We start from the raw sequence: 53,802 nt of genomic DNA on the forward strand, positions 1-53,802 counted from the left end.
CTGCACGGCTTCGGCAATCGCTTCGGCATCATTGAAGTCGTTCTTCTGTCCCTTGCTATATTCCCACACTCTCACTTCAACAACTGGCATCGGCAGCCGTTCGCTTCTGCACAAAGGCGACACAACCCGACTCGGAGTCGATAAACAGAATTCAGCGAGCCATGATCAGCCATCCATGTATACTTGCCTGGCCTGCTCATTATTCGATTCCGCTTCTTGAGGTGATGAAGGGCAAGATGTTTGTGACCCGTGGGTCGCATTCAATTTGCATGGCGGCCCACCTTCCCTCCAGAACCGGTATCGCGTTCAAAATTCGCGATGGTGCAGAGCAACTCGATCTTACCTGTATTCTTATTCCGATCCTTAGACGTCTCGACCTCTTGACCGAGGCTGAGTGGCAGGGACTTGCCCCACTGGCCGAGCAAGATATTCGCAGCTTTAATGGAAGCAAAATCGGATCGATCAAGGCTAGCTTTAGCCAAGTTAATTCTCCGACTTCCGACACAAGGCATTAAATGGGACGAGCGCGAGCCTGGTTTGGTTGCGCTCATTCCACCCCCATGGTTAGGCAGCGTTGCTCGGCGCAGAGTCGAACGCCTTCGTCTCATTCGGATCCAGAGTGTCGCGTCGCGGCAAGCTCCGCTTGTGCGAACGTTCAATAGATGAAAGCGCATCGCGAAGACGGAAGCGTTCCACTGGTTCATGAATCGGGCAGCGCGTAGGGCATCTTGTCGCAGCATCCGGAGATACGTACGCAATGGTCAGCGAGGCGGCACTGAAAATCCCCGCGCCGTCCCGACGTAAATAATGTAAGAAATTGCACTGAGCTCTGTATGGAATTAAATTCACGTATGTATCGCGCGAGAGGAAATTTGCAATGGTGGCGGAACAGGTGGTCGTCGGCTTGCTATTTGGCGGGCGATCTGCTGAACGGGAGATCTCATTCCGTTCAGCTCAGTTCATTGACGCGGTGCTGAGAGATGGCGGTTATGAAGTTCTGCCGATCGAAATTGACAAGGATGGTCGATGGTACCGTCATGATCAGCTTCCAGTCTCTAATGATGCACCGACCAGGCGCGTCGAACTCGCACTTCTCCCCGGCGGGCGCGGCAAGATGCTGTGTCTTGGCGATAAATCCCGCGTATGCAAGATCGATGTGTTCTTTCCAATGCTGCACGGGCCCTTAGGGGAAGATGGCAGCATCCAGGGCTTATGCAGGTCGCTGGGGGTGCCGTTTGTAGGATCCGGCATTGCCGCTTCCGCCATAGGAATGGACAAGTCACTCACGAAGCGTCTGCTCGCGGCGGGAGGAATCTTGATCGTCCCGTACTTGGCGAGCAAATCGGAAGGCGAATACAGTTACGAGGAGGTTTCCGCGAAACTCGGCTCGCCATTCTTTATCAAACCTGCCTCACTTGGCTCCTCGATCGGCATCAGTAAGGTGACATCGCCGGCAGAATTTGCCCCAGCAGTGCGAGCTGCGCTCCAATACGACCACAAGATACTCTTCGAACGAGCTATAGTTGGTCGAGAGATTGAATGCGCGGTCTTGGAGGAGTCGGACCATACGTTTGCGGCCTCTCTGTTAGGCGAAATCGAAGTCAACTCTGAATTCTATTCTTACGAAGCAAAGTACCATGAGGAGAGTACGTCAGTGCTTCGCATTCCTGCAAAAACACCGGCTTCGACCGGAGAGAACATGCGTCGGACCGCAATTCAATGTGCCAAGATACTCGGTTGCGAGGGGATGGTGCGGGTCGACTTCTTCCTGCAAGCCGACGGCACGTTCTTTGTCAATGAAGTTAACACCATTCCTGGTTTCACATCGATCAGCATGTTTCCCAAGCTCTGGGCAGAGAGTGGTCGTTCGGCTACCGACATGGTCAGACTGCTTGTGACGCTAGCTAGCGAACGCTTAGTCAATGACGAGCGCCGAATATGACAGTGGCGGAGAGCTGGCCGCTAAATTGTTACTGACGAATTACTCCGGCGGCGCTTTCGCAAGGTCTCTCAGCCAATGCGCTTCAGGTAAGCTTTTACATAGCTCGACGGCATCAACTTCACTGTATGACCGATCGCCTCTAACTCGCGGGCCCAGTGATGGGCCGCCGGACAAGCCTCGATGCCAATGAGGCATCCCGGCAGACCTGCGAAAAACTCCAGCATATTCGCCCGCCTCACGCGCTTGCGGATCACCACCGCGCCGACGCCATCGACCCCATGTACCTGGAACACTGACTTCGCAATATCGAGACCAATCCTGATAACCTCGCCCATGGACGGCTCCCCTCAATGTGGTTTGCTCTAACGCAACCACCCTACGGCACTTCGATATTGCGCTTCCGCAGCGGGATGAGCACGATTTTCCTGCGATCAGCAGACTCGAAATCGATTTTCGGCTAGTACGCTTCCGGCGAGGCCACGAATTCTTCTACTTGAGAGCGCCATCACGCAGCAACCGGCTGTGACCGCGCTCTGTCATCCATTTTGCGCGGGCTAGATGGCTCTCAAATGCATTGCGTGCGCGTGCTGGCTCGCGATTCGGATCGATGTGCAACACTATCCGAGCAACTTCCTTCCAATCAGCACCCTCCGCCTCGGCATCCAACAGGCGCAGGTAGGTCACCAGATGCTCCTCATCATAAGGAGTCAGCGCCGGATCTGTGGGCGCCAGTTCCGCAACCTCCGGATCAATCGGCGGTGTTTGCATGAAAGTCCCTCATGAACGATAACAAATGCGTCCAACAACCGTACGCTCAGCCGACGCTTACTGAACGCCGCACTCCCGCTACGTTCCCAGCTCTTTCACAATCAAGAACGAGTTCGCGTGTGATCAAACCGTAGCTGAAAACGAAGCCGCCGCCATCGAGGCCATCTTCCCGACGATCACCTCCTCCGACTTGATTATCTGACTGCGATCGCCGAGATCCGTTGGTTCTTGCAAAGCCAGTGTTAGCTCAGATCTCAATAATTATCCAGTTATGGGATAATCCGTTTTCGGGATCAAATTGCCTGCCGCCGATTCACTCGCCCGGCGGTCCATGCAAAAGTCCCTCAGATCTGCGGAATATGCGCGCCTGATAGAGATCCTTGTCGCAGCGCGACATAAGGCCGGCATCCGCCAGCAGGCATTGGCTAAGAAGCTCGGCCGGCCCCAGTCCTTTATCGCCAAATATGAAGGCGGCGAACGGCGGATCGATCTCGTGGAGTTTGTTGCGATTGCTCGGGCGCTGGGCGCCAATCCGCTAAAACTATTCAGGGATTTTCTGACGGAAAGACCGGTCAAGGCGCCCAGGAAGAGCGTTATCGGCTGAGCCCCGGTCTAGCGAATTTTGAGCACACCATTCGCGTGCCTCCTCGGCTTCAAGGTCAGACTTACTCCGTCGTTGACGGTGGCCCGTTCGAGGGTGATTGGGTCAATGGCAAGGAGAACAAGAATTAGATGTCGTCAAGCTCTCGCTCGTTGATGGATCCCTTGAATGAGGGCATGTTGTTCTTGCCGTTTGTCACTGAGTCGATGAAGCGCGGCTTGTCCTCCGGAGATTTTCGGAGTAATCCCGCACAGATTGCGGCGTCGATCGTTATAACGCTAAAGTTAAACTTTTTCATTTCGAAATTCGTTCGTAAGTGATTGAGCTTCCTTATGCTCTCTATCCGATCTTTCGAAGCTAGGTCATTGAAATGATTTGGATTGCGATTGGACTCTTAATCAGCGGGTCCCAGGTTCGAGCCCTGGTGCGCCCACCACTCTCAAGAGACTGGCCCTGCGGGGCTTTTTTCATTACCAGCGATGGAACAAAGCGCGGCAGGCGTTCGTGGTCGCACCGCGTGCGACCGTTGACGTGGGTTCGCGATTTGGACGCGCTGGCGCGGCGACCGACGCGAACCGCACCGGCGATCATCGTTCGCCGGTGCCAAAGCGATCGGCGGTCAGAATTTGATCTGGTGCAGGTCGTGAACCGTCCCGGTTCTGCGGCGCGACGTCACTCTCAACGGACGACCACATGATCGATGCAGCGCCGCCCATGAAAGAGGTGATCTTGGGCTGAACCCGCGAGCCGTCGATCACCTCGAGCTGGCCGCAGCGGTTGAGCGTGTGCAGCTTCCTGCCGGGCCACAGCGGCCCTGGCGCAAGCGAGTGCCGCACGACCTGCCGGAACGTGGTCGGCGAAAGTTCGAGGACCTCCGCAAGACCGAGCGCGGCGCCGTACCCGTTGGCGCAATTCTGGACCGGTCGCCACAGCCGTCCATTGATGGTCACGAAGTTGCCGGCCGGCCGTGCGCTCGCGCGATCCATCAGGACCGGATTGCTCGCATGCGGCTGCCAGGGGCCAAACAGGTGCTCGGCATGGAAGATCGCCAGCGTATCGGAATATCCGCCGGTCCCGTCGCGCCATGCTCCGAACAGATAGTACAAGCCGTCATGCCGCGTGATGGTCGCGTCAGCCAGTTCCAGCCCCGACAGCAGCGTGCAGTGACGCTCCCATTTGTCCGGAAAGCGAACGCATCTGTAGACCGCGACGTCCCGATGCTCCGAGCTTTCCGGGATCATCCATAGTTCGCCGCCATCCTCCACCAGGAACGGGTACGACAGATGCCATGGCTCTTCCAGCACGGGGACCACGTTCCCAACCGGTCCGCTGGCGTCGAATTCGACCGCGGAGATGACGCCCTTGCCGACGCGATGGTCGAGATCCTCAAAGAAGACGAATGTCCTGCCCTGCCATTTGACCGGGAAGGGATCCGCGTAGAAGCGATTCCCCGGGTCTCCGAGCACCTTCCAGTCCGGCCCGGACAAGTCCCCGGTCCGCCAGACGTCCGCGTTGTCGCTGTACCGCCACCCAACATGCCAATGAGGCGCATAGCAGCAGAGATGATAGATTTCCCTCGCGATCGACACCGCCAGGCCGCGCGCAACATACGCCGCGGGGTGTCGTGGAGTGCCCCGTCCGTCAGTCGGGGTGAACTGCGGCAGCAGTCTTGGTGCGCCCGACAGGATCGCGGTCACCATGGTCAAGGTTCGCGCCATGACCGTGTCGAGCGCGCCGCTCAATCCGGCTGCGATTTCTCCGGATGGGTGGCCGCGGTCGAGAATCGTGCCGTTGCGCGCATTGACAATCTCGATAACCGGCAAATCACCGGCAAGAATGGCGGCAAGCGCCGCGTTCTCGCCTGCGACGCCGTTGAACAGTGGGCGAAGATAGAGCCGGGCCGAGCTATCGTGGGTGGGCGCGGCGCCGGTGAAATCGACAATCACGTCGGCCGTTCCGGCCGTGACGATTGAACGCTCGGGTGAGAGCCTCAGCTTGTCGGCGCCACCGCGCTGGCCCCTGCGCAACACCAAGCGCTCGAGTTCGAACAACGCCTCCAGGCCGGCAGGCCGGGGCTCCGCCGTTGCGGTCCAGGTGATTTGAATGGGAACGTCCTGGCCGTTGACGGACAGCGTCTCCCGGCACATCCAGAGCCGCGCGTGCTCTCGTTCGCAGCGAAACTCGACAATCATGACCAGCCCACCCGTCTTCTGCCCGCCCGATCACGCGAACTCGGTGAGGATTTCGACGTATTCCTCCACCATGGAGTCTAGCGAATAGCGCGATCTCAGGCCCAAGGCGTTTTGCCGTAGCTCCTCGCGCAAGGTCTTGTTCGTGAGAATGCTGGAAACGGCAGCCGACAATTGCGCGTTGTCGGAAGCATCGACAAAGAGCGCCGTGGGCTTTCCTTCGAAGGACAACACCTCACGCAAGACGGGGAGATCGTTGACGACGGAAGGAACGCCAGCGCTCGCGGCTTCCACCGCGGCGAGGCCGAAGGTTTCGGCCTGGGTCGGGAATACGAATACGTCCAGGCAGGCGAGAAAGTCCGCCATCCGTGTCGGCGGGATCTCGCCGACCATGTGCAGCCGGTCCGATACTTTTAGCTCATCTGCCAGGAGCCGGAGCCGCTCCTCGTCCGCTCCTTGCCCGGCCAGCGCGACGTGCCAGGACGGCTCGCCGGCCAACAGGCGGATTGCAGCGTCAAGCCGCTTGTGAGGATGCAATCGGGCTGCACAGCCGAGCAGCACGGCGTCGGCAGGCAATTTGAACCGTTGCCGCGCAACTTCCTTCGGCAGATCGAGGGACTTGACGTCAAAGCCGTGCGCGACGTGCCTCATGCGCGATCGATAGGGCGCGGGATACCGCGCATATTCGCGCTGCATGTCCAGCGAGTTGAGCGTGATGCAATTGAAGAAGCCGACGCTGCCCATGATGATGTCGGCGGTGCGTACCGGCCAGCTCATCGACATCGCGGACGATACCTGATTGGCAACAACCGGAGCGCGGCTGACGAGGCGCGATACGCCGCCACCGATCACGTTGCCGAAGTGCTGAAACGTGAGGACCGCGTCGGGCTTGATCGACCGGATGTGACCACCGAGCGCCCAGAGCATGCGCAGCAATGCCAGCGGATGTCCCGGCCGGCTCGGCGAGCAATAGAATGTATTCGGCGGCTCGTCGAAGGAATCCGATTTGCGGAAGAAGAAGATATTGAAGACCTCGTAGCCGCGCGCGGCGAGGCCTGCACCCAGCAGCCGCGTGATCTCCTGCGCGCCGGCGTTCTCTGCCTGGGTCTGCACCAGAACGACGCGCCCCTTTGGTTTGATCATCGCTAGCCGATCATGTGATGCAGTCGGCGATGGCGTCGGTCCGCGACCGCCTTCAATCATTGGCGTGCTGATCACGCGAGGCTCGGTGGGGGACCCATCAGCGCCTGACCGGATTAATACATCTGCTGTGTGGTCGGACATCGTCTTTGACAGGAGAGAGGCCATTTGCTCAGCGCAGAATACAGTCAGCTCGTTAACTAATTGGCATCGCGATCCGGCGAAGGGGTAACCCCCGATTAACCATAGCTATCTACCTTGAGGCTGGCGCTTGATCAGTGTTGCCGGTTGAATTCGAGTCAAAACCCATGGTGTTTGGTGGCCGCGCAGGCCCGAGGAGTTCCGATCAAACGGAGCCTACGGCGACGTGGGAAGATTCCGGTCTGCTGACGGGGAAGGCTGGCGGCAGTTCTGCCGGGCTGATTAGGAAATCGCTAACCATCGCAAGCGCCCGCGCTTTCCTGCGCGAAAACGGTCGACGGATCCTGGCGCTTGCGCTGGCCATTTTCGCCGTCGGTCTCGTCGTTCTGTTGATGCTTCCGGCCAGGTTTGCCGCGACCGCGCTGGTTGTCGTCGATCCCAGAGAGCAACGCGTCACCACGGAGCAGGACGTCCTGCCTGGCATCGGTCAGGATGCCGCAGCGCTTCAGAGTCTGGTGGAAATCGCCAAGTCCGATGGCTTTCTCCGGCCGTTGATCGAGCAACTCAACGTCCGCAACGACGAAGATATTGCCCACGGCGAGACTGACAGCTCGCGGTTGCTCGAGAAATTCCGCCGGCGTCTCGACATTTCCCGGCGCGGCCTGACCTACGTCATCGCCTTCACGTTCACGTCGGATCGCCCGCAGCAGGCCGCCACCTATGCCAATGCGCTCGCCGAGGCGTTCGTTGCCAACCAGACCCGCGCCCGTACCGTCGCAACGGACGAGGCTGCCGATTGGCTCAACGGCCGGCTCAAGACATTGAATGATCGGTTGCGCGCGTCCGAGGATGCGGTTGCGGCGTTCAAGCTCGAGCACAAGATCGTCAATGCCGGCAAGGATGCCACCACCCAGCAATTGCGGGTGACCGACCTGTCACAGCAAGTTTCCGCGGCCCGTGCCCGGAGCGAGGAAGCAAAGGTTCGCTACGAGCAGGCGCAACGCGACCTCAAGGCGAACGTCGATGGGCCGGTCAAGCAGGACCTGCTGAGTGCATTGCGCGCCCAGCGCTCGACGCTCAATGATCAGATTGCGCAGAAGCGCGCGGTGTTCGGTGATCGCCATCCCGATCTTGTGATTTCCTACAGCCAGCTGAATGACCTGAACCGGCAGATCGAGGTCGAGCGCAAGAAGAACATCGAGACCGCGAAGTCGGAATACGAGGCGCAGCTCGATCAGCAAAAGTCGCTGGAAAAGCAGTTGAAGGCGGTCGAGTCGCAGATATTGATCGACGGTCAAGCGCAGGTCAGGCTGCAGGAGCTGCAGCGCGACGCGGATGCCAACAGGAATATCTACGAACAGTTCCTGTCGCGATCCAAGACGACCAACGAACAGCGCCTCCTGCAGAGCTCGCAGACGAAGGTGGCCTCGCCCGCCATTCCGCCGCTGCGCTCGACCCTTCCACCGCTCGCCTTGCTCCTCGCCGCGCTCGCGATTGCCTCGATGCTGATATGCCTGGCGATCGTTGCCGCGATGAAGGGTACGTCGGACAATGCCGGCCGGAAAGTTCACCAACCAGCTTTGGTGTCGGCCCCGACCCTGGCTCCGACCTTGCCCCAGCCGGATTCACCGCCCACTCCACCGGTCTGGGCTCGCATACCCGAGCTGCAGCCTGGAGAGTTCAGCAGAAGTGTTTGGCAAAGACCTCTTGCCTCGACGGCGGAGCTCGATCTGAAACCTCATCTGCGTCCGCTGTTCGACAGGCTGGAAGCGTTAGCGGGACCCCAGGGCAAGGTCGTGCTCGTTTTGTCGATCGGGAAGGGAGCAGGTGGTAATACCGTCGCGCGATCGCTGAATCGGGCGGCCCTGGGCAAGGGTAGGCTGAGCGTCCTGATCCAGCTGCAGCCTCAACTCGGTGGTGCCGATGCCGCGCCCGCCGAGAGGCAAGAGGAAGGTGTCACGAGGGCCGACCTTCAATCGGTCGACGCTCTCCTGAGTGCCAGCAAGAAGATTGCTCCGCTGCCCGCGGACGATATTCGGTCGGAGTTCGACCTGATCATTGTCCATGCCACGTCTCTCGCTCTGCAACCCGAGGCGGTGGCCATGGCCGCTTATGCTGATGTCGTCCTCCTGGTGGTTCGCGCCGACGCGGTCGATTCGGCCGCAATGCGCCGGGCGAACGTTGCGCTGTCCAGGTTCGGCGCCGTGCCGATCGGGCTCGTGATCAATCACGCACCTGCCGCTTCGCCAGCGACTCCTCCCGAACGCGCGGTGTTGGGTTTGGTGGGGTGAGCAGGGGCGCGGTCGCGTAATCCCGCGATCTGCAAACCGCGTTCTAGTCGTTCGAGTTCGCCACGCGGACCGCATAGGCCCCCGTTTTCGGCGGCGCGGAACGCAGCAGCGCGAGCACAGAGGGATCGACGCCGGTTCGGCGGCGGCAGATGATGTTGAGCGCGATCGTTGCCAGCGCCAACGCGACCGTCGCCGAAATCGCAGCACCCAGCACACCGACCCAGGGAATGAGAATCAGAAATCCGACCAGTCGGAGCACCACGTTCGCGGCGAGGACGGGAACATAGTCACCTTCGTGACCCGTCACTTGCAGGATGGCCGCAGCCGGTCCTCCCGCCGCTTGAATGGCCGTACCGAGGGCGAGCACGATCAGCACCCACTGCTGTGCGGCGAAGTGCGACCCGAACAGGCCGAGGAGATAGGGCGCGCCGACCCAGGCGATGACGAGACCGACCGCGACACAGAGCGCGGTAACCTCCGCCATGAGACGCAGGGTATGTTCGAAGGTCTCCTGGTCCCTGCTGAAGTACAGCGAGGGAAGGCGGCGGGCGCCAAACGTATACAATGCGGCCGACAGCATGGCGAAGATGTTCGCCAGACGCGATGCTGCGAAATAGACGCCGGCGGTCGCTGGATCCAGCAGCCAGTACACCAGAATGACGTCGAAATACTGGTTCGCGGCTTCGAGGATCGAGGCAATCCAGAAATAGAGCGCGCTCGACTTCCAGCGGGAAGCCTCGGAACGGGGCGATACATGGCGCAGGCTCGGCAGCGCACGCACAATGGCGACGACTTGCACGGCCAGGCCTATCGACATGGCGGCTGCCATCACGGTAAGCAGTTCGGCGGGATCGAGCCGTCCATGACCGAAAATGACGGCGACCAGGAACAGGACGACGGCGACCCGCCAAAAGAACTCGCGATTGCCTTCTCCCATCAAGATGCTGACGACGGAGCGCGCGATCTGGCTGCCAAGCATCAGCCCGGCGTTCACGGCCGTATAGGCCGACACGGAGAGTATCAGCAGCCACCAGTCGCCCCTGATGCCTGCGGCCGCTGCGACCGCAGCGATCGCAATCAGCATTGCGATGGAGGAGAGCTTCAGGCTGTGCCGCAAGACGCCCTTGATGAGATCGGGCTGTCCCTTCACCTGATACTCGTTCAGGAACCGCACCAGCAGCAATTCCTGGCCGACCAGCCCTACCACGGAGGCGATCTGGGCTACCGAAAGCCAGGTTGCAAAGATGCCAAATCCATCGGCCGACATCGTTCGCGCCGCCAGCGAGAACATTGCGAACGCAAGCCCGCCGCTGCCGACCTTCAGGAGGATGGTGCCGGCAACACCGCGCGTGACGTCACGTCGTATCAATTGAACGATGGATTCGATCATGAGAGGATCAGGACATGTCTCCGTTCAGGGCGCATATGGCGATATCGGCGAAGAGCGTAGCACGCCGGTCTGCCGCGAGTGTTAATCGCCAGCTCCCGTGGGGCCGATGGCCGCATGGTTGCGACCCATTCCGGAGGTGCGCCGTGTTGCTTCATTCTGGAACGTCATCGTCGCAACTGTCTCCTGGCAGGACAGCGGCCGGATTTTCCGGAGTTACCGGAGCGGCAACATAGATCGCTGTCCGATCGATATCCATGTACCCGCCGTCCGCTTCAACGAGAAATGCCTTCATTGGGACTGGATTTCGAACCGCGACCTGAAGGTCAACAATCCGTTTACCATTCCGTTGAGCTGCCGGAGCACCGAATTCACGGAAGATATTGAGCAAAGCGCGTGCCACGGCGCCCCTGGTGGGCGCTCGGCCATTAACCTCGCCCGTCGAAAGGTCGCCATGCCGGCTCTGCCAGACGGGCATCAGGCGAGAAAATTGCAGTCGTGCTGCCATTGACCGTTGGAGCCGTGCCATGATGGTGAATGAGAGCGTGACCGAGCCGATCGAGAAAATTGGATCTGAGACGATTGTTGCCGACGTCGCCATCGTGGGCGGCGGGTTGGCGGGGTCGCTCGCGGCCGCCGTGCTCGCGCGGGCAGGGCATCGCGTTGTCCTGGTCGACAAGCGTGCGGTCTATCCCGACGAATTCCGGGTCGAAAAGATCGCGGGCCAGCAACTGGCTATTCTTCGCAGGCTCGGCTTTGTCCGCGAACTCCAGCGCGTCGCTTGTCCCTATGACCGCATCCTCAACATCAAGGAAGGCAAGTTGGTCGATGTCAGCGTCGGCCAGGCCTACGGGCTTCCCTACGCCGATCTCGTGGCCATGGCGCGGGGCCTGCTACCCGATCCATCCAGTTTCATTGTCGACCAAGTCACCGGCGTAACCTGCAGCGACGATACCCAGCATCTGTCCCTTGCGTCCGGCAGAAGCGTCAAGTCGCGCCTCGTCGTTCTGGCGACCGGTATGGCGGGCGTTCTCGGGTACAATCTCGGAATCACCCGGCGCGTGCTGGCCGCGGGTCACTCGGTCTCGTTCGGCTTCACAATCGCCCGCTCCGACAACAGGCCATTCGATTTCGAGGCGCTGACCTGCTATGGCGACCGCGCTGCCGATGGTGTCGATTATCTCAGCCTGTTTCCCGTGCCTGGGGGCATGCGGGCAAACCTCTTCATGTTTCGCGATCCCGCGGATCCGACCATGCGCGAGCTCCGTCGTGAGACCAAATCGACGCTGCTGCGGTTGCTGCCGGGATTGCAACCGTATCTCGGCGATTTCCGCGTGATCGATCAGGTCCGGAATTGGGTGATGGACCTGTCGGTGGTCGAGGGGCACCTGCAACCCGGTGTCGTGCTCATCGGCGATGCGTTCCAGACCAACTGTCCTGCCGCCGGCACTGGAGTGAGCCGCCTGCTCGTCGACGTCGAACGCCTCTGCACCGAGTATGTGCCGCGCTGGCTCGAGACCGACGGCATGGGCCAGGAGAAAATATCGCAGTTCTATCTCGACGGCGACAAGATCGCGGCCGACCAGCACTCACTGAAGTTGGCGTGGTTCCGCCAGGCGTTGACCTCAAGCAACGATATCAGGTGGGGTGTGCAGCGGCGGCTGCACTTCCTGCGCCGCAATCTCACTCATCGCGTCGACCAGATCCGGCCGGGTTGGGTCGCACGCGTTCGTGGTGCGTTGCGCGCCTAGAGCATGATCCGGAAACGTGTGAAGCGATTTTCCCTCGCGACAAACGCGGAACGCGTTTGCGCGGAGATCATGCTCAAACAGAGATCTAAAGCGCGATGACGACTCATCGCGCTTTAGAGCAATTTCGGATCTGATTGAATCAGAACCGAAGCTCCAGTTTATTGCTTTGACGCGTTCTCTTCACGCGAACCGGTATCCACCCCGGATCAAGTGCGGGCAGGCTTTCGCTCGAAAACGCGCAAGCGGCGCGTGTCGCGCCAGGCAGGCCGATCAACGCGTCGGGCTTGAAGCACGGCTCTGCGGCAGCCTGAGTTCGGTCATCTTCTTGGCGGCCGGCTTGATCCACGGTGCCTGCCGCAGGGCAAACAAGGCAAGGGAGCCCGCTGCGCTCCCGGCCTGGGTTACAGTCCACATCGGCGAGGGCTGGGCCCCGAACAGCTTCTTGTACGGTTCATCACCGATCGTGAAGTCGAGGATTTGGTCCCCGCGCTCGATACAGTCCCGGGCAGCCTGTTCAAACGTCAGCGCGCCGATCGACTGGCTCTTGTATCCCGCAATGTCGAACGCGCTCATGATGACGAGAAAGTTGCCGCTGTGGCACAAGCCGAGCACGGCCGCGATTACATTGCCATCCATCTTCATGACATAGAGCCGAGCGAGCGAGCCGAGGCCGCGGATTGCCACGTCGGAATAGAAGTCGAAATATTCGGGGCGTTGCAGCAGGTCGCCGTCGCCCTGCGCCTGAAACCGCGGGCCGCGAAACCCCTTCATCACCTCCAGCGCATCAAGGATGGAGGTTTTGTCGTCGCAGCATGCGAAATCCAGCGCTCCCTTCTTCTGGAGCTGCCGCAGCTTCTTTGCGAGCTCCTTCTGATACGACCGGTCCAGCGCACCGGCCCGCCATTGCTCAAAGGGGGTTGTCAACACGGTCGAGTACGCATTCGTTCCCATCGATGTCCGACGGGGGGCGCCCAGGAGAGCCTCGATCGGCAACCTCCCGTCGGGCAGCTTGTTCATTCGCAACAGATCGAAGGGGCGGATGAGGCGCCGAATGTCCCGGCACGCGCGCTCGTCCCGGAGCAGATCTGAAAAGACGTCCGCGCTGCAGACGGGCACGTGATAGTCGGAGACGCGGAGGTCAGCGAACTCGATCGCCCGGATCGGACCACGTCGCACGCGGACCAGTGGCAGCACCATCGCAAGCGCGCCCGTCGCGCGGTAGCGGACCACGACTACCAGCGGCTTCGCCGCGGCGCTCGGGGCAAGCTTATTGTAAAGGCGATCCAGCCACAGCGGATGCTGAAATGCGGTCGCCGCCGAGTTGTCAAACAGTTCGGCGTATTCCTGAGACAGAAAGTCGAAGGCGTTGTCGATGCTGACATCGAACGTGCCAATAGTGTTCTTATTCATGGGTGACCAAACAAACCAAGGTTGTTTTGGTGTGCCGGCCAGGCCGGAGCTGTGCTCTCATAGCAGAGCCGGCGCGGCCGAGACACAGGCGGATGCGAACTGTATTAATGCATTGCCTTGGTGCGTGTCGCGATCAGCGCTCGTCGACCGGGACATCGCCGGCGTCATGATGTTTCCGCGCTCGAGGCACCGTAGCCGGTCTCAGCGCCGGCCTGCCACCTTCACCGCGACACCATTAACCAAGTGGTAGAGCGCGCGATGCGACCGCGCCACGGCTGGCATGGAACTGGACCGCATATTGCAGTTCGAAACCGGCAAGCTTTGGAATGTCCGGTGAGCAGGTTGAGTGATGATCAAAGAGCAGATTTTCGGCCCGATTTCGATGTCGCGCCTCGACGGCGGACGTATTCGGCGTATCGAATCCGACGTAACTGTCTCGCCTGTCCGGATTTGCGACACTCCCAGCGCGCAGGCGTCAGCCTCAAGAGGCCCGATCCAGGGACGTCGGCACGGCGGGGCAGGCATGCGTGAACGACGGGCAAATGTCGTCGGCAGAGCCGCCACGGCGAGCGTGCCGCGGATCACCGTGGGCGGGCTCCGGCTCGCCGTGCTTGATATCGAGCAGACCGCGAGCTTCATGATCGACATGGTGTTTCCGCATCGCCGCGTCGATCGCCCGTTGTACTTGACCTCCGCCAACGGCGAGGTGCTGGCGCGTTGCTCGACCGAACCGATGACCGACCGGCTGTTCAGGGCGGCCGATCTCATCAGCGCCGACGGCCAGCCGCTCGTCACAGTGTCGCGCTTCAAGTCACCACGGCCGCTGCCGGAGCGCGTCGCGACCACGGACCTGTTCCATGAGGTGGCGCGAAAGGCGCAGGATGCGGGGTTGACGTTCTACATGTTCGGGGCCGACGAAGCGGAGAATGCCGCCGCGGTCGCCAATGTCCGGCGGCTCTACCCCGACCTGAAGATCGTCGGGCATTCGCACGGCTACCTGCGCGGTGAAGCGCTGCGTGCCAAGGTCGACGAGATCAATGCGCTGGCGCCGGACTATCTGTGGGTCGCGCTCGGCGTTCCCTACGAGCAGGCCTTTGTCGAGGAGTTCACGCCCCGGCTCACCAATGTCGGTGTCATCAAGACGTCGGGCGGGTTGTTCAACTTCCTCTCGGGGAGCCGTTCCCGCGCACCGCAGTGGATGCAGAACGTGGGTCTGGAATGGGCGTGGCGCGTCTATCTCGAGCCGCGCCGGCTGTTCTGGCGCTATCTGACCACCAATCCGCGCGCACTCTACCTGTTGTTCAACAACAGTTCGTCGACGCCGCAGCCCCGCGATTGACGGGGCGTGAGCAGATGCGGGAGCGCGTTCGAGGCCGCCCCGCGCGATAGCGGACCCTGACACTGGTGTTCGAGATATTGAACGAGCCCGGAGGTCTCGATAGATGAGCTCGTGTTGCTGCACACGCCCATCCCTGCCAAGCACTGAAGAAGTCGATCAATCAAGTTGAAGCGCCGAACAGCCTGCGCACGGCCGGGAGCCATTCGCCGGTCATGGTGAATTCGAGCCCGAGCCGCGCGCCGCAGGCGATTGCGAGCATCGCGATCGGGGCCGACACCGCTAGCGTGGAGAACGCGCTCAGGCCCTGGCCAATGGTGCATCCCATCGACATGATGCCGCCGACGCCCATCAGAAGCGCGCCGGTCATGTGGCGCTTCAATTCGTGCACGTCGTCGCAGGCTTCCCAGCGGAAGCCGCGCGCGAACAGGGCCGCGGCAAAGGAACCGGCGACGACACCAGCGACGGACCCGATCCCGAAATTCAGACGCGCGCCGGAAAAGGTGGCGATATAGAGAATGCTGTCGCCGAGCGGGGCAACGAAGGTCAGCGAACTGACGCGAGCGGGATCGAATTCGTCATCGGCGAGCCATCCTGTCGCAAACCAGCCGAACGCGATCGCAGCACCAACTGCGAGGCCTGAGGTCAGCAATCGGGGCGATCGGATCAGCTTGCCATCCGCGAGCGCCCAGAAGGCGAGGGCGATCGCGATCGATGCGACGAGCAGCGTGCGCGCCGCGAGGCCGGCGCCGGGGCCGCCGAGCAGCGAGGTCAGCGTCTGATTGGTGCCTTCAGGCAGTCGCAGGGACAACGGCTCGATCAACCGCACGCGGAGCATGCCGGTCACGCCGCGCATGGTCGCCAGGGCCGAAAGACCGAGAACGAGAAACACGACGATGGCGCGCAGGTCGCCGCCGCCGACGCGCACCAGGGTGCCGAAGCCGCACGTGCCGACCAGCGCCATTCCGACGCCGAACATCAGCCCGCCGATGATCGCACCGCCAAAGCCGATCGACGACGTCAGGTAGATCGACCGCGACAGATCGACGACGCCGAATTCGACCAGCGTCTGTGTTGCGAGCAATGCCACGGCCGCTGCAAGGGCAAAGGACTTCAGCCTGCGGAAATCCGATCCGAAGAACGCATCCTCGAGCATCGCGAGCGTGCAGAAACGGCCGGCCCGGCCCGCAACGCCGAGCACGGCGCCGGCGGCAAACCCGCACGCAAAGGCTATGGTCGATGGGTTCAGCATTCCTCCCGGACGTTACTTGTTCTGCTTGTAGGGCAGTCTGCGCCAGGCGGGTCTGAAAATCCAGAGCGGCAAACTACCGGCGGCGCCGTCGCACCGGCTCGCAGAACACATCGTAGATGGCGGTGAGAATCTTGCGCACGTCTTCGTTGGCGAGACTGTAGTAGATGGCCTTGCCGTCGCGGCGGGTCGTCACCAGCCGGTCGAGGCGCAGCCGCGCAAGCTGCTGGGACACCGTCGACTGACGTTCGCCGAGGAACTGCTCGAGCTCTGTCACCGATTTCTCGCCCTCAGCCAGGATGCAAAGCAGGAGCAATCGGGATTCATGCGACATTGCCTTCAGCATGTCGCTCGCTTCGCGCGCCTTCTCGATGATCTGGTCGAGCTCGGCGGAACTCTCGATCTCCTTCAGCTTCGGTAACGTCATCGCTTCACAATCCCCAAACAGCCGACGGTCACGACCGCCCGGGCGCTGATTCCGAACTGGTCAGGATCCTGTCCAGCAAGCCGAAGAAGAAGGCATCCCCCGGATAGCCGCGAATGCGCCCGATCTCGCGGCCCTCTTTTACCACGACGAAGGTCGGCGTGAAGGCGCCGGGGTCGATCCGGGCGAGATCGGCGGGCACGGGCCCCTTGAGATCGACACGCCGCAGCGGTGCGGCCCGGCCTTCCTCGGTCTTGCCATAGATCGGCGCGATCTCGGCGTCGAAACGCGCGCACCAGACACAGCCGGCCCGTTCGAACATGATGAGCTCGGTGGCCCGCGAGGCCGCGGTCGAAAGCAGCGCGATGGCGGCAAGTGCTGCGAGGCGTGCGGTGAGCCGGCTCATCCTGGGCTGACACTCTCTGGACTTCTTCGCATCTTTATATCATTAAATTCATATATGTGCTAGGGATGAGGCGCAATGACCTTGGATGTCACGCTTGGTGCGGCCTTTGTCGCCGGCCTGCTGTCGTTTCTATCGCCGTGCATTCTCCCGCTGGTGCCGCCTTTCCTCTGCTATATGGCCGGCGTCTCGGTCACCGACCTGTCGGGCGATCGGCCGGATCTGCGGCCGCGTATTCTGGCCGCTGCGCTGGCCTTCGTGGCCGGCTTCTCCGTGGTCTTTATCGCGCTCGGCTCGACCGCATCGGTGGCGGGACGGTTCATTTCGCAGCATCTGGCGATGTTGAGCACGGCTGCGGGTGCCCTGATTGTCGTGATGGGGCTGCATTTTCTCGGGGTGATCCGGATTCCACTGCTCTATCGCAGCGCCACCGTGCAGCTTGAAAGCCGGCCGGCGGGCCTGGCCGGCGCCTTCGTCATGGGACTCGCTTTTGCGTTTGGCTGGACTCCCTGCGCGGGGCCGATTCTCGCCGCGGTTTTGATGATGGCCGGATCGGAGGATACGGCCGGACAAGGGGCCCTTCTGCTGCTGGCCTACTCAGCCGGGACCGGCATTCCCTTCCTGATCGCGGCCGCTTTCACCGGCCGCTTCATGGCGCTGCTTGGCCGCGCGCGTCGGCATCTTGGCGTGGTCGAGAAGACCATGGGTGCCTTCCTGGTCGCGACCGGACTGATGTTCCTGAGCGGGCTGATGCCCGCGGTCTCGGAATGGCTGCTGGAGCGCTTCCCGGGATTGACCAGTATCGGCTGACCTAGAGCCCCGTTCCGATGGGATCGGAACGGGGCTCTAGATTTTTGTTTTGACGCGTTTTCTTTACGCGAACCGGTTTCCACTTCGCTCGAAAACGCTCTAGCCGAACCGGAAATCAAGCAGTTGCGCATAGGACTGAAGCTCGATCAGGTAGCGGTGCACGAGCGGGCCGTCGCCGGCCATGGCGGCATGGGCGATTTCGCCAGCGCTCGTGATCGCGCCGTCGATCAGCCGGCGAAACTCCGGCTGCTTTGCGACGTCGGTGCTTGCCCAGCTATCACAGCGCTGCAGGCGATCGCGAAATGCGCTGGCTGCGGCAATGGTGTCCTCGGCACGTGGCGGCCCGGGTTGCTCGCCCAGGCGGATCGCCGCCGCACGCATCTTCTCCATCGCTGGCGCGATCTCGAAGATGCAATCGCCGAGATCGTAGAGGCCCGAGCGGCGTCTGAGATCGTGGAAGGATTGGCGGAGCGCAAGCAACTCGCGACCCGCTGCGTCATTGTCTCCGTTGCCGAGCCCGGCGGTTGCGGTCGCGAGCCGTTGGCGGCCCTTGTCGAGAAACTCGGCCACTGCAGCCGGTTGGTAGGTGGGCGAGGGGATGGTGGCGCTGGGCTGAAGGCTGTCCCACGCCGCCACGGCCGCTTCGGTCTCGATCTGCGCCAGCGCGATATTTCCGGTACGGGTATAGCTCGCGGCGGTGCGCAGGTTGGCCATGATCGACTGGATTGCCGATGGGAAATCGCCGGGTTTGCTGCCCTCCGCACTGAATCCGAGGCCAATGGAGGCAAACCACGTCAGCAGGATGATGATGCAACGCAAGATGGGAAGTCCTTGTCACATTCGAGTATTTGAATATCATAATGAAAATGTTCGACGCGCAAGATCTTCGAATGCAGCCATCCCTGACACTAGGTCCCGCGCCGACGCGGCGCGGTTTCCTTACGCTGGCCTCCGGTGCCGTGCTCGCGGCCGGCCATGGAGAGGCGCGGGCCGAAGCTGCGCTCGGGGATGACGGTCTTTATCACGAACCGTGGTTCCTGCAGAGCTTCCTTGATCTGCGCGAGGATCTCGAGGGGGCGGCCTCGAACGGCAAGCGCCTCGCCATCATGTGGGAGCTGCGCGGCTGTCCCTATTGCCGCGAGACGCATCTGGTGAATTTCGCAGATGCTGCGATCACCACCTACATCCGCGACAATTTCGAGATCTTGCAGCTCAATCTGGTCGGCTCCCGCGTCGTGACGGACTTCGATCGACAGGAGTTGTCCGAGAAGGATCTCGCCCAGAAATATGGGATCAGATTCACGCCGACCTTCCAGTTCTTTCCGCCGTCAACGAACGGCATCGAGGCGAAAGCGGCGATGGCGCGGGAGGTGGCGCGGGCACCCGGCTATCTCAAGCCGCAGCATTTCCTGGCGATGTTTCGTTTCGTGCGGGAGCGGGCCTATGAGCGCGGCTCGTTCAAGGATTTCCTGGCTGCAAACGGTTAGGTCGCGGCAGCGTGATTCGGCGTCTTGCGGATTCAGCTTGACGACGTCGATTACATCAACATATCATAATAACTGAATTTGATGGGCTGTTGAGTCCATCAGCGACAGTGCGGGCGTCACCCCGCCGTCAAGGGTAGGAAACATGCGGCGCTCGCTTGCGGCTGCGTTGGCATTATGTCTGTTGGCGGGACGCGCTTTTGCGCAGGAGCCGATCAAGCTCGACATTGTCGACGATTCCCTTCCCAAATCGCTGACCGGCACGCCCGGCAATCCGGATGCCGGCAAGAAGGTGTTTCTCACGCGCACGCTCGGCAACTGCCTTGCCTGCCACCAGGTCACCAGCCTGAAAGCCGAGGAATTTCATGGCGAGTTCGGCCCGTCGCTGGACGGCGTCGCCGGCCGCTACACTGAGGCGCAATTGCGCCTGATCGTCGCCGACCCCAAGCGCATCTTCACCGACACGGTCATGCCCGCGTTCTTCAGGAACGACGGATTGAACCGGGTGCGCCCGGAATTTGTCGGCAAATCGATTCTGACGGCCGCGCAAGTCGAAGACGTGGTCGCCTTTCTCAAGACGCTGAACTGACGACGGAAGGATCTGGGATGAAAGCCATAAGTCGAAGGCAGGCATTCGCGCTCGGAGGCGGCTTCGTCACGCTCGCGCTGATGCCGATGGCGGCCAATGCCGAAGTGACCAACGATGCCGCGAAGTGGATCGAGAAGTTCACAGGCGGCAAGCAGCCGGCCAAGGGCAAGATCTCGCTGGACCTGCCCGAGATCGCGGAGAACGGCAACACCGTGCCGCTGTCGCTCGTGGTGGAGAGCCCGATGACCGCGGAGTCCTACGTCAAGGACATCATGATCCTTGCCGACGGCAATCCGAACGCGGGCGTTGCGACGCTGTCCTTCACGCCGCTGTCGGGCAAGGCGGAGGCTTCGATTCGGATTCGGCTGGCAACCACCCAGAACGTGGTTGCGATTGCCAAGATGAGCGACGGTTCGCTGTTCATGGAGCAGAAGACCGTGAAAGTCACGATCGGCGGCTGCGGCGGCTAGGGCTCAAGGAGACGGACGATGGCAGACAAACCGCGTATCAAGCTTCCGAAGGAAGCGGCCAGGGGCGAGGTCATCCAGATCAAGACCCTGGTCTCGCACGTCATGGAATCGGGCCAGCGCAAGGATGCGCAAGGCAAAGCCATTCCGCGCAGGATCATCAACAAGTTCACCTGCGAGTTCAACGGCAAGCCGGTGTTCGCCTGCGCGCTGGAGCCTGCGATCTCGGCCAATCCCTACATCCAGTTCGACGCCAGGGTGGACGAGGCCGGGACCTTCAAGTTCTCCTGGACCGACGACGACGGCACCGTGATCACGGCTGAAGAGAAGGTCGCGCTCAAGGCGTGACACGCTTCGAGGGAGAGGACGGATGCTGCCGCGATATCTCGGACTCGCCGCTGCGATCATTGCCATCGCATCGGCTGCGACGTGGGCCTCCGCACAGGAGGCCGATCGCAGGGGTATCGCAGCCCCTCCCGGGCATGTCTTCAAGACCATCATCTCCGGCTACCAGTTCCGCAGCAAGGAGACGCGGGCGTTGCAGGACGACGATCTCGAAAACCCCGGCTTCCTCGCGGTCGAGCGTGCCGCCGATCTCTGGCAGAAGGTCGACGGCAGCGAAGGGAAGTCCTGTGTGAGCTGTCACGGTGACGCCGAGACCAGCATGAAGGGCGTCGGCGCCGCGATGCCGAAATGGGACGACAAACTCAAGAAGCCGGTCAATCTCGAGCAACGGATCAACATCTGTCGCAGCGAGCACATGAAGGCGGCGCCATGGGCATTCAAGTCCCAGGAGATGACCGACATGACGACCTTTGTGCGCTTCCAGTCGCGCGGCATGAAGGTGGCGCCGAAGACGGATGGACCGATGTCGCCGTGGTTCGAGCGCGGCAAGCAGCTCTACTACACGCGGGTTGGTCAGCTCGACATGGCCTGCGCGTCCTGCCACGAGCGCAACAACGGCAAGTTCATGCGCGCGGATTTCCTGAGCCAGGGCCAGACCAACGGCTTCCCGACCTACCGTTTGCGCGACCAGCGCCTGGTGCCGCTCCACGAGCGCTTCGAGGGCTGCATGTTCGACGTGCGCGCCGAGCCGTTCAAGCCGCTGTCGGACGAGTTTGTCGCGCTCGAGCTCTATGTCGCCTGGCGCGGGATCGGGCTGCCGGTGGAAACCCCCTCCGTCCGCAACTGAGCCATTCGACGAAAAACAGGGATAGCGCGCATGATCTCGCGTCGTGAATTTGTCCAGGTCGCCGCCGCGACGGCCGCGCTTTCGGCGGGGACGGGCATTGGCGGATGGGGCAGGGCGATGGCCCAGCAACGCCTGACGCAAAAGGAATTGCTGGCATTCGAGCCGCTCGGCAATGTCACGCTGGTGCATGTCGCTGACATCCACGGCCAGCTGATGCCGCTTTATTTCCGTGAACCGTCCACCAATCTTGGCGTCGGGGAGACGCGGGGCCTGCCACCGCATATCAGCGGCAAGGACTTCCTGGCGCGGTTCGGCATTCCCGCCGGCACGCCGTCGGCCTATGCGCTCACGTCCGAGGACTTCGAGGCCTTGGCGAAGACCTACGGCAAGATCGGCGGGTTGGATCGGGCGGCGACGGTGATCAAGGCCATCCGGGCCGAGCGAGACGACAAGGTCGTGTTCCTGGACGGCGGCGACACGTGGCAGGGGTCGTGGAGCTCGCTGAAGACGCGCGGCCAGGACATGATCGACTGCATGTCGCTGCTGAAGCCGGACGCGATGACCGGCCATTGGGAATTCACCTACGGCACGGAACGCGTCAATCAAGCCATCAAGGGCCTTGGCTTTCCGTTTCTCGGCCTCAACATCCGCGACACCGAGTGGAATGAGCCGGCGTTTGACGCATCGACCATGCTCGAGCGTGGCGGGGTCAAGATCGCGGTGCTGGGACAGGCGTTTCCCTACACGCCGGTCGCCAATCCCCGCTGGATGATTCCGAACTGGTCATTCGGTGTCCGTGAAGACGAAATCCAGGCGCAGGTCGACAAGGCGCGCAAAGCCGGCGCGCAGCTCGTCGTGTTGCTGTCGCACAACGGCTTCGATGTCGACCGCAAGTTGGCGAGCCGCGTCAAGGGCATCGACGTGATCCTGACGTCGCACACCCATGACGCGGTGCCGGAGGCGATCAAGGTCGGCAGCAGTCTGCTGATCGCGTCGGGCTCGTCCGGAAAATTCGTCTCGCGGCTCGACCTCGACGTCCGCGACGGCGAGGTCAAGGCGTTCCGTTACAAGCTCATTCCGTTGTTCTCCGACGTCATCGCGCCGGACGCGGAGATGGCGGCCAGGATTGCGGAGGTGCGGAAACCCTACGCGGCGGAATTGTCCCGCGTGCTCGGCAGGACCGACTCGCTGTTGTACCGGCGCGGCAATTTCAACGGCACGTTCGACGATCTGATCTGCCAGGCGCTGCTCCAGGAGCGCGATGCCGAGATCGCGCTGTCGCCGGGATTCCGCTGGGGCACCAGCGTGCTGCCGGGACAGGACATTACCTTCGAGGACGTCACCAACGCGACCGCGATCACCTATCCGGCCGTCTACCGCATGGGCATGACGGGGGCGCGGCTGAAGGAGATCCTCGAGGACGTCGCCGACAACCTTTTCAACGTCGATCCCTACTATCAGCAGGGCGGCGACATGGTGCGGATCGGCGGGCTTTCCTATGCGATCGATGTGGCAAAGCCGCAAGGACAGCGCATCTCCGACATGCGGCTGGTCAAGAGCGGCGCCGCGATCGACCCGTCCAGGGAATATCAGGTGGCTGGCTGGGCCAGCGTCAATGAAGGGACCGAGGGGCCGCCGATCTGGGAGGTCGTCGCCACCTATCTGACACGACAGAAGACGGTTCGCCTCGAGCCCAACCGAGCTGTCAAAGTGACCGGAGCGTGAGATCGATGTCGAAGACGGACCATCCCAGGCAATCCCGACGCGGCTTTCTGGCCGCCGGTGCCGGCGTTGCGGCCGCGATGCTCGCGCGGCCCGCCAGCGCCGGCGGAAACCCGGCGAACCAGCCGCCCAACGTACCGGAATGGACGAAGGCGCTCGGCGAGGGCGTCGCGGTGCGCCCCTACGGCAAGCCGTCGAAGTTCGAGAAGGATGTCATCCGGCGTGACGTCGAATGGCTGACGGCCTCGCGCGAATCCTCGGTCAGCTTCACTCCGTTGCATGAGCTCGAGGGCATCATCACGCCGAACGGCCTCTGCTTCGAGCGGCACCATGGCGGTATCGCCGAGATCGATCCTGCCGACCATCGCCTGATGATCCACGGGCTGGTGGACCGTCCGCTGATGCTGACGCTGGAGGAGCTGAAGCGCTATCCGCGCGTCAATCGCATCCACTTCATGGAATGCGCCGCCAATTCGGGCATGGAATGGCGCGGCGCCCAGCTCAATGGCTGCCAGTTCACCCACGGCATGATTCACTGCGTGCAATATACCGGCGTGTCGCTGCGGACGCTGCTTGAGGAAGCCGGCGTCAAGACCAACGGCAAATGGCTGCTTGTCGAGGGCGCGGATGCGGCTGCGATGGATCGCAGCCTGCCGATCGAAAAGGCGCTCGACGATTGCATCATCGCCTACAAGATGAACGGCGAGGCGCTCTATCCGGAGCAGGGCTATCCGATGCGGCTTGTCGTGCCGGGATGGCAGGGCAATCTCTGGATCAAGTGGCTGCGCCGGATCAAGGTGGGCGATCAGCCTTGGCACACCCGTGAGGAGACCTCGAAATACACCGACCTTCTGGCGAACGGCAAGGCGCGTCGCTTCACCTGGGCGATGGACGCGAAGTCGGTGATCACATGCCCGAGTCCGCAGGCGCCGATCAGGTACGGCAAGGGCTTTACGATCATCTCGGGCCTTGCCTGGAGCGGCAACGGCAAGGTCAAGCGGGTCGACGTCTCGCTCGACGGTGGGCGCAATTGGCGGCCGGCGCGGCTCGATGGGCCCGTTCTGGATAAGGCGCTGACCCGCTTCTATTACGAGTTCGACTGGAACGGCGAGCCGCTGCTTTTGCAATCGCGGGCGCAGGACGAAACCGGCTATGTGCAGCCGAGCAAGGCCGAGCTGCGCAAGATCCGCGGCGTCAATTCCATCTATCACAACAATGGCATCCAGACCTGGCACGTGCAGGCCAATGGTGAGGTCGAGAATGTCGAAGTCGCTTAAGCTGGTCGTCGCGGCGCTGCTCGCTTGCGCGGTGAGCGCGCCTGCGTTTGGGCAAGGCAAGCCGGAAAGCAAATCCGGCCCGCGCTACAATATCGGCCGCCCGCCGACCGCGGACGAGATCCGCGGTTGGGACATCGATGTGCGCCCCGATGGTCAGGGCCTGCCGGAAGGCAAGGGCACGGTCGCGCAAGGCGAAAAGCTGTTCATGGACAATTGCGCGGCATGCCACGGCGAATTCGGTGAAGGCAATGGCCGCTGGCCGGTGCTGGCCGGCGGCAAGAGCTCGCTCACCAGCGACAATCCCGTGAAGACGGTCGGCTCTTACTGGCCCTACGCTTCGACCGTGTTCGACTATGTTCGCCACGCCATGCCCTACGGCAACACGCAGTCGTTCTCGGTTGACGAATATTATGCACTGGTTGCCTATGTCCTGTATCTGAACGACATCATCTCCGACCAAAATTTCGAGCTGAACAGCAAGAACCTTGCGTCGATCAAGATGCCGAACGAGCAGGGTTTTGTCATGGATGATCGCGCAAGCGTCGAGAAGTCGTTCTGGCAGAAGGAGCCCTGCATGAAAGATTGCAGCGGCCCCGTGAAGATCACGAATCGCGCCGTTGCCCTCGACGTGACGCCTGATGACTCCAAGAGCGGGAAGTCGCGGGGCGTCGAGTGATCGGCCAGGGAGCGAGCCACGGCGCCTTATTGCGCGCGCTCGTCGCCGGCTTCGTCATTGCAGTTTGCACCGTCCGGGCCACAGCATCCGAGCCGCATCGGCTGGTGCTCCAGATCAGTGACGGCGAGCCGGCCAAGATGCGCGCCGTTCTCGACGTCGCTGCGAACGTCTCGCGCCATTATTCGGGGCAGGGTAAGGACGTCGATATCGTGGTGGTCGCCTTCAACGGCGGCCTTGATATGGTCCTCGAAGATCGTTCGCCGGTGAAGGAACGGCTGGCGAATTTCCTGAAGTCGATGCCGAATGTGAGCTTCGTGGCCTGTGGCAACACGATCGAAACGCTCGCCGCCAAGGAAGGCCGGCAGCCGCCGTTGCTGCCGGGTGTCACGGTGACCCAGGTCGGCGTCGCGGCGCTGATGGATCTTGCGGAAAAGCACTGGACGATCGTCCGTCCTTAGGGGGTGAGCTGCTGATGCGATGGCTGGTGGGAGTTCTGATCGCGCTTTCGTTCGTCTGCACCGCTGGTGCCGCCGATCAGGAGCTCGAATTGTCGGTGGCGGGCCGCACGGTCCTCGCCACGCTGCGCACGCCCGTATCGATGGGGGCCGATGCCCCGCTCGTGGTGATGACCCATGGCACGCTTGCCCACAAGGACATGGAGGTCATTCAAGGCGTCGCAAAGGCGCTTGAGCAGCGCGGCATCGCCTCGCTGGCCCACACGCTGTCGTTGGGGCTCGATCGCCGCAGGGGGATGTATGACTGCGCCACGCGCCACGATTATGTCGCGGAAGATGCGGTCGCGGAAATCGGCGCCTGGGTGAGCCGCGCCCGGAGCCTGTCGCAGCGGGTCTTTGTGCTCGGCCACTCGCGGGGCGGCAACCAGGTGGCGCGCTATTTGGCTGATGGAGAGACGCCGGTTGCGGCGGCCGTGCTGCTGGCACCGGTGACCGCAGGCGCAGAGCAAGCCCTGCGGGCCTCCTATGCCGCGACCTACGGCAAGCCGATTGAGCCGCTCCTGGAGCAGGCGACGACGGCCGTCGCGGCCGGGCGAGGCGGCGAATGGATGGATGTGCCCGGCTTCATCTATTGCCGCAATGCCGTGGTGACCCCTCGGGCTTTCCTCTCCTTCTACGGCGCCGGTCCGAACCAGGATACGGCCTCGCTGATTGCGCAATCCAAGGTGCCGGTGCTTGTGCTAGCCGCAACCAAGGATTCCGTTGTGTCCGATGTGATGGCCTCCTTCGCTCCGCTGGTTGCGGCGAGCCGTGGCCGCGTGCAGCTCGAAAAGATCGAGGATGCCGATCATTTCTTCCGCGATCTGTTCGCGGAAGACGCCGCTGACCGCATCGCTGAGTTCATCAACAAGACACGCTAGGGGGACCCATGCAACGTCGATCTTTGCTTCGCGCGAGCCTTGCCGGATTGCTTGGTGGAGTTGGCGTGCGGGAGGCGTCGGCGGCGACCGAGCAGCCCGCAAGCCACCGCGTTGCCTATCACCTCGCCGATATCGATCGCGTTGTCTTCGTGCTCGGCAATCTGCAAAACCATGTCGATGGTGTGGGTGGAGCGGGCAAAGCTGACATCAGGCTGGTTGTTCACGGCCCGGCGCTTCGTGCCTTCCATGCGCTGTCTGCCGACGACCACACCATATCGATGATGCAGAAGCTGGTGCAGGCCGGCGTCAGCTTCGAAGCCTGCGCCAACACGATGAAGGCACAGGGCGTGAAGCTCGACGATCTGACGCCCGGCTTTGTAGCGGCAGAAAAGGGCGGCGTGGTGCGGCTGACGGAGTTGCAGCAGCAGGGGTACGCCTATCTTCGTCCTTGATCCGGGCGTGGGATCGCCGATCAGGCCGATCGCGATCGCCTGAGGACGCCGGATCAGGCCAACTCCTTCGTCGACACAGCGCAACGGAAGATGATGCGCGTCCGCATCCTCTCGCGCGCTGTGCCGGCCGCGCCCTACCTGTTCAGCACCTTCAGCCAGACATCGCCGAGGATGATCGGCTCGCGCGGAGCGAGGTAGGTCAGGCCGGCGGCTTGGCCGAGCTGAGCGATCGTGCCTGCACCTTGCAGGTCCGACAGCACCTTGTTGACCGCTTCCAGCAACGCCTTGTCGGTTTCGAGCGCGACATAGCCTCTGTTGGCGCCGATTGGATAGTAGTAGCCGGACGGCGCGATCTTGGTGTCGGGATGGCCCGCGCGGTAGGCGTCGAACCGGCGCAGGTCGAGCAATGTGGCGTCATACTCGCCGCGATCGAGATCGCCGAGCAGGTCGCTGCGGCCAGGCACGAGATGCGTGATGTCGTCGATCAGCTTGCCCTTGTCGAAAGTCATGAGAACAGCGTCGCCGAGCGTGCCGCTTTCGATCGCGATGCGCAGGCCTGCGAGATCGCCGATGCCGGCGATCTTGCGCTCCTTGATCTTGTCCCTGGCCTTGGGGCCGAGCACGACGGTCATCGGCGAATAGTTATAGGGCTGGCTATGGATCAGCACGCCGACCGGAATACGCCGGCGACGATCGTCGCGCGTGGCGCCGTCGAAGTCCGGCAGCCTTGCCGTCTTCACGCCGGGCACGACGAGCGAGTCCTTGGTCAGCGCGTAGCCGCCGACCAGCGAGCAGCGACCATCGGAGAGCAGGGCATTGGCCTCGAGCGCCGGGCTCGAGTCCTCGTCGAGCTTGCTCTCGAACCACTGGATCTTGAGCGGCCGCCCGAGCCGTTCCGCGATAGTCTGCGCGAGCGCGACGTCGAAGCCCGAATCGGGCTTGCCGCGATGATGCGCCGACAGCGGCGGCAGGTCCTCGTCGAGACAGACCTTGAGCGGCTCGTCGGCGGCTTGTGCCGTCGTCACCATCGCCCCCGCAAGAAGGAGCGCAGTCACCGGGGCGGCAAGGATCGCTCTCATGGATTCCTCCGGCTCACGACAAAGGCCCAGAGGTCGGCGATCTCCTGCTCGCTCAGGATGTCGGCCCAGGGCGGCATTTTGCCGTTCTTGCCTTGCTTGACGGTCGTGACGAAGCGCGTCTTGTCGTCGGGAAAGGCGCGCAGGTCCGGCGTGACCGTGCCGGAATTGACCATGTTGGGCCCGTGGCAGTGCGAGCAGGTCTTCGCGTAGGTCACCTTGCCCTGGTCGGCCAGGCCCGCGAGATCGTTGGCACCGGGTTGCTGTGCGGCAGCCGGGATCAGCATGATCGAGGTCGCCGCGACGGCGGCGAACATCGCCGCCGTCCACAGAGTTGCTCTTTCAGTCACGTGCGATCCGCGCTCAGTTCTTGACCGCGAAAACCCACAGCGAGCCGCCGGTCGGCACCTTCGCAAGCCGCTCGTCGCCGGAGAAGATCGAGTACACGCCGCCATAGCCCGAAGCGACAGCGACGTACTGAACGCCATCCTGCTGCCAGGTCACCGGCTGACCTTCGATGCCGGAGCCGGTCTGGAAGCCCCAGAGCTTGTTGCCAGTGTCGGCGTCGAACGCGTCGAACTCGCCGGTCAACTGCCCGGAGAACACGACGCCGCCTGCGGTCGAGAGCACGCCGGAAAAGCGCGGGATGTCGCTCGCCACTTCCCATTTGCTCTTTCCGGTCATGGGGTCGATCGCCTTGAGATGGCCGCGCGGTCCGTTCGGCCATGCCCAGGGGTCGGTCAGATCCATGCCGACATACCATTCGCCCTGCTTGTAGGTTGCGGGCTCGGACTTGTAGTTGCCGCCGATGTTGAGCGTATTGGCGTAGGCGAGGCCGGTCTTGGGACTGTACGACATCGGCTCCCAGTTCTTGCCGCCGAGGATCGACGGCTGGACCAGGACCTTCTTGCCGTCACGCGCGTCCTTGGTGACGTCGGTCTCGATCGGACGGCCGGTCTTCATGTCGATGCCGCTCGCCCAGTTGACGGTCACGTAAGGATTGGCCGCGAGCAGCTTCCCATTGGTGCGATCGAGCACGTAGAAGAAGCCGTTGCGGTTGGCGTCCATCAGCACCTTGGTCGGCTTGCCTTCGATGGTCATGTCGGCAAGCACCATCTCGGCAACCGCGTCATAGTCGAACGGGTTGTTCGGCGAGAACTGATAGTGCCACTTGATCTTGCCGGTCTTCGGATCGAGCGCGAGCACCGCGCAGGTGTAGAGGTTGTCGCCGGGACGCACTGCCGAGTTGAACGGTCCGGGATTGCCTATGCCCCAATAGACCGTGTTCAGCTCGGGATCATAGGAGCCGGTGATCCAGGTCGACCCGCCGCCGAGCTTCCAGGTGTCGCCCTTCCAGGTGTCGCCACCGGGCTCATCCGGGGACGGGACCGAGTAGGTGCGCCAGAGACGTTTTCCTGTCGCCGGATCCCAGCCGTCGATGAAGCCGCGGGTGCCGAACTCGGCGCCGGACATGCCGGTGATCACGACGCCGTCGGCGACCAGCGGTGCCACCGTCATCGAGTAGCCTTCCTTGATGTCGGCGGCCTTTTGTCGCCACAGCTCCTTGCCGGTCTTGGCGTCGAGCGCGATCACATTGGCGTCGAGCGTGGTGCGGAACACCTTGCCGTCATACAGAGCGGCGCCGCGGTTGATGATGCCGCAGCAGACGATCCGCGGTGTCTCGGCCGGATACTCGACCTTGGTCTTCCAGATCTGCTTGCCGGTCTTGGCGTCGACCGCCATCGTCGCATTGTTCGTGGTGACGTAGATGACGCCCTGGTAGACGAGCGGCTGCGATTCTTCGCTGCGGTCGTCGGAGAAACTATAATTCCAAACGGGAACGAGGTTCTTTGCGTTGTCCTTGTTGATCTGCGTGAGCGGGCTGAACCGCTGCAGATTGTAACCCATGCCGTAGTTGAGAACGTTCGATGTGTCGGTCGCACCCTTGATCAACTCGTCGTTGGTCTGGGCGCTTGCACCATAGGATGCAAGAATCACGAGGCTTGCGGCCAGCGCAATGCGTTTCATCAGTTCCTCCCAATGGACTCTTGTGCACGCCTATTGACGTTGCAGGTGCAACCATCCGCCTGAAACCAAAACGCGTCAATATGAAAAGGAAGGCGAAGCCTGAGCCTGCAAAACAGGCGCGCCGCACGGACCGACGTGTTCACAACACCCATTGGCGAATTGGCGCTGGCATAACCGACGCCACCGTCAGCTGATCGGCACGATGTTTTGCGTTTACGCGCTACGCCGGCCATCTCGTTTTGTGTGGTGCAGCGAGATCGTGCAATTTGGAAGCATGCGGGTCTGGCTTACTCGGTCAGCTCGGCGGCGCGTGCGGACAGGCACTCGACCGCGGCTTTGCACCGCGTTTGTCGGGCGGCACGTTGCAATTGTCGATGCGCTGTTCGTCCGTCCATTTGGGGCCGAGCCTCTCCTTGCCGGTGAGCGCGCCTTGCCGCTTGGCTGCATCATCGTGCGGGGTTGGCTGAACGGTCTGGGCCGGCGCCGACGCGATCAAGCAGAGCGCGAAGACGCAGTGCAGTGCCGTGATTGACGTGCAGCGCATGGATGGCCTCACATATTCCTATGGTGCAATGCAAGCGCGAGATCGAACATGTCGTCCTAACGACCCGCTGCGTCCACCCGAAACCCGACAAGCGCGCGGCGATATTTTGCGTGGCTTGTGCGGGCACTGAGTGAAACTGCTATGGTGCGTAACGACTTATGGATAATGTTCTACGGCGTTCGGATTGAAGGAGACAGACAATGATATCGCGTCGATCCGTTGCTTTGACCTTGGCTCTCGCCGTCGTTTCGGGGCCCGCCCTGGCGAAGTCGCGCCGCCGCAGCGTGCTCGAGATGCTTGATCCCGACAATGACGGCACCGTCGATCTGGCCGAGGCCAAGAAGGCTGCTACGGCCTTGTTTGCGAGGCTGGATCCGGATCATGACGGCACGCTTGACGTCCGTGAATTGAGGGGCAGGCTCACCGCAAAGGAGCTTGCCGCCGCGGACCCCGATCACGATGGGACGTTGACGCTCGACGAATACCTTGCCGTCGTGGAGCAGCGCTTCAATGCCGCTGATCCCGATCACGACGGAACGCTGGATGCGAAGGAGCTGAATTCGCGTGCCGGTCGGGCGCTGTTGCGCCTGCTCAAGTAGGGTGAGGCGCTACCCTTCGGCTGGTCCGGGAGAGGCCGGTGACTGCCGAGTCGATGCTGCGTTGGCTCGTGACAAAAAAAGTTGCGATTTCCCTCCTGGGCAAGACATGTCCGGAGCGAATGGCTTTGCTCTCCGGCGCAACGCGCGGCGTGAAGCGAAAAACGTGTGACGGAACAACGTCCGGATTTCCCGATTCCTGGAATCTCGGGATGCGTCACCGGACCCTTGGACGATCCGGCATGTCCAGTAGCGAAGTCGGCTGCCACCACCCCGACTTGCACTGGACTGGACGTGGCCCTAGCTTCCGGCGCGGCGCGAGGTTTGCGCCAATTTGCTTGGGAGGACCCGAATGACCTGGAAAACTCCGAAGATCGTCGAAGTGTCGGTGGGCATGGAAATCAACATGTACGCCTGCGCTGCGCGCAAGTAAGTGAGGCGACCTGCCCGGCTCGTGCAGCTTGCTGCATCGAGCCGCGGCAGGCGTCCAGCTCTACGGCTCCCGAATTCCCTGCGGCGGCCTGCGTTTGACGAGGGCCGTCAGGCTCCGCTCACAGGTTCTTCATATCGACGTGGATATCGACACCTCATTTGCCGAGGTGCGCGAGGTGCTTGGTTGCGGCATGCCCATCGATTTGCCCGCCGGCCATGGTTGCCCTAGGCTGCAGTTCCGCGCCGCGGTCTTGCGGTTCACAAGGGCTCATGATTCTCGTCACCAAAACGGCCCGTCGGGCAACGGCGTTCTGCGCAGCGGTCGCGGCTCTTGTCGTCGTGTGGCCATTTGCCGTGCAGGCCGAAGACATCGATACCGAGCACATTTTCGGCTTCATGATCGGCACCGACGTCGGCAATCGGGGCGAGCGCGAATTCCAGACCCAGACCACCGGGCGCTTCTCCAGGGACAGTGGTCGCTATCGCGCGATCAGCCAGCAACTCGAACTGGAATTCGTCCCGGTTGAGAATTTCCGCATCGAGCTCGGAACGGCGTTCATGGCGCACGACATCGGCGGCGTCTCCGGCCTTGATGACCGCCGCCAATTGTCATGGCAGAACGTCTCGGTGGATTTCCGTTACCGGTTTCTCGATCGCGCGACCGCGCCGTTCGGCCTGACGCTGGCGGCGGAAACCCACGCCGACCGCGTCGATGAAACCACGGCCTCCGTGGTGCGCGGCTACGGCACCGAGTTCACGCTGGCGTTCGACCATGAGGTGATCCCGAACGTCGCCGTGGCCGCGCTCAACCTGATCTACGAGCCGGAGTGGACGCGGATGCCGCGGAGTGGCGCCGCGGAACAGGAGGCCACGGTCGGCGCGGCGTTCGGGCTTATGGCGCGAGTTCGTCCGGACATCCTGATCGGCGGTGAGGCGCGCTATTTCCGGAAGTATGAGGGGATCGGCCTCGACGAATTCGCCGGCCAGGCGCTGTTCATCGGCCCGACGGCCTATTGGCAGATCTCCGAACGCTCGCGGCTGACCGCGACCTGGAGCGTCCAGGCCTGGGGGCGTCCGGCCGGGACCAATGCCTCGCTCGACCTGGTGAATTTCGAACGCCACCAGGCGCGGCTGGTATTTGGCGTCAATTTCTAGGGTTCCCGTGGCGGCTCACAGGGCTGTGAAACCACGCGAGGCGCGTAACGTATCTCGACGTGTTATCTACTCGCAGGCACGTTCTCAGGATTACGCGCATGAACCCGATCGATCTGATCGTCACCGTCTGTGCCGTGCTTTCGCCGGCCACCTGCGAGGAGCAGCATCTCCTGTTCAACTGGAGCGGCTCGCTGCAGCAATGCGTGATGGCCGCGCCGCCCTATATCGCGCAGTGGGTCGGCGAGCATCCGAAATGGACCGCGGTGAGGTGGCGCTGCGAATATCCGCACCGGAATGACCGTGCCGGCACGGGCGGCGTCGGCCCGGCGGGTTGAGCGCCTACTTGCTGCAATCCTTCAGATCCTTGTCGGAAATCGAGAACACCGCGTCCGCTTTGATCTCGATATCGCGGACCAAGCACTGCTTCGAGCCGCGATAGCTGACCTTGGCGTCGTAGCGGCCGGGCTCGACGCCGGTGATCTTGAGGCGCTCGTCGTGGTCGACCTCCTTGTCCTTGTCGTTCAGCGTCTGGTTCGGACCCCAGTCATTCTTGCCCGCCGGCGACAGCTGGAAGCCGGAGATGGTCGCGCTGGTGAGATTCCACAGGCGGATGCCCTTGCCCTGCGCAAGCGCGATGCCCGGCAGCACGATCAATGAGACCCCAGCGACAAGCCACGCACGCGACATCAGAACCTCCTTCGCATTTTGATCAAGGATGACCGCGTCTCACATATTTGCAAGGTCCAACGCCGCGAGGCGCGCCTTGATGTCGTTGATCTCGTCCTCGCTGCGGCCGGCGCGGGGCGTCGCAATCGTCTCGACGTGAACGATACGGGCCGGGCGTGCCGACAGGAAGAACAGGCGGTCGCCGAGGCGGACCGCGTCGTCAAGATCGTGGGTGACGAGCAGCGTTATCATCGTCCGGCCGGCGACGAGCGTGGCGATCTCGTCGCGCAGCCGCCCGGCGAGCGCACCGTCAAGTGAGGCCAACGGCTCATCGAGGATCAGGAAGTCTGGTTCGACGGCAAAGGCGCGGGCGAGCGCGACACGGCGGGCGAGGCCGAGCGACAGCTCGCCGGGGAAATGCCCGCGATGGACGCTGAGCTCGAGTACATCGAACAGGGTCGAAAGCCTGCCGTCGTCGATAGCAGGGGCGGCGAGCCGCACATTCTCCTCGACCGAGCGCCAGGGCAACAGGCGCGGCTCCTGAAACACCATGCCGAGCCGCGCGCCGGCCGGCCGCGCAACGTGCCCCTGATAGTCATGATCGAGGCCGGCGAGGATCCTGAGGATTGTGCTCTTGCCGCAGCCGGAGGGACCGAACACCACGCCGACTTCGCCGGCATCCAGCGTGAACGCGACGCCCGACAGCACGTCGTGCCGCTTGCCGACCGCGCTTTCGAAGCTCTTGCCGGTGATGTTGACGTCAAGCCGCACGGAGCCGCCACCGCGATAGCCTGGTTTCGAACGGCTGCACCAGCAGGGTTTCGATGACGAGCACCACCGCCGCAAAGCTCAGCGAATAGGCGAGCAGGAGCGGAATGTCGAACAGCTGGAAGGCAACCCCGATCTCGAAGCCGACGCCGTTCGGCCGCCCGAGCAGCTCGGCGACCAGGACGATCTTCCAGACCAAAGAGAGGCCGGACCGCGCCGCCGCCGCGATGTAGGGCGCAAGCTGCGGCAGGATCACGTGGCGGAAGGTGCGCCCGCGCGGGACGGCAAATACCGTCGCCATCTCGTCGAGCGCCGGATCAAGCGCGCGGGCACCTTCACGCAGGGTGACGACCGCGGTCGGTAGCTTGTTGATCGCGATCGCCGCGATCGCGGCGACTTCGGTCAGCCCGGCCCAGATATAGGCAAGCACGATGACGACCAGCGCCGGCAAATTGAGCAGCAGGATCAGCCAGGGATCGCCGAGCCGGTTGGCGAGCCGCACCCGGCCCATCAGGTAGCCGATCGCAGATCCAAGCGCCATCGCAAGCGTGAAGGCGAGCGCGACACGGGCCAATGTCGCGCCGAGATTGGCGAACAATGCGCCGGATCTGGCCTCGGTGATCATCGTCGCCAGCACGACGGGCGGCGCCGGCAGCTTGGCATCGCCGATTGCGAGCGAGCCGATCCACCAGGTTGCGATGAACAGCGCGAATGACAGGAGACGCAGCACCTCAGTCTCCGGGTATAGCGTGATAGTACGTGCCCGGGTCGAGCTCTGTTGCCGTGCCCACGAGCTCGCGGCCGCCAATCTGTGCCAGCACGCGGTACAGCACGCGCGCGTCCGCCTCCTCATCGGCGATCGGGCGGCGCGGGATGCCTTCGCGGTAGCGGTCGCGATAGGCGCGCAGCGTGGCCGCGTCCGCTGCCCCGGTCAGTGGCGCGATCACGTTCCACTCGGCGTCCGAGGTCGCCAGGATCTCCTTTGCCGCGCGGGTCATCGCGACAAAGCGCGCCACGGCGTCCTGGTTGGCGTTGGCCCAGGCTTCGTCGAAGACATAGCCGATCATCGCGATGCGGCCCTTGGCGCCGAGCTTCGGCAGGATGTCTGAGATCCCGGCGAGGCGGCGAAAGCCCTTTGCTTCCAGCGTGGCGCAGAAATTCCAGAAGTTCAGGGTCGCATCCATCTCGCCGTCCAGCGCCTTGGCGGCGAGCAGCGGCGGCGCGCCGTAGACGATGGTCGACTGCGACTTGAGGTCGATGCCATCCTGCTTCAACGACGCCTGCAAGAGGAGCCAGCTCTTGTCGATCGCGCCGCCGGCGACCGCAAGCTTGCGGCCCTTGAGCTCGGCGAGGGTCTTGATCGGCGATGCGGCCGGCACCATCACCGCACCGAGCGCGCTCGAATAGGGATAGAACTGCAGCCTGGCGCCAAGCGTGCGCTCCCGCGACACCCACGGCCAGTCCGACACCATGACGTCGGCATTGCCGGCGCGGAGCGCGATCTTGCCGGCCTCCGGACTTGCGAGCTCGACGACCTCGAGTGTGAGGTTGGCCTTCTTGTCGAGGTCGTGCGAGCGAATGACGGCCAGCTCCCAGGCCAGCGTCCCGGTCTTCTGCGATGCAATGCGGATGGTCTCCGCACCGGCGGAGGTGACGACCTGGGTGGCCGCCAGAATCGCGACAGCCAGCAGCATGCGAACAGAACCGATCATCGTCTCTTGAGCCACTTCCCCAAAAGTTTTCTTCTTTGTGCTACACTCATAGCATAGCGTCCAGCTTGACAAGGGGAAGCAGGACCATGGCACGAGTTGGACTGGTACGACCGATTGTCGCCGCCCTGGCCGTGCTCGTCACGACCAACATGAGCGCGCGGGCCGAGGAGGCCAGCGACTATCCGACCTCGGCGCGGGCCGAATATGTCTTCGGCTGCATGAAGGCCAATGGTGAGACCCGGCAGGCGATCGAGCAATGCTCCTGCTCGATCGATGTCGTTGCTTCCCTGGTGCCTTATGAGCGCTATGTCACGGCGGAAACAGTGCTCAGCATGTCGCAGGTGAAGGGCAATCTTGCCGGCCAGTTCCGCTCGTCCGAACAGGCCGCGAACGCGCTCAACGACCTCAGGCGGGCGCAGGCGGAAGCCGAGGTGAGGTGCTTCTAGCCTTTCCTGCTTCCGGTCCTTCCGCGTTTTGGACGCTCCTATTCCTCATCCTGCGGAGCCCGCAGGGCGTCTCGAAGGATGTAGGCCACGATGGGCCTCATGGTTTTCCCGGCGATGCGAAGCGTCGTCCGGAGACGCGCGTTCCGCGCTCCTCACCATGAGGGGCTGGAGGCTATACTATCGGACGCGCGGCACCGCGCGCAGGCGTCAGGTTCCGGAATCGTCGGCCTTCCATTCGTGCTGGAAGACGTGCCCGTCGGTGTCCTTGGCCTCGGCGCGGAAGCGCTTGGCGCCGTTAGAGACATAGGTGAAGCGGATATTGGGATCCTCTGAGATCGAGATCCCGCCCTCCATAGCCAGCACAGGGCTGTCGTCCTGCCACAAGCGTAGCTCGTTGACGAAGAAGGCCGGGATGTAGAGCTGCGTAACCTGGTCCATCTGTAGCCCCGAATTGTTGGGATGGCCGATCATGATCTGGGCCTCGCGCGTGCCGCTCGCCGGGCCCTGGCCTGTCTTCGCGAATTGCCGGTAGCGCATCTGGCCGAGCCTCGCTTTCGCGTCGTCGGCGTTCTTGGCCGCGGGCGCCGAGCAGCCGCCGGACGCCTTCACGTAGGTCTTGGTCATGTAGAGCTTGCCGTCGCTGAGTTCGGCGACGGCGTGCACATCGGTATAGTTGTTGACACGGACCCGCGTCGAAATCTCGCTGACGTTGGCGTCCGCGCCAAGCGCGAATTTCGCGGCCATCGGCGCCGGGTTCTTGTCGATCACGAGCGTGATGCTCACCACGCGGCGGCCGTCGGCAGGCGACAGTTTCGTGCGCAGCGTCACCGGGACAATCGCGGCGTCCTCGGCGCGCGCCGGCATCTCGATGGCAACAACGTCGCTACCGTCGTTCATCGCCCGATTGTTGAAGATGTCCTGGACAAGGCCGGGCCACGGATCATACGCGTCCGTGCCGGCCGCAGGCGTGAGGCCTGTGCCCAGCCCGATCGCGAGCAGGCTTGTGATGCAGAGCAGGCGTACGCGAGATCGAGTCATGGTCGCAAATCCTGGGGCGACATCACTATAGGCCGGCGCGGCACCTATTCCCATTCAATTTCGGAGAATGCGGCGGTTGCGTTGCGCGCATTGTAGTCGTCGAACAATCGCCAGTGCGATCGTTCGGAGGATGCTGCGCCCTCGGCGGCGGCCGTGATCGGCTTGCCGGCGGCGATCAGCGCGCGGACGTCGGCCGCCAATCTTTCGAGATAACGGCGCTCGTCGGCGAGCGCCGCGGGCCATTCGCTCACAGGGCCGTGACCGGGAACCACGCGCTGCGCGGGAATGGTGGCGAGCTCGTCGAGTGCGCGCAGCCAGCCTTTGATGCTGCCGTCGACGACAGGAATATGGTCGAGGAACACGAGATCCCCGGCAAACAGCGTCCTCGTCCGCTCGTCGAACACCGTGACGTCGTTGTCGCTGTGAGCGGTCGGCCAAGCTCGCAGCAGCAGCCTTCGTGCGCCGAGGTCGAGTTCGAGCCTGTCCGCGACCTGCACGGTCGGCGGCACGATCCGTACCTCGTTGATCAGGTCGTCACCTATGGGACGACGAAAGCCGTCGAGATAGAATTGCCCTCGGGTGGCGAAGGCGCGCGGCAGGTTCTTGTGGCCGACCAGGGCGATGCCATCGCCTGAGAACGCGGCGTTGCCGAAGCTATGGTCCGGGTGGGCGTGGGTGTTGATCACATAGCGGACCGGCTTGTCGGTGTGGCTGCGGATCGCCGCGCGCAATTGCCGGCCTTCGCGAACGCTGCCGCCGGTGTCGATCACCGCAACGGCGCTGTCGCCGACGACGAACCCGACATTTGCAATCGCTCCGGCATTCTCCCGGGTCATCAGCGCGGTCTCCCCGGTGTGCACGAAGATTCCGGGGGCGACTTCGCTCACAGGCAATTCGCGCTCCTGCGCCTGCGCTATGCTTGGTGCGCCGAGTAGCAGGAGCAGCGCGATCACTGACACGCCATGGGCCATGTTTCCGCCTCAGTTTCACGTCGACGTGTGGTCGATCACGTCCGGGTTGCGTTGCAGCAAGCAACGCGACGCCGTCAAGCGGATTATTCCTGTTGCACGGCATGGCGTGCTGAGCAATCCAGGGGTGGCGGCGAACCATCCCATCAAGAGGAGACCGCGTGATGAGACGTTTAGGACGCCGCCCCATTCTGCTTGCGCTTGCCGGTGTTGCCGCCTGTCTCGTCGGCCGCGACTTCGCGCAGGCCCAAGTGAGCGATAGCGGCGAGCTCTCGATCGAGCTGGTCGATCCCAAGGTGCTGCGTATCTGCGCCGACCCGCGCAACCTGCCGTTCTCCAACGACAAGGGCGAGGGATTCGAGAACAAGCTCGGCGAGCTCTTTGCCGAGAAGCTGCAGAAGAAGCTCGACTACATGTATTTTCCGCAGGCGACCGGCTTCGTGCGGGTGACGCTCGGCTCGCATCGCTGCGATGTCATCATGGGCTTTCCGCAGGGCGATGACCTCGCGCAAGGCACCAATCCCTACTACCGCACGGCCTATGCGCTGGTGGCCAAGCAGGGCAGTGGCCTTGAGGAGGTGACGACGCTGGAAGACGAGCGGCTGAAGGGCAAGCATATTGGCATCGTCGCGGGTACGCCGCCCGCGACCAACATGGCCGTCAATGGGCTGATGGGGAATGCCAAGCCCTATCCGCTGATGATCGATACACGCTACGATTCATCGGCCGCGGCCATGATCGGCGATCTTGCCAAGGGTGAGATCGACGCAGGCATCCTTTGGGGCCCGATGGCGGGGTACTACGCCAAGAAGGCCAATCCGCCGTTGCATGTCACACCATTGGTCAAGGAGACCACGGGGCCAAAGCTGGTCTATCGCATTGGCATGGGCGTTCGTGCCGCCGATCAGAACTGGAAGCGGCAGCTCAACCGATTGATCCAGGAGAACCAGCCGGCGATCAACAAGATCCTGCTCGATTTCGGCGTCCCGTTGCTGGACGACAACAACCAGCCGATCACGGCGGAGACGGTCAGCAAGTCGCCATGACGCCGCTATCGGCAGGGATGCTTGCGGCGGCGCTGGTCATTGCCGCCCCTGCCTGTGGGCAAGACGGGCCCGAGGAGCCCGAAGACTATCGCATCGAGGACTACCGCGCGCCGGTGCCGGCGACGCTCGCCGGCGCTCGCGTGCTGACGACCGCGGATGCGGAAGCGATCTGGCGCGCGAAGTCCGGTGCCTTCATCGACGTGCTGCCGCGCGCGCCGAAGCCGCCCAATCTGCCTGATGGCACCGTCTGGCGCGACAGGCCGCGGGCAAACATCCCCGGCAGTATCTGGCTGCCGGACACAGGCTACGGAAAGCTTGCCGCAATCACGGAGGATTATCTGAAGCAGGGGCTCACCCGCGCATCGCACGGCGACAGGGACATGCTGCTGGTGATCTATTGCCAGGAGAACTGCTGGATGTCGTGGAACGCCGCCAAACGCGTGCTGTCCTATGGCTATCGCAACGTGGCCTGGTATCCCGATGGGACCGACGGGTGGGAGCGCGCGCTGCTGCCGCTTGCGGATGCGCAGCCGGAGCCGCGCGCGGGCGAGGAGAAGTGACGTCCGTCCCCGCGAGCGCCGGGGCCGTTACGGTTTCTGCTTCTCCAGCTTGTCGATCATCGTCTTGCCGCCGCTCTCCGAGGTCGAGAAGCTCACCTTGTCGCCGGCATGAATGGGTTCGAGCATCGCCCCGTTGGTCACCTTGAAATCCTGGATCACGCCGCCGGTCGTGCCGACCGTGCCCCCCTGCGACTGCTGGATCGAGATCGTTCCGGCCAATCGGTCAATCTTGGTGACCATTCCCGATAGCGATTGCTGGGCCAAGGCCGCTGACGTGACCAGACCTGCGCCCAAAAGGCTGGTCAGGGCGATCTTTCCTGCTCTCATCGATGCCTCCCGGTTTCGGAGATACAGTGGGATGCAACCGCCTGGAGACGCATTTGGTTCCGCCCGAGTGCTGTCACCGCCACACAGCTTCGTGAGGCGCGTGCCAATTTGTCGCGGTTGCTATTCCATCTCCTGCTGGATGGTGCGGCCGAGCGCGAACAGGCGCTGGTCGATCGCGGTCGGAACCTCGCAGACGAATTTCACCACCCGCCGGCGATCCTCGAAAATGCGCGTCTCCCAGACCAGCTGATTGCCGAGCTCGTCGACCTTGGCCTGGTCGGGCGGCGTCGTGTCCTGCAGGGCCTGCAGCGCCAGCGTGTCGGAGCGGATCTTCTCGGCGGCCTCGCGCTGCTTGCGCATCACCCGCTCGAGGCCGTTCAGCACCGACGAGCGCTGAGCATTAAGCGTCTCGAACAAGCCCGCGAACAGCAGCTTTCCGGCGGTTGCCTTGTCGGCAGCAGCGCCCGACAGGAAATCAGAGATCTCCTTCTGCGCGTCCTCCACCGGAACGCGTCGCGCCGCGAGTTTTGTCACCAGCGCGTTGATCCGGGGATCGTCCTTCCATTTGTTCGCGGCCTCGTCGAGCGGCGGGCCGGCCCAGACGGCGGCAAGCGAGACTTCGGGGACCTTGGCTTGCGCGCATGGCCAGTCGGGATAGCGTGGGTCGGCGGCATGTGCGGTCTGGCCCGACAGCGCAATTGCGAGCAGCGCACCGACCATCACATGCCGACTTGCACTCCGCGAGGTCATGCTTCGCCTCCGCCGGGCCCGCGGCGCACCAGGCCGCGCGATGGGTCGTAAGCATAGATCGCGCCGATCATGAAGGCTATCGTGCAGCCGCCGACAACGGCGAGTGAGACCCAGTTCATCTGCCCGTACAGTGCAAAGCGGATCAGTTCCACCGCATGCGTGAACGGATTGAACAGGCAGATGTAGTACAGCATCGGGCTGCCTTCCTGCACCCGCCACAGCGGGTACAGCGCCGAAGACGCAAAGAACATCGGGAAGATGACAAAGTTCATCACACCCGCGAAATTCTCGAGCTGCTTGATACCGGACGAGATCAGCATGCCCAATGCGCCCAGCATCAGGCCGGACAGGATTAGCGCCGGCAGCACCGTGAGATAGCCGATCGCAGGCGGCGCGATATCCCAGAACCAGGCGATCAGCAGGAAGGCATAGACCTGCAGCAGCGAGACCGCGGTGCCCGCGAGCAGTTTGCAGAACAGGAGGTAACCGCGCGGCAGCGGGCTCACCAGAAGCGTCCGCATATTGCCCATCTCGCGGTCATAGACCATCGAGAGCGACGACTGCATGCCGTTGAAAAGCTGGATCATCGCCATCAGGCCGGGCGCGATATAGACCTCGTAGAGGATGTAGGTCTCGTAGGGCGGGATGATGGAGATGCCGAGCACCTGGCGGAAGCCGGTGGCGAAGATGAACAGCCACACCAGCGGCCGGACCAGCGCGGACACGAAGCGCTCGCGTTGATGCAGGAAGCGCAACGCCTCGCGCCACACAATGCCGTTCAGGCAGATGACGTATTCGGACAGCGAGAATCCGGTTCTTGACGGGGAGGCGGTCGTGCTGCTCATGTTGCCGGCTTTCCCGAAAGCGTTGCCGTCCCCGTCAGGCGCATGAACGCGGTGTTGACGTCCTGGGCGCCGGTCTCAGCGATCACGCGCGAGACCTGACCGTTGGCCAGCACCTTGCCCTGATGCAGTACGACAAGATTGTCGCTCGGCATGATCTCGTCGAACAGATGGGTTGCCCAGAGCACGCCGATGCCCTGTTCGGTGACGAGCTGGCGGACGTGGTCGAGGATGTCGGCGCGCGCCTTGACGTCGAGGCCGACGGTCGCCTCGTCGAGCAGCAAGAGCCTTGGCCGGTGCAACAGCGCGCGGGCGATTTCGAGCCGCCGCATCTGGCCGCCCGAGAGGTCGCGCACCTTGCTGCCGGCGCGGTCGGCGAGGCCGATGCGGGTCAGCACCTCGCCGGCGCGCAGGCGCGCCTCACGCCGCGAGATGCCGTGTAATGCGGCGTGGTACAGCAGGTTCTGCGTCAGCGAGAGGTCGAGGTCGAGCGTGCGCGGCTGGAACACCACGCCGAGCAGCCGCAGCGCTTCGCCAGGCGCCCGGCTGATGTCGTGGCCGAAGATGCTGATCTGTCCGTTTTGAATGCCGAACAGCCGCGTCACCAGCGAGAACAGCGTGCTTTTGCCGGCGCCATTGAGGCCGAGCAGCGCGGTGAAGCTCGCCGGTTCGACGGTGAAGCTCACATCGATCAAGGCACGCCGCGGTCCGTAGGAATGGCTGATGTGGCCGATCGACAGCGCAGGCAGCGCGGCGCCGCCTTGCCGCGCACCCGGGTCAGGCAAGGTCTGATTGGCGATGGGCGCGTCGGTTGCGGTCATGGCTGTGCGATCGTGATGCCCCAGGGCAGTTCGCCGACCTGGATGGTCTTGATCACCTTCTGGGCCGCGACATCAATGACGGAGACGTCGTTCGAGACGCCGTTGGTCACCAGCAGGTACTTCTCGTCCGGCGTGAAGGTCATGTGCCAGACGCGCTGGCCGACCAGGAGATACTTCGTCACCTTGTGGCTCGCGCCATCGACGATAGCGACGCGGTTGGCGGGACCGAGCGCGATGAACGCGGTCTTGCCGTCTTTGGTCATGCCGATGCCGACCGGCTGGATCGCCTCGCGCCGCAGGCCGGGGATATCGAAGGTGATCTTGCCGGTCACCTCATGCTTGACGGGATCGACGATCGACACCGTGCCGCCGATCTCGGAGGACACCCACAACTCGGAGCCGTCGCGCTTGAATTCGGCAAAGCGCGGCCGCGCGTCGACCAGCACATTCGCCACGATCTGGCGCGTTGCCGTGTCGATGAAATGCGCCATGTTAGTGGTCTCGGACGTGTTGATCAGGATCTTGCCGTCCGGGCTGATCGTCATGCCCTCGGGCTCCACGCCGACCTGGATGTCGCCGAGCCTGGCGCGCTTTTCGAGATCGATGATCGTGACCGTATTGTCGTTTTCGTTGGCGACATACATGGTCTTGCCGGCGGCGTCCTGGGTGAACAGTTCAGGGTCGGGGCCGGAGGGCAGGGTGTCGACGATCTCCTGGGTCTTGGCATCGATCAGCTGGATGGTGTCGTCGTCGCCGACCGCGACCATCACGAACTTGCCGTCGCGCGTGAACTCGATGCCGCGCGGCCGCTGGCCGACCTTGATGGTCTTGGTCACAGTCCAGCTGTCGGTGTCGATCACCGAGACCGTATTGCTCTTCTCGTTGGAGACGTAGGCGACAAAGGCGGACGCCGGCGCGGTGGCGGCAAGCCAGGCTGATAGTCCGATTAGCAGGCGGCGGCGCCACATCCGTTCACTCTCCCTCACTGCAGCTTGCATTTCGTCTCGGGCCGGTCAACACCAAGCGTGTCGAGCTCGGAGACCTGATGCAGGAAGCCCTCCTGCGGCGACACCGAAACGACCATGCGCCCGTCGACCAGAAGGATCGGCTGGCGCAGCTGCAGATTCCAGTCCCGCAATGTCAACCGCGTGCCCTTGAAGGCGGCGACGGAAAAATCCGGTCCCTTGAGGAAGGCAAGGACCTTCTTCGGGTCGCCGGAATTGGTGCGCGACGTCGCCTCTCCGATCATGCGCGCGGCGGTCCAGGCCTGCATGTCGAGCGCGGTCATGCGCCGCGAGTTCAGCTTCATGAAGCGGTTCTGCATTTGCACCGCGCCCCATTGATCCTGCGCCGGGTCCCAGCTCGTCGGCACCAGTCCAGCCGAACCTGCCACGGGCCGCGGATCCCAGGTCCGGTAGGGCAGATAGGCCGCGAACACATCGCTCTCGTCGGCGGCGACGAGCACGTCATAGGCCGGGGCCTGCTGGGTGAACACCGGCATCTGGCGCTGGATCAGCGTCACGCCGCTGTCGGTGCGGCGCGCACCGCCGGTGTCCTCGAATATCCGCTCCTGCACGATCTTGGCACCAAAGCGTGTCGCGGCGCGCTTGAGCGCCTCGGCGTAGAGCTTGTCCTGTTCATGCGAGCCGGCGACCAACAGCCAGCGCTTCCATTGCTTCCAGACCAGATATTGCGCCAGCGCGTCCGCGAGCATCGTGCGGGTCGGTGCGACATGGATGATGTTGGCGCGGCAGTCCTGCTCGCGCAGCCGGTCGTCGATCGCGCCGGCGTTCAGCAGCACGGTGCCGCGCTCGCGCAGCGCGTCGGCGGCCTTGAGCAGCGCATCCGCGGGCAGGTCGGCGATGACATAGTCGTTGCGGCCGGCGAGCGCGGTGGCGGCCTTGGCGACGTCCTCGCCGCCCTTCAGACGAATCTCCTCGATCGTGAAGCGCTGGTTGAGGAACTTGCCCGTGGTGTTGTTGTCCTCGATCGCAAGTCGTGCGCCGGCGATGCCGTCATTGTCGGCGGGTTGTTCGACCAGGGACAGTTTCGATTTGACACCGGCATGGCCGAGATAGCCGATATGGATCTCGGTCGGATCGGCCGCCAGCGCCCGCGTCGCAACCATGCCGAGCGCAATGGTGCCGACCAGCCATCGCAACATAAGTCCTCCCGTCACGTCTTCCTCTTGGCTTGCAACATGACCGAATTGGCCTAGCTTGCAACCCCGCTTTTTGTCGTTGCAGGGATCGCACATCCCGACCGGTTCACGATCATGAGAGTGTCTTACGTCCTTGCCATGATGCTGCCGATCATGATGTCGACGCCGGCGCTTGCCGGCCCGCCCAAGCTTGCGGTGTTCGATTTCGAGATGATCGATACCAGCCTGCAGGGGGAGGTGAACGGCGTGCAGGCCGAGGAGCAGGCGCGGCTGATGCGCGCGGGCGAGCAGGTGCGCAAGGAGCTGGCGCAGTCGGGCAAGTTCGACGTCCTCGACATCGCGCCGGTCAATGCTGCGGCGCACGGCAGCAATCTCCAGGCTTGCGGCGGATGCGACGTGAAGCTCGCCGGTGAACTCGGCGCCGATCTCCTGATCATCGGCGTGGTGCAGAAGGTTTCCAACCTGATCCTCAACGTCAATCTCTACTTGCGCGATGTTCATAGCGGGCAGCTGCTCGCGGTCATGAGTGCCGACATGCGCGGCAACACCGACGAAACCTGGTCGCGCGCGACAGGCTATCTCGTGCGCAACCGGCTGCTCGCGCCGAATTACGGCGCGCCGCAGCTGAAATAGGTCGAGGCGAGATCAGGCCTTCAGCCGCGCGGCATGCCAGCGCAGGTGATCGGCCATGAAGGTCGAGATGAAGTAGTAGCTGTGGTCGTAGCCGCCTTGGCGGCGCAGGGTGAGGGGAATGGCGGCCTTTTCGCAGGCGGCTTTCAGGAGTTCGGGGCGAAGCTGTTCGGCGAGGAATTGGTCGGCGTCGCCATAGTCGACCAGCAGCTCGGAGAACTTCGCGCCGTCCTCGATCAATGCCACGGCATCGTGCTTGCGCCAGCGGGCCTTGTCGCCGCCGAGATAGCCGCCCAGCGCCTTCTGGCCCCACGGCACCTGCGAGGGCGCAACGATTGGCGCAAACGCGCTTGCCGCGCGATAGCGGCCGGGATTGCGCAGCGCGACCGTCAGCGCGCCATGGCCGCCCATCGAATGGCCGAGGATCGACTGCCGTGCCGCATCGACCGGAAAATGCCCGGCGACCAGCTTCGGCAGTTCTTCGGTCACATAACTCCACATGCGGTAGTTGCGCGCGAACGGCTCTTCGGTGGCGTCGACGTAGAAGCCGGCGCCGAGCCCGAAATCGTAAGCATTGGCCGGATCGCCGGGCACGCCTTCGCCGCGCGGACTGGTGTCCGGCGCCACGAAGATTAGCCCAAGCTCGGCGCAGGCCTGGCGATATTCACCTTTCTCGGTAACGTTGGCGTGGGTGCAGGTCAGGCCCGATAGATAGGTGACGACGGGCAGCCTGGCGCCGGCGGTGCGGCGCGGGACGAAAACCGAGAACGTCATGTCGGTCTTGGTCTCACGGCTCGGGTGGCGATAAACGCCCTGGATGCCGCCATGGGATTCGTTGAGCGAAAGCGTCTGCATTGTCATGATCGTTGACTCCGGGGCGCGATCTCAGGCGACACCGCTCTCGATCGCGAGCCGCACCAGCTCGGCCGAGGTGCGCACGCCAAGCTTCTGGCGCATGATCGAGGAGGTGTTGGCGACCGTCTTGTAGGAGGAATGAACCAGCCAGGCGATCTCGGACAGGCTCTTGCCTGAGGAGAGCAGCCGCAAGATCTCCATCTCGCGCGAGGTCAGTTTCGAGAGCGGGTTTTGCGCAAAGGTGGGCCGCGCAAAGGCGACGCTGCGCGCGATCGCCGGCGGCAAGTAAACGCCGCCATTGCCGACCTCGCGGACCGCTTCCACCAGGTCATTCGGGTCCCCGGTCTTGGACACATAACCCTTGGCGCCGATGTCGATCGCGCGCGCGGCGAACACCGGATCGTCGTTCATGCTGAACATGATGATGCGCGCGGTCTGATCGCGCGCCAGGATGCGGCGCGCCAGCTCGAAGCCGGACACCGTCGGCAGGTTGATGTCGATCACGCAGATATCCGGCTTTTCCGCAACGAATGCCCGTTCGCCGCTTTCGGCATCGGACGCATCCAATAGCGCAACCGCGGGATCGTCGCCAAACACAGTGCGGCAGCCCGATGCAACGATCGGATGGTCATCAACGATCAGAATGCGCATGGCGTTGTCCCGTGGACCTGCGTCAATCCATTCATTATCACATCACCTTGCACCAGGATCGGTTCCGATCTGCTTGTGCACCTGGTGCGAGTTTGCAGTAGGCTGGGATTAGATAGCCGGGCAAATTTGGCTGTCAACGATCCTCTGGGAGGAGGACACGCGGGTCGGGGACAACGCAATGTGGCAGAAATTATCCTTGCGGGCGCGGATCAACGTGCTGTTGGTGCTGGTGCTGACGCTGGGGCTCGCGATCAATATCGCCCGGCTCGTGCTGGAGGCCGGGCCTCGCGTTCAGGCCGAGGACCAGAGTGTGATCCGCCTGGCGCGCGAGTTCGTCGAGACGATCGTGGCAGGTCTCAACGACGCGCCCGATCCCGATGCGCGGCTCGACCGGATCGTCCAGGACCTGAGCCGGCTCCGTCACGTCAGCGTGACGCGGCAGGATGATGCGACCGCAAAAGCCGTCGAGCGCGCCGAGGAAGTCGCGGATCCTCGCGCGCCGCCGGCGTGGTTCGTCGCGCTGGTTCACCCCGAGCAAACCTCGGTGCGGGTGCCGATTTCCATTCGCGGCAAGCCGCAATCGCTCGTCATCACCTCGCACCCGGACGACGAAATGGCCGAGATCTGGGACGGCATCGTCACCCAGCTCGAGGTCGGCTCGGCGATCGCGGTTGCGCTGTTTCTGGTCACCATGCTGGTCGTCGGCCGTGCGCTGGCACCGCTCGAGGCCCTGTCGCAGACGATGGCCAATATCGAGGCCGGGTTCTACGACGCGCGTGTCGAGCCCGGCGGATCGCCTGAACTGGCCGCCATCTGTGCCAAGCTGAACCATCTCGCCGCAACTTTGGGCGAGGCGGTGGAGGGCAAGCGCCAGCTCGCCGAGCGCGCGGTGTCGCTGCAGGATTCCGAGCGCAAGGAGATCGCGCGCGAGCTGCACGACGAGTTCGGGCCGTATCTGTTTGCGCTGCGCGCGCATGCCGGTGCCCTGATGCGGCTGTCCGAGGTCGACGACCCCGATCCCGCGGCGCTGCGCAAGCATGGCGACGCCATTCTCGAACAGGTCAATGCGCTGCAGCAATTCACTCGCCGCATTCTCGAGCGGCTGCGCCCGGTCGGCCTGGCCGAGCTCGGACTGCGCGAGGCGCTGTGCGCGCTGGTGCGGCTGTGGAGCGAATCGCACCCCGACGTGGAGATCGAAAGCAGCATTTCGGGTGCGCTTGGCGAGACCGGCGAGACGGCGGACCTGACGATCTACCGCATCGTCCAGGAGGCCCTCACCAATGTTTTTCGCCACGCCGGCGCAACGGCGGTCAGCATCACCATCGAGCCCGCGGAACAGCAGACCGGACTGCGTGGCAGCCGGGGCTGCGCGTTGGTGCGGGTTCGCGACAATGGTCGCGGTCTGCAGCCCGATCACAAGCTCGGACATGGCCTGACCGGGATGCGCGAGCGAATTCTGGCGCTGGGAGGGACGCTCAGCGTCAATTCCGGCGACGATGGCGTGACGGTCGAGGCGTTCGTTCCGAAGCTCGCGCAACCCTAGGGAGCCATACGACCTTGGTCGGGATATTTTCCCGAGTCTTTCGGGAACAATGATGGATGGCGCGATCGCAAATTTGCTCACTAGTATCGTGGCACGAACCGGCGGGGATCAACGATGCCGGGCGGTGGTGGGTGGATGGATGGGCGTGCGGTTCATAATGGTCGCGTCGATTGCGGCCGGTGTCGTTGCCGGAAGCGACGTTTGCGATGCCCAGACCGGGCCGGAGCAGGTCGAGACCCTGCCGCCGGTCGTGGTTACGGCACCCAGTGAAGGCGCGAAGCGCAGTCGCCCGCGAGACGCAACCCGTGTCGCTCGGGCCCGGCCGCGCGTTGTCATCCCGACGGCGCCGGCGGCTTCGCCCACATCCGCGTCGGCGATTGATGCGGACAAGGTTCCGGCGAGCGTCAACCTTGTCGACAGCCAGCAGATCCAGCGGACCGGCTCGGCCAACATCACGGATGCGCTCGTGCAAGCCGTGCCGGGCATCATCGTGAACGAAGTCTCCGGCAATCCATTCCAGCCGGATGTGCAGTTCCGCGGTTTTGTTGCATCTCCTATCGCGGGCACGCCGCAGGGGCTCGCGGTCTATCAGAACGGGGTGCGCATCAACGAAGCGTTCGGCGACACCGTCAACTGGGACCTGATCCCGACCGCGGCGATCAAGTCCGTCGCGGTCGTGACCAACAATCCGGCCTTCGGCCTGAACGCGCTTGGCGGGGCGGTCAACATCCAGATGAAGGACGGCTTCAGCTACCAGGGCGCCGAGATCAACATGATGGGCGGCTCGTTCGGCCGCATTCAGGGCTCGGCGCAGTGGGGCAAGCAGGTCGACAATTTCGCCGTCTACGGCGCTCTGGAAGGGCTGCACGACGACGGTTTCCGGAACTTCTCGCCGTCGGATATCCGCCGCTTCTATGGCGATGTCGCCTACAGGAACGATGTCAGCGAGTTCCACCTCAACATGGGGGTCGCCGACAACAAGTTCGGCGCCACGGTCGCGGTGCCGGCAGAGCTGCTCCAGCAATACTGGGGCGCGACCTACACCACGCCGCAAACCTCACATCACCAGGTCGGCTATTTCAACCTGACCGGCAAGGTCGAGGCGACGCCGACCTGGACCGTCGAGGGCGCCGCGCATTTGCGCGTGTTCAAGCAGAATACGGTCGACGGGAACCCGACCGGCACCCGGCCCTGCGATACCGACAACACGCTGCTCTGCTTTGGTGAAAATATGGCGCCGGCCAATGGCTTGAATGGCGTTCAGCTCGCCAATCCGTTCCCCGACGGTGCGGTTCTGGGCGAGCTCGACCGGACAACGGTCAAATCGACGACTGCCGGCCTGTCGCTGCAGGCGACCAACGATGATCAGCTGTTCGGGCATAACAATCGCTTCACGATCGGCGGCAGCTTCGACTCCAGCGTCAGCTGGTTCGATGCCAGCGCCGAGCTCAGCACCATTGGCACCAACTATGTCGTGAGTGGAAGCGGGATCTTCCTCGGGCAATCCGGCAGTCCCGTATCGATCGGTCCGGTATCGCTGCGGACCACCAACCAGTACGCCGGCATCTACGCGCTCGACACGTTCGATGTCACCGACAGGTTTTCGATCGCCGGAGGCGGCCGGTTCAATTCCGCCCGCATCACGCTGGAAGACCTGATCGGGACCGAGCTGAATGGCCATCACCAATACGACCGCTTCAATCCGATCATCGGCGCCACTTACAAGATCACGCCGGAGCTGACCGCCTATGCCGGCTATTCGGAGGCCAACCGAGCCCCGACGCCGCTGGAGCTCGGCTGCGCCGATCCCAACAACCCCTGCCTTATTGCGGCGTTCCTGGTCTCCGACCCCACGTTGAAGCAGGTGGTCTCGCGGACCGTCGAAGCGGGTCTGCGCGGCACGAAAGATACCTATCTCGGCACACTCAGCTGGAAGCTCGGCGGCTTCCGCGCCAGGAACGACGACGACATCCTGGCGATTCCGAGCCCCGTGGTGCAGGGCTTTGGCTTCTTCCAGAACGTCGGATCGACACGGCGGCAGGGGATCGAGGCCGAGGTCAATCTGAAATCGCGCGCATTGCAGCTCTACGCCAGCTATGCCCTCGTCGATGCGCGCTTCTTGGATTCGCTCGATGTCGCCTCAAACAGCCCATTCCGCGATCCCGTCACCGGGACCGTGCATATCTCACCGGGCAACCAGATTCCCGCCATTCCGCGCCATCGCATCAAGGCCGGCTTCGACTATGCGGTGACCGACGCGTTCAAGGTCGGCGGCGATGCGCTGTGGGTCAGCAGCCAGTATTTCGTCGGTGACGAATCCAACCAGGCGCAGAAGCTGCCGTCGTACGCCGTGTTCAACGCCCACGCCTCGTATCAGATCAACAAGACGTTCCAGATCTACGGTCGTGTCGACAATATCTTCGACCATCGTTACTCGACGCATGGGACGTTCTTCGACATCACCTCGCTGCCCAATTTCGCCAACGGTGGCGCGCCCTTCACGGACGCCCGGACGCTCAGCCCGGCGCGGCCGCGCGCCTTCTATGCCGGCTTGCGGGCAACTTTTTAAACCCGCGGCCAGTTCGCCGCGACCGCCCATACGAGCGCGATCGCTCCGGCAATCCAGACCAGGATGATCGCGACCATCCCCGCCCGGCTGATCGGGCGCCCCGCAGCGGCGCTGGCGCGCGCTCGGCATTCCGCCATTACGGCGTCGGGAACGAGCGCGATCGCAAGCCAGATGCCGAGTGGCAGGATGATCAGATCGTCGAGATAGCCGAGGACCGGGATGAAGTCCGGAATCAGGTCGATCGGCGAGAGGGCGTAGGCTGCGACCGCGATCGCGAGGGCCTTGGCGTACCAGGGCACACGGGGATCGCGGGAGGCGAGATAGAGCGCATAGCTGTCCCGCTTGAGGTCGCGCGCCCAGGCCTTGATGCTGGAAAGCATGAGATGAGGGTGCCGGCCAGGTCATTCCGGTCAATTCGGCGCGAGGAGGCTATTCCAGCACCACATCCGCAGTCACGCCACCGTGCTGTCCCTTGTTGACGGACGACGGCGCGACGCCGAAATACTTCCGGAACACGCGGCTGAAATGCGAGGAGCTCGAAAAGCCCCACGAGAATGCGACATCGGTGATCGTCTTGCCGTTCTGGGATTCCAGCTCCTGCCGGCAGTGCTGCAGGCGGGCGCGCCAGATGTAGTCGCTGACCGTCATGCCGCGATCGCTGAACAGCATGTGCAAATAGCGCTTGGAGCAGCCGAGCGCAGCCGAGATGCGATCGATGCACAGGTCGGGGTCGCGTAGATGCTCGCGAATGAAGCCCTGCGCGCGCACGTAGGTGGCCTCGGCGCTGCCGCGGTCGAACATCGCGCCGGTTTCGCGCAGCGGCAGCAGCAGCAGATCGATCAGGGAATCGGCCACGCCGACGGCGTTGAGCGGCGACAGTTTCGGCGCCTCGCCGAAGGCGGCGTGCACGAAGTCATAGGCGATGCGGCCGGTGCCGTTGCGCGCCGACAATTTGCACGGCGCCATCTTGGAGAGCTGGAAGCCGCGCTCTTTCAGGAGGTCCTTCGGCACGATGACCACTTCGTGACGGGTCAGCGACGGGCTGATGATCGTGTGCGGGCAAGACACGTCATAGGCGAAGCAGTCGCCCGGCATGATGTCGAAGTGACGGCCTTCCTGCTCGAAATGCGAGACGCCGTGGGTTTGGAAGACGATCTTGATGTAGGGGTGCTCGCTTAACTTGATGCGCGAGATGGTGTGCGCAATGCGGTGCTGGCTTGCCTCGATCTGGCACAGCTTGAGCCGCGACACAGTGGTGTAGTTGATCCGCCCTTCGAGCGATGATCCTTCCAGCGCATCCACGTCGAACTGGCCGCACAGATTGGTCAGTGCATCTGACCAACGCTGGATCTGACGTTTTGGTGTCAACCCGGACGTGCTGAGCGAATGCACTTTATCGGACATGTTTCCAGCCACCGATTCGATCCCCAAACGTGACTGCCATTGAGAATGCCTGGGCCGCGAACGCCTGATTCCCCCACTTTGGAGCGGTCGGTGAGGGTTTTTCGGCGTTCCTCCCGGAACCTTTTGGCAATCCTCTGACTTAGTTTTGGTGCCGTCAAGCTTAACCTTGGTGCGCAGAGGGACCCGTCCGAACGATGCGAGCCCTAATGCTGTGCAGCATGACGGCTGCCCGCGATGCCCGGGATGACACCCCAAAAAATCTCGTCACGTTTCGCTTTTGAGCAAACGGCTCTTCCCTCTTGGGCAAGTTTCCCATTCGCGAACGGGATACGGATACGGAACCAAACCTAAAGAAACGGGCCGTTTTGACGGTAACCCTGAGCTCTTAAACTGGGAGGAATCCACTATGCGCAAGGTGCTTTACGCGACCGGTCTTGGCGTCATGGCGGCGTTCGCCGCCGGAGCCGCCAATGCCAACGAAGAACTCAGCAAGATGGCGCAGAACCCGAAGGACTGGGTGATGCCAACGGGCGATTACGCCAACACGCGCTATTCGAAGCTGAATCAAATCAACGCCTCGAACGTCGGAAAATTGCAGGTTGCCTGGATGTTCTCGACCGGCGTGCTGCGCGGCCACGAAGGCGGCCCGCTGATCATCGGCAACACGATGTACGTTCATACGCCATTCCCCAACAAGGTCTATGCTCTTGACCTTTCGCAGGAAAACAAGATCATCTGGAAATACGAGCCGAAGCAGGATCCGAATGTGATTCCGGTGATGTGCTGTGACACGGTGAATCGCGGCGTTGCCTATGGCGACGGCAAGATCTTCCTGCACCAGGCCGACACCACGCTGGTCGCGCTCGATGCCAAGACCGGCAAGGTGGAGTGGACGGTGAAGAACGGCGATCCGAGCAAGGGCTCGACCGGGACCTCTGCACCGATGGTCGTCAAGGACAAGGTTCTGCTTGGCATCTCCGGTGGCGAATTCGGCGTTCAGGCTCATGTGACCGCCTACGACATCAAGACCGGCAAGCAGGTCTGGCGCGGCTATTCGGAAGGGCCGGATGACCAGATCCTGGTCGACGATAAGACCACCGAGCTTGGTAAGCCGATTGGAAAGGATTCGAGCCTCAAG

59 protein-coding genes and 2 pseudogenes (1 of these 61 only partly in view) are annotated in these 53,802 nt (G+C 63.0%); 30 read left to right on the forward strand and 31 right to left on the reverse strand.

What is annotated here, in order from left to right:
• A pseudogene (locus tag ACFFWD_RS11535) lies at positions 1-132 on the reverse strand (IS110 family transposase); the annotation flags it as partial.
• Here ACFFWD_RS11535 and ACFFWD_RS11540 point away from each other — a divergent pair.
• Together ACFFWD_RS11540 and ACFFWD_RS11545 are read left to right on the forward strand one after the other, a co-directional pair.
• Positions 84-515 (forward strand): asparaginase, encoded by a 432-nt coding sequence (locus tag ACFFWD_RS11540; protein WP_376965230.1) that lies wholly within the window; start codon positions 84-86, stop codon positions 513-515. The pseudogene ACFFWD_RS11535 and the gene ACFFWD_RS11540 overlap by 49 nt on opposite strands.
• Positions 516-877: 362 nt before the next feature.
• Positions 878-1,942, forward strand: coding sequence for a D-alanine--D-alanine ligase family protein (locus tag ACFFWD_RS11545; protein ID WP_376965032.1), 1,065 nt, complete (start codon positions 878-880; stop codon positions 1,940-1,942).
• Between the two features lie 77 nt (positions 1,943-2,019).
• Here the strand turns inward: ACFFWD_RS11545 and ACFFWD_RS11550 are convergent.
• Together ACFFWD_RS11550 and ACFFWD_RS11555 are read right to left on the reverse strand one after the other, a co-directional pair.
• Positions 2,020-2,277: pseudogene (locus tag ACFFWD_RS11550) on the reverse strand (IS110 family transposase); the annotation flags it as partial.
• Between the two features lie 154 nt (positions 2,278-2,431).
• Positions 2,432-2,710 carry a DNA -binding domain-containing protein gene (locus tag ACFFWD_RS11555; protein WP_376965034.1) on the reverse strand — a complete coding sequence of 93 codons (279 nt, stop codon included), beginning with the start codon at positions 2,708-2,710 and terminating at the stop codon, positions 2,432-2,434.
• 331 nt (positions 2,711-3,041) lie between these two features.
• Here ACFFWD_RS11555 and ACFFWD_RS11560 point away from each other — a divergent pair, with 331 nt between their 5' ends.
• Positions 3,042-3,314: a helix-turn-helix domain-containing protein gene (locus ACFFWD_RS11560; RefSeq protein WP_376965036.1), complete on the forward strand. Its 273-nt coding sequence runs from the start codon at positions 3,042-3,044 to the stop codon at positions 3,312-3,314.
• A 584-nt stretch (positions 3,315-3,898) separates the two neighbouring features.
• Here ACFFWD_RS11560 and ACFFWD_RS11565 read toward each other — a convergent pair.
• Both ACFFWD_RS11565 and ACFFWD_RS11570 read right to left on the reverse strand, forming a co-directional pair.
• Positions 3,899-5,503 (reverse strand): glucosamine inositolphosphorylceramide transferase family protein, encoded by a 1,605-nt coding sequence (locus ACFFWD_RS11565; RefSeq protein WP_376965038.1) that lies wholly within the window; start codon positions 5,501-5,503, stop codon positions 3,899-3,901.
• Between the two features lie 30 nt (positions 5,504-5,533).
• Positions 5,534-6,643, reverse strand: coding sequence for a glycosyltransferase family 4 protein (locus tag ACFFWD_RS11570; protein ID WP_376965040.1), 1,110 nt, complete (start codon positions 6,641-6,643; stop codon positions 5,534-5,536).
• 305 nt (positions 6,644-6,948) lie between these two features.
• Here ACFFWD_RS11570 and ACFFWD_RS11575 point away from each other — a divergent pair, with 305 nt between their 5' ends.
• Positions 6,949-9,072, forward strand: a complete 2,124-nt coding sequence (locus ACFFWD_RS11575) for a GumC family protein (protein WP_376965042.1) — start codon at positions 6,949-6,951, stop codon at positions 9,070-9,072.
• Between the two features lie 43 nt (positions 9,073-9,115).
• Here the strand turns inward: ACFFWD_RS11575 and ACFFWD_RS11580 are convergent, their stop codons facing one another.
• On the reverse strand, positions 9,116-10,462 hold the full coding sequence (locus ACFFWD_RS11580) for a lipopolysaccharide biosynthesis protein (RefSeq protein ID WP_376965044.1): 1,347 nt from the start codon (positions 10,460-10,462) through the stop codon (positions 9,116-9,118).
• Positions 10,463-10,568: 106 nt separating this feature from the next.
• Between ACFFWD_RS11580 and ACFFWD_RS11585 the strand changes: the two genes are divergently transcribed.
• Complete coding sequence (locus ACFFWD_RS11585; protein ID WP_376965046.1) at positions 10,569-10,970, forward strand: hypothetical protein; 402 nt, start codon at positions 10,569-10,571, stop codon at positions 10,968-10,970.
• Between the two features lie 16 nt (positions 10,971-10,986).
• Entirely contained in the window at positions 10,987-12,210 is a 1,224-nt protein-coding gene (locus ACFFWD_RS11590) for an FAD-dependent oxidoreductase (protein ID WP_376965048.1), read from the forward strand.
• 270 nt (positions 12,211-12,480) lie between these two features.
• Here the strand turns inward: ACFFWD_RS11590 and ACFFWD_RS11595 are convergent, their stop codons facing one another.
• Complete coding sequence (locus ACFFWD_RS11595) at positions 12,481-13,620, reverse strand: GNAT family N-acetyltransferase (protein ID WP_376965050.1); 1,140 nt, start codon at positions 13,618-13,620, stop codon at positions 12,481-12,483.
• A 523-nt stretch (positions 13,621-14,143) separates the two neighbouring features.
• Between ACFFWD_RS11595 and ACFFWD_RS11600 the strand changes: the two genes are divergently transcribed.
• Entirely contained in the window at positions 14,144-14,959 is an 816-nt protein-coding gene (locus ACFFWD_RS11600; protein WP_376965052.1) for a WecB/TagA/CpsF family glycosyltransferase, read from the forward strand.
• Positions 14,960-15,119: 160 nt separating this feature from the next.
• Here the strand turns inward: ACFFWD_RS11600 and ACFFWD_RS11605 are convergent, their stop codons facing one another.
• The 3 genes from ACFFWD_RS11605 to ACFFWD_RS11615 form a co-directional block, all read right to left on the reverse strand.
• Positions 15,120-16,208 (reverse strand): YeeE/YedE family protein, encoded by a 1,089-nt coding sequence (locus ACFFWD_RS11605; protein ID WP_376965054.1) that lies wholly within the window; start codon positions 16,206-16,208, stop codon positions 15,120-15,122.
• 73 nt (positions 16,209-16,281) lie between these two features.
• Entirely contained in the window at positions 16,282-16,632 is a 351-nt protein-coding gene (locus ACFFWD_RS11610) for an ArsR/SmtB family transcription factor (protein ID WP_376965056.1), read from the reverse strand.
• Between the two features lie 28 nt (positions 16,633-16,660).
• Positions 16,661-17,035, reverse strand: coding sequence for a thioredoxin domain-containing protein (locus tag ACFFWD_RS11615; RefSeq protein ID WP_376965058.1), 375 nt, complete (start codon positions 17,033-17,035; stop codon positions 16,661-16,663).
• 75 nt (positions 17,036-17,110) lie between these two features.
• Here ACFFWD_RS11615 and ACFFWD_RS11620 point away from each other — a divergent pair, with 75 nt between their 5' ends.
• Entirely contained in the window at positions 17,111-17,842 is a 732-nt protein-coding gene (locus ACFFWD_RS11620) for a cytochrome c biogenesis CcdA family protein (protein WP_376965060.1), read from the forward strand.
• A 99-nt stretch (positions 17,843-17,941) separates the two neighbouring features.
• Here the strand turns inward: ACFFWD_RS11620 and ACFFWD_RS11625 are convergent, their stop codons facing one another.
• Positions 17,942-18,661, reverse strand: coding sequence for a hypothetical protein (locus ACFFWD_RS11625; RefSeq protein ID WP_376965061.1), 720 nt, complete (start codon positions 18,659-18,661; stop codon positions 17,942-17,944).
• Positions 18,662-18,732: 71 nt separating this feature from the next.
• On the opposite strand from ACFFWD_RS11625, the gene ACFFWD_RS11630 reads away from it, so the two are divergent.
• The 11 genes from ACFFWD_RS11630 to ACFFWD_RS11680 all read left to right on the forward strand — a co-directional run bounded on the left by ACFFWD_RS11630 (position 18,733) and on the right by ACFFWD_RS11680 (position 27,076).
• Positions 18,733-19,329 carry a SoxW family protein gene (locus ACFFWD_RS11630; protein WP_376965063.1) on the forward strand — a complete coding sequence of 199 codons (597 nt, stop codon included), beginning with the start codon at positions 18,733-18,735 and terminating at the stop codon, positions 19,327-19,329.
• A gap of 142 nt (positions 19,330-19,471) precedes the next feature.
• On the forward strand, positions 19,472-19,915 hold the full coding sequence (gene soxX / locus ACFFWD_RS11635) for a sulfur oxidation c-type cytochrome SoxX (protein WP_376965065.1): 444 nt from the start codon (positions 19,472-19,474) through the stop codon (positions 19,913-19,915).
• Positions 19,916-19,932: 17 nt separating this feature from the next.
• Complete coding sequence (gene soxY, locus ACFFWD_RS11640) at positions 19,933-20,385, forward strand: thiosulfate oxidation carrier protein SoxY (protein WP_376965066.1); 453 nt, start codon at positions 19,933-19,935, stop codon at positions 20,383-20,385.
• Positions 20,386-20,403: 18 nt separating this feature from the next.
• Complete coding sequence (soxZ, locus tag ACFFWD_RS11645) at positions 20,404-20,730, forward strand: thiosulfate oxidation carrier complex protein SoxZ (RefSeq protein WP_376965067.1); 327 nt, start codon at positions 20,404-20,406, stop codon at positions 20,728-20,730.
• A gap of 22 nt (positions 20,731-20,752) precedes the next feature.
• Positions 20,753-21,574, forward strand: coding sequence for a sulfur oxidation c-type cytochrome SoxA (gene soxA, locus ACFFWD_RS11650; protein WP_376965068.1), 822 nt, complete (start codon positions 20,753-20,755; stop codon positions 21,572-21,574).
• A 30-nt stretch (positions 21,575-21,604) separates the two neighbouring features.
• Positions 21,605-23,299: a thiosulfohydrolase SoxB gene (gene soxB / locus ACFFWD_RS11655; RefSeq protein WP_376965069.1), complete on the forward strand. Its 1,695-nt coding sequence runs from the start codon at positions 21,605-21,607 to the stop codon at positions 23,297-23,299.
• A gap of 5 nt (positions 23,300-23,304) precedes the next feature.
• Complete coding sequence (soxC, locus tag ACFFWD_RS11660; RefSeq protein WP_376965070.1) at positions 23,305-24,573, forward strand: sulfite dehydrogenase; 1,269 nt, start codon at positions 23,305-23,307, stop codon at positions 24,571-24,573.
• Entirely contained in the window at positions 24,557-25,249 is a 693-nt protein-coding gene (locus ACFFWD_RS11665) for a c-type cytochrome (protein WP_376965071.1), read from the forward strand. Before soxC ends, ACFFWD_RS11665 begins: the two co-directional genes overlap by 17 nt.
• Positions 25,250-25,278: 29 nt before the next feature.
• Complete coding sequence (locus tag ACFFWD_RS11670; protein WP_376965232.1) at positions 25,279-25,707, forward strand: DsrE family protein; 429 nt, start codon at positions 25,279-25,281, stop codon at positions 25,705-25,707.
• A gap of 14 nt (positions 25,708-25,721) precedes the next feature.
• Entirely contained in the window at positions 25,722-26,624 is a 903-nt protein-coding gene (locus ACFFWD_RS11675) for an alpha/beta hydrolase (RefSeq protein ID WP_376965073.1), read from the forward strand.
• An 8-nt stretch (positions 26,625-26,632) separates the two neighbouring features.
• Entirely contained in the window at positions 26,633-27,076 is a 444-nt protein-coding gene (locus tag ACFFWD_RS11680) for a DsrE family protein (RefSeq protein ID WP_376965075.1), read from the forward strand.
• Positions 27,077-27,210: 134 nt separating this feature from the next.
• Here the strand turns inward: ACFFWD_RS11680 and ACFFWD_RS11685 are convergent, their stop codons facing one another.
• The 4 genes from ACFFWD_RS11685 to ACFFWD_RS11700 all read right to left on the reverse strand — a co-directional run bounded on the left by ACFFWD_RS11685 (position 27,211) and on the right by ACFFWD_RS11700 (position 30,724).
• A complete protein-coding gene (locus ACFFWD_RS11685; protein WP_376965077.1) occupies positions 27,211-28,155 on the reverse strand; it encodes a substrate-binding periplasmic protein in 945 nt (314 codons plus the stop codon).
• Entirely contained in the window at positions 28,152-28,439 is a 288-nt protein-coding gene (locus ACFFWD_RS11690; RefSeq protein ID WP_376965234.1) for a c-type cytochrome, read from the reverse strand. Before ACFFWD_RS11690 ends, ACFFWD_RS11685 begins: the two co-directional genes overlap by 4 nt.
• Positions 28,440-28,515: 76 nt before the next feature.
• Positions 28,516-30,180, reverse strand: coding sequence for a methanol/ethanol family PQQ-dependent dehydrogenase (locus ACFFWD_RS11695; protein ID WP_376965079.1), 1,665 nt, complete (start codon positions 30,178-30,180; stop codon positions 28,516-28,518).
• A gap of 295 nt (positions 30,181-30,475) precedes the next feature.
• Positions 30,476-30,724 carry a hypothetical protein gene (locus tag ACFFWD_RS11700; RefSeq protein WP_376965081.1) on the reverse strand — a complete coding sequence of 83 codons (249 nt, stop codon included), beginning with the start codon at positions 30,722-30,724 and terminating at the stop codon, positions 30,476-30,478.
• Between the two features lie 200 nt (positions 30,725-30,924).
• Here ACFFWD_RS11700 and lanM point away from each other — a divergent pair, with 200 nt between their 5' ends.
• The 4 genes from lanM (at position 30,925) to ACFFWD_RS11720 (ending at position 33,242) form a co-directional block, all read left to right on the forward strand.
• Complete coding sequence (lanM, locus tag ACFFWD_RS11705; protein WP_376965083.1) at positions 30,925-31,323, forward strand: lanmodulin LanM; 399 nt, start codon at positions 30,925-30,927, stop codon at positions 31,321-31,323.
• A 349-nt stretch (positions 31,324-31,672) separates the two neighbouring features.
• Positions 31,673-31,753, forward strand: coding sequence for a pyrroloquinoline quinone precursor peptide PqqA (pqqA, locus tag ACFFWD_RS11710; protein ID WP_296514783.1), 81 nt, complete (start codon positions 31,673-31,675; stop codon positions 31,751-31,753).
• A 269-nt stretch (positions 31,754-32,022) separates the two neighbouring features.
• The gene (locus tag ACFFWD_RS11715; RefSeq protein WP_376965085.1) at positions 32,023-32,907 is read left to right on the forward strand and encodes a DUF6662 family protein; all 885 of its coding nucleotides are present in this window, start codon (positions 32,023-32,025) and stop codon (positions 32,905-32,907) included.
• Positions 32,908-33,005: 98 nt separating this feature from the next.
• Complete coding sequence (locus ACFFWD_RS11720; protein WP_376965087.1) at positions 33,006-33,242, forward strand: hypothetical protein; 237 nt, start codon at positions 33,006-33,008, stop codon at positions 33,240-33,242.
• Between the two features lie 4 nt (positions 33,243-33,246).
• Here ACFFWD_RS11720 and ACFFWD_RS11725 read toward each other — a convergent pair whose 3' ends face one another.
• The 4 genes from ACFFWD_RS11725 to ACFFWD_RS11740 are packed head-to-tail and all read right to left on the reverse strand — an operon-like array spanning position 33,247 to position 36,035.
• Positions 33,247-33,594 (reverse strand): hypothetical protein, encoded by a 348-nt coding sequence (locus ACFFWD_RS11725; protein WP_376965089.1) that lies wholly within the window; start codon positions 33,592-33,594, stop codon positions 33,247-33,249.
• 39 nt (positions 33,595-33,633) lie between these two features.
• Positions 33,634-34,344, reverse strand: coding sequence for an ABC transporter ATP-binding protein (locus ACFFWD_RS11730; protein ID WP_376965091.1), 711 nt, complete (start codon positions 34,342-34,344; stop codon positions 33,634-33,636).
• Positions 34,334-35,071 carry an ABC transporter permease gene (locus ACFFWD_RS11735; protein ID WP_376965093.1) on the reverse strand — a complete coding sequence of 246 codons (738 nt, stop codon included), beginning with the start codon at positions 35,069-35,071 and terminating at the stop codon, positions 34,334-34,336. The genes ACFFWD_RS11730 and ACFFWD_RS11735 overlap by 11 nt, the downstream gene beginning before the upstream one ends.
• Before the next feature lies 1 nt (position 35,072).
• Positions 35,073-36,035: an ABC transporter substrate-binding protein gene (locus tag ACFFWD_RS11740; RefSeq protein ID WP_376965236.1), complete on the reverse strand. Its 963-nt coding sequence runs from the start codon at positions 36,033-36,035 to the stop codon at positions 35,073-35,075.
• Between the two features lie 104 nt (positions 36,036-36,139).
• Here ACFFWD_RS11740 and ACFFWD_RS11745 point away from each other — a divergent pair, with 104 nt between their 5' ends.
• Positions 36,140-36,499 carry a hypothetical protein gene (locus tag ACFFWD_RS11745; protein ID WP_376965095.1) on the forward strand — a complete coding sequence of 120 codons (360 nt, stop codon included), beginning with the start codon at positions 36,140-36,142 and terminating at the stop codon, positions 36,497-36,499.
• Between the two features lie 207 nt (positions 36,500-36,706).
• Here the strand turns inward: ACFFWD_RS11745 and ACFFWD_RS11750 are convergent, their stop codons facing one another.
• Positions 36,707-37,537 carry a quinoprotein dehydrogenase-associated SoxYZ-like carrier gene (locus ACFFWD_RS11750; protein ID WP_376965097.1) on the reverse strand — a complete coding sequence of 277 codons (831 nt, stop codon included), beginning with the start codon at positions 37,535-37,537 and terminating at the stop codon, positions 36,707-36,709.
• Positions 37,538-37,581: 44 nt separating this feature from the next.
• Positions 37,582-38,508: a quinoprotein relay system zinc metallohydrolase 2 gene (locus ACFFWD_RS11755; RefSeq protein WP_376965099.1), complete on the reverse strand. Its 927-nt coding sequence runs from the start codon at positions 38,506-38,508 to the stop codon at positions 37,582-37,584.
• A 161-nt stretch (positions 38,509-38,669) separates the two neighbouring features.
• On the opposite strand from ACFFWD_RS11755, the gene ACFFWD_RS11760 reads away from it, so the two are divergent.
• Both ACFFWD_RS11760 and ACFFWD_RS11765 read left to right on the forward strand, forming a co-directional pair.
• Entirely contained in the window at positions 38,670-39,551 is an 882-nt protein-coding gene (locus ACFFWD_RS11760; RefSeq protein WP_376965101.1) for a substrate-binding domain-containing protein, read from the forward strand.
• Entirely contained in the window at positions 39,548-40,111 is a 564-nt protein-coding gene (locus ACFFWD_RS11765) for a PQQ-dependent catabolism-associated CXXCW motif protein (RefSeq protein WP_376965103.1), read from the forward strand. Before ACFFWD_RS11760 ends, ACFFWD_RS11765 begins: the two co-directional genes overlap by 4 nt.
• 27 nt (positions 40,112-40,138) lie before the next feature.
• On the opposite strand, the gene ACFFWD_RS11770 is transcribed toward ACFFWD_RS11765, so the two are convergent.
• The 6 genes from ACFFWD_RS11770 to pedA1 all read right to left on the reverse strand — a co-directional run bounded on the left by ACFFWD_RS11770 (position 40,139) and on the right by pedA1 (position 45,015).
• Positions 40,139-40,438 (reverse strand): copper-binding protein, encoded by a 300-nt coding sequence (locus ACFFWD_RS11770; RefSeq protein WP_376965105.1) that lies wholly within the window; start codon positions 40,436-40,438, stop codon positions 40,139-40,141.
• A gap of 120 nt (positions 40,439-40,558) precedes the next feature.
• A complete protein-coding gene (locus tag ACFFWD_RS11775; protein ID WP_376965238.1) occupies positions 40,559-41,158 on the reverse strand; it encodes a hypothetical protein in 600 nt (199 codons plus the stop codon).
• A gap of 26 nt (positions 41,159-41,184) precedes the next feature.
• Complete coding sequence (gene pedC, locus ACFFWD_RS11780) at positions 41,185-42,033, reverse strand: lanthanide ABC transporter permease protein PedC (protein WP_376965107.1); 849 nt, start codon at positions 42,031-42,033, stop codon at positions 41,185-41,187.
• Positions 42,030-42,851: a lanthanide ABC transporter ATP-binding protein PedB/LutE gene (pedB, locus tag ACFFWD_RS11785; RefSeq protein WP_376965109.1), complete on the reverse strand. Its 822-nt coding sequence runs from the start codon at positions 42,849-42,851 to the stop codon at positions 42,030-42,032. Before pedB ends, pedC begins: the two co-directional genes overlap by 4 nt.
• A complete protein-coding gene (locus ACFFWD_RS11790) occupies positions 42,848-43,819 on the reverse strand; it encodes a YVTN family beta-propeller repeat protein (protein WP_376965111.1) in 972 nt (323 codons plus the stop codon). The genes pedB and ACFFWD_RS11790 overlap by 4 nt, the downstream gene beginning before the upstream one ends.
• Positions 43,820-43,833: 14 nt before the next feature.
• Positions 43,834-45,015, reverse strand: a complete 1,182-nt coding sequence (gene pedA1, locus ACFFWD_RS11795; protein WP_376965240.1) for a lanthanide ABC transporter ABC transporter substrate-binding protein PedA1 — start codon at positions 45,013-45,015, stop codon at positions 43,834-43,836.
• A gap of 111 nt (positions 45,016-45,126) precedes the next feature.
• On the opposite strand from pedA1, the gene ACFFWD_RS11800 reads away from it, so the two are divergent.
• Positions 45,127-45,645 (forward strand): DUF3280 domain-containing protein, encoded by a 519-nt coding sequence (locus ACFFWD_RS11800; RefSeq protein WP_376965113.1) that lies wholly within the window; start codon positions 45,127-45,129, stop codon positions 45,643-45,645.
• Positions 45,646-45,657: 12 nt separating this feature from the next.
• On the opposite strand, the gene fghA is transcribed toward ACFFWD_RS11800, so the two are convergent.
• Both fghA and ACFFWD_RS11810 read right to left on the reverse strand, forming a co-directional pair.
• On the reverse strand, positions 45,658-46,503 hold the full coding sequence (gene fghA / locus ACFFWD_RS11805; RefSeq protein ID WP_376965115.1) for an S-formylglutathione hydrolase: 846 nt from the start codon (positions 46,501-46,503) through the stop codon (positions 45,658-45,660).
• Between the two features lie 24 nt (positions 46,504-46,527).
• Positions 46,528-47,148, reverse strand: coding sequence for a response regulator (locus tag ACFFWD_RS11810; protein ID WP_376965117.1), 621 nt, complete (start codon positions 47,146-47,148; stop codon positions 46,528-46,530).
• Positions 47,149-47,326: 178 nt separating this feature from the next.
• Here ACFFWD_RS11810 and ACFFWD_RS11815 point away from each other — a divergent pair, with 178 nt between their 5' ends.
• Together ACFFWD_RS11815 and ACFFWD_RS11820 are read left to right on the forward strand one after the other, a co-directional pair.
• A complete protein-coding gene (locus ACFFWD_RS11815; protein WP_376965119.1) occupies positions 47,327-48,691 on the forward strand; it encodes a histidine kinase in 1,365 nt (454 codons plus the stop codon).
• Between the two features lie 139 nt (positions 48,692-48,830).
• A complete protein-coding gene (locus ACFFWD_RS11820; RefSeq protein ID WP_376965121.1) occupies positions 48,831-51,260 on the forward strand; it encodes a TonB-dependent receptor in 2,430 nt (809 codons plus the stop codon).
• On the opposite strand, the gene ACFFWD_RS11825 is transcribed toward ACFFWD_RS11820, so the two are convergent.
• Positions 51,257-51,640, reverse strand: coding sequence for a YkvA family protein (locus tag ACFFWD_RS11825; RefSeq protein ID WP_376965123.1), 384 nt, complete (start codon positions 51,638-51,640; stop codon positions 51,257-51,259). The genes ACFFWD_RS11820 and ACFFWD_RS11825 overlap by 4 nt on opposite strands.
• Before the next feature lie 49 nt (positions 51,641-51,689).
• A complete protein-coding gene (locus ACFFWD_RS11830) occupies positions 51,690-52,664 on the reverse strand; it encodes a helix-turn-helix domain-containing protein (protein WP_376965125.1) in 975 nt (324 codons plus the stop codon).
• Positions 52,665-53,070: 406 nt separating this feature from the next.
• Here ACFFWD_RS11830 and xoxF5 point away from each other — a divergent pair, with 406 nt between their 5' ends.
• Positions 53,071-53,802, forward strand: the beginning of a protein-coding gene (xoxF5, locus tag ACFFWD_RS11835) for a lanthanide-dependent methanol dehydrogenase XoxF5 (protein ID WP_376965127.1). Its footprint extends 1,074 nt past the window's final position; only the first 732 of its 1,806 coding nucleotides appear in the window; its start codon is at positions 53,071-53,073; its stop codon lies beyond the right edge, outside the window.

Origin of the sequence: Bradyrhizobium erythrophlei (assembly GCF_042430365.1) — a bacterium.
In the GTDB taxonomy this organism is placed as follows: Bacteria; Pseudomonadota; Alphaproteobacteria; order Rhizobiales; family Xanthobacteraceae; genus Bradyrhizobium; species Bradyrhizobium erythrophlei.

Excerpts from the sequence above, each read along its gene's own strand:
- ACFFWD_RS11545 (WP_376965032.1), top strand. The coding sequence starts at position 878 with ATGGTGGCGGAACAGGTGGTCGTCGGCTTGCTATTTGGCGGGCGATCT.
- ACFFWD_RS11555 (WP_376965034.1), bottom strand. The coding sequence starts at position 2,710 with ATGCAAACACCGCCGATTGATCCGGAGGTTGCGGAACTGGCGCCCACA.
- ACFFWD_RS11560 (WP_376965036.1), top strand. The coding sequence starts at position 3,042 with ATGCAAAAGTCCCTCAGATCTGCGGAATATGCGCGCCTGATAGAGATC.
- ACFFWD_RS11565 (WP_376965038.1), bottom strand. The coding sequence starts at position 5,503 with ATGATTGTCGAGTTTCGCTGCGAACGAGAGCACGCGCGGCTCTGGATG.
- ACFFWD_RS11570 (WP_376965040.1), bottom strand. The coding sequence starts at position 6,643 with ATGATCAAACCAAAGGGGCGCGTCGTTCTGGTGCAGACCCAGGCAGAG.
- ACFFWD_RS11575 (WP_376965042.1), top strand. The coding sequence starts at position 6,949 with ATGGTGTTTGGTGGCCGCGCAGGCCCGAGGAGTTCCGATCAAACGGAG.
- ACFFWD_RS11580 (WP_376965044.1), bottom strand. The coding sequence starts at position 10,462 with ATGATCGAATCCATCGTTCAATTGATACGACGTGACGTCACGCGCGGT.
- ACFFWD_RS11585 (WP_376965046.1), top strand. The coding sequence starts at position 10,569 with ATGGCCGCATGGTTGCGACCCATTCCGGAGGTGCGCCGTGTTGCTTCA.
- ACFFWD_RS11590 (WP_376965048.1), top strand. The coding sequence starts at position 10,987 with ATGATGGTGAATGAGAGCGTGACCGAGCCGATCGAGAAAATTGGATCT.
- ACFFWD_RS11595 (WP_376965050.1), bottom strand. The coding sequence starts at position 13,620 with ATGAATAAGAACACTATTGGCACGTTCGATGTCAGCATCGACAACGCC.
- ACFFWD_RS11600 (WP_376965052.1), top strand. The coding sequence starts at position 14,144 with ATGCGTGAACGACGGGCAAATGTCGTCGGCAGAGCCGCCACGGCGAGC.
- ACFFWD_RS11605 (WP_376965054.1), bottom strand. The coding sequence starts at position 16,208 with ATGCTGAACCCATCGACCATAGCCTTTGCGTGCGGGTTTGCCGCCGGC.
- ACFFWD_RS11610 (WP_376965056.1), bottom strand. The coding sequence starts at position 16,632 with ATGACGTTACCGAAGCTGAAGGAGATCGAGAGTTCCGCCGAGCTCGAC.
- ACFFWD_RS11615 (WP_376965058.1), bottom strand. The coding sequence starts at position 17,035 with ATGAGCCGGCTCACCGCACGCCTCGCAGCACTTGCCGCCATCGCGCTG.
- ACFFWD_RS11620 (WP_376965060.1), top strand. The coding sequence starts at position 17,111 with ATGACCTTGGATGTCACGCTTGGTGCGGCCTTTGTCGCCGGCCTGCTG.
- ACFFWD_RS11630 (WP_376965063.1), top strand. The coding sequence starts at position 18,733 with ATGCAGCCATCCCTGACACTAGGTCCCGCGCCGACGCGGCGCGGTTTC.
- soxX (WP_376965065.1), top strand. The coding sequence starts at position 19,472 with ATGCGGCGCTCGCTTGCGGCTGCGTTGGCATTATGTCTGTTGGCGGGA.
- soxY (WP_376965066.1), top strand. The coding sequence starts at position 19,933 with ATGAAAGCCATAAGTCGAAGGCAGGCATTCGCGCTCGGAGGCGGCTTC.
- soxZ (WP_376965067.1), top strand. The coding sequence starts at position 20,404 with ATGGCAGACAAACCGCGTATCAAGCTTCCGAAGGAAGCGGCCAGGGGC.
- soxA (WP_376965068.1), top strand. The coding sequence starts at position 20,753 with ATGCTGCCGCGATATCTCGGACTCGCCGCTGCGATCATTGCCATCGCA.
- soxB (WP_376965069.1), top strand. The coding sequence starts at position 21,605 with ATGATCTCGCGTCGTGAATTTGTCCAGGTCGCCGCCGCGACGGCCGCG.
- soxC (WP_376965070.1), top strand. The coding sequence starts at position 23,305 with ATGTCGAAGACGGACCATCCCAGGCAATCCCGACGCGGCTTTCTGGCC.
- ACFFWD_RS11665 (WP_376965071.1), top strand. The coding sequence starts at position 24,557 with ATGTCGAAGTCGCTTAAGCTGGTCGTCGCGGCGCTGCTCGCTTGCGCG.
- ACFFWD_RS11675 (WP_376965073.1), top strand. The coding sequence starts at position 25,722 with ATGCGATGGCTGGTGGGAGTTCTGATCGCGCTTTCGTTCGTCTGCACC.
- ACFFWD_RS11680 (WP_376965075.1), top strand. The coding sequence starts at position 26,633 with ATGCAACGTCGATCTTTGCTTCGCGCGAGCCTTGCCGGATTGCTTGGT.
- ACFFWD_RS11685 (WP_376965077.1), bottom strand. The coding sequence starts at position 28,155 with ATGAGAGCGATCCTTGCCGCCCCGGTGACTGCGCTCCTTCTTGCGGGG.
- ACFFWD_RS11690 (WP_376965234.1), bottom strand. The coding sequence starts at position 28,439 with ATGCTGATCCCGGCTGCCGCACAGCAACCCGGTGCCAACGATCTCGCG.
- ACFFWD_RS11695 (WP_376965079.1), bottom strand. The coding sequence starts at position 30,180 with ATGAAACGCATTGCGCTGGCCGCAAGCCTCGTGATTCTTGCATCCTAT.
- ACFFWD_RS11700 (WP_376965081.1), bottom strand. The coding sequence starts at position 30,724 with ATGCGCTGCACGTCAATCACGGCACTGCACTGCGTCTTCGCGCTCTGC.
- lanM (WP_376965083.1), top strand. The coding sequence starts at position 30,925 with ATGATATCGCGTCGATCCGTTGCTTTGACCTTGGCTCTCGCCGTCGTT.
- pqqA (WP_296514783.1), top strand. The coding sequence starts at position 31,673 with ATGACCTGGAAAACTCCGAAGATCGTCGAAGTGTCGGTGGGCATGGAA.
- ACFFWD_RS11715 (WP_376965085.1), top strand. The coding sequence starts at position 32,023 with ATGATTCTCGTCACCAAAACGGCCCGTCGGGCAACGGCGTTCTGCGCA.
- ACFFWD_RS11720 (WP_376965087.1), top strand. The coding sequence starts at position 33,006 with ATGAACCCGATCGATCTGATCGTCACCGTCTGTGCCGTGCTTTCGCCG.
- ACFFWD_RS11725 (WP_376965089.1), bottom strand. The coding sequence starts at position 33,594 with ATGTCGCGTGCGTGGCTTGTCGCTGGGGTCTCATTGATCGTGCTGCCG.
- ACFFWD_RS11740 (WP_376965236.1), bottom strand. The coding sequence starts at position 36,035 with ATGCTGCTGGCTGTCGCGATTCTGGCGGCCACCCAGGTCGTCACCTCC.
- ACFFWD_RS11745 (WP_376965095.1), top strand. The coding sequence starts at position 36,140 with ATGGCACGAGTTGGACTGGTACGACCGATTGTCGCCGCCCTGGCCGTG.
- ACFFWD_RS11750 (WP_376965097.1), bottom strand. The coding sequence starts at position 37,537 with ATGACTCGATCTCGCGTACGCCTGCTCTGCATCACAAGCCTGCTCGCG.
- ACFFWD_RS11755 (WP_376965099.1), bottom strand. The coding sequence starts at position 38,508 with ATGGCCCATGGCGTGTCAGTGATCGCGCTGCTCCTGCTACTCGGCGCA.
- ACFFWD_RS11760 (WP_376965101.1), top strand. The coding sequence starts at position 38,670 with ATGAGACGTTTAGGACGCCGCCCCATTCTGCTTGCGCTTGCCGGTGTT.
- ACFFWD_RS11765 (WP_376965103.1), top strand. The coding sequence starts at position 39,548 with ATGACGCCGCTATCGGCAGGGATGCTTGCGGCGGCGCTGGTCATTGCC.
- ACFFWD_RS11770 (WP_376965105.1), bottom strand. The coding sequence starts at position 40,438 with ATGAGAGCAGGAAAGATCGCCCTGACCAGCCTTTTGGGCGCAGGTCTG.
- ACFFWD_RS11775 (WP_376965238.1), bottom strand. The coding sequence starts at position 41,158 with ATGGTCGGTGCGCTGCTCGCAATTGCGCTGTCGGGCCAGACCGCACAT.
- pedC (WP_376965107.1), bottom strand. The coding sequence starts at position 42,033 with ATGAGCAGCACGACCGCCTCCCCGTCAAGAACCGGATTCTCGCTGTCC.
- pedB (WP_376965109.1), bottom strand. The coding sequence starts at position 42,851 with ATGACCGCAACCGACGCGCCCATCGCCAATCAGACCTTGCCTGACCCG.
- ACFFWD_RS11790 (WP_376965111.1), bottom strand. The coding sequence starts at position 43,819 with ATGTGGCGCCGCCGCCTGCTAATCGGACTATCAGCCTGGCTTGCCGCC.
- pedA1 (WP_376965240.1), bottom strand. The coding sequence starts at position 45,015 with ATGTTGCGATGGCTGGTCGGCACCATTGCGCTCGGCATGGTTGCGACG.
- ACFFWD_RS11800 (WP_376965113.1), top strand. The coding sequence starts at position 45,127 with ATGAGAGTGTCTTACGTCCTTGCCATGATGCTGCCGATCATGATGTCG.
- fghA (WP_376965115.1), bottom strand. The coding sequence starts at position 46,503 with ATGACAATGCAGACGCTTTCGCTCAACGAATCCCATGGCGGCATCCAG.
- ACFFWD_RS11810 (WP_376965117.1), bottom strand. The coding sequence starts at position 47,148 with ATGCGCATTCTGATCGTTGATGACCATCCGATCGTTGCATCGGGCTGC.
- ACFFWD_RS11815 (WP_376965119.1), top strand. The coding sequence starts at position 47,327 with ATGTGGCAGAAATTATCCTTGCGGGCGCGGATCAACGTGCTGTTGGTG.
- ACFFWD_RS11820 (WP_376965121.1), top strand. The coding sequence starts at position 48,831 with ATGGGCGTGCGGTTCATAATGGTCGCGTCGATTGCGGCCGGTGTCGTT.
- ACFFWD_RS11825 (WP_376965123.1), bottom strand. The coding sequence starts at position 51,640 with ATGCTTTCCAGCATCAAGGCCTGGGCGCGCGACCTCAAGCGGGACAGC.
- ACFFWD_RS11830 (WP_376965125.1), bottom strand. The coding sequence starts at position 52,664 with ATGTCCGATAAAGTGCATTCGCTCAGCACGTCCGGGTTGACACCAAAA.